A 56,683-nucleotide genomic window follows, 5' to 3' on the forward strand; every position below is an offset into this window, starting at 1 on the left:
GGTTGGTGGCGAACGTCGAGAGGCCGATGATCTTGTAGTAGCCGAGCACGGCCACCAGGCCGCGCGCCGCGCCCACCAGCACCATGACGATGAACAGCTCGATCAGCACTGTGATGATCGAGCGGTACACCAGCAGCAGCATGATGATGATGACCGCGAACGAGACGGCCTCCATGATCTTCAAACTGCGGTCGCCGGCGACGTTCATGTCGGATGCCTGGGCGGCCGCGCCGGTGACGTAGCTCTTGACGCCCGGCGGCGCGGGGACGCTCTTGAGGATCTTGTCGACGGTCTCGACGGACTCGTTGGCGAGCGATTCGCCCTGGTTACCGCGCAGGTAGACCTGCACGTAGGCGGACTTGCCGTCGGCGCTCTGCGAGCCCGACGCGGTCAGCGGGTCGCTCCAGAAATCCTGGACGTGCTCGACGTGCGCGGTGTCGGCCTGGAGCTTGGCGACGATCTGGTCGTAGTACGCGTGGGCGGCGGCGTCCAGCGGCTGCTCGCCCTCGAGCACCACCATGGCCGAGCTGTCGGAGTCGAATTCCTTGAAGTCGGAACCGATCTGCTTCATGGCGATCATCGACGGCGCGTCGTGCGGCGACATGGAGACCGAGCGCATCTTGCCGACCTCGTCGAGCGGCGGGACGATCGTGCTCAGCACCACGACGATGCCGATCCAGGCCAGGATGACCGGGACGGCAAGCGTGCGGATGACCCGCGGGATCAGCGGCCGGTGCGGTGCCTGCCCGGCCTTGGGAAACGAGTCGGTCGGGGTATCGAGGCTGTGGTTGCTCATGCGGATTTCACCAGGCAGAAGGTCTGGGCGTGCACGCCCGTGGAGGTGCGGGTGTCTTTGAGTTCGTCGTCGACGTGGACGGTGCAGGTGATGGAGTCACCGTCGCCCTGGGCGACGATGTTCGGCGACGCTGCCGGTGCGGTGGTGGACAGGGTGAGCTTCCAGGGCAGCGGCGCGTGGTCGATGCGCTGGGGCTTGGCGTCCAGGTCGAGGTAGTTGATGTCGGCGTAGCTGCCGGTGCCGGTGATCTCGTAGGTGACGACCTTGGGCTTGAACGGTTTGGCATCGTCGGCGAAGTTGCGCGGGGTGACGATGACGGGGTTCTGGCCGAAGTAGGTGCGCACGCGCTGCACGGTGAAGCCGGCGACGAGGGCCACGGCGAGGATGAGCAACGGGATCCACGCCTTCTTGAGCGCATTGCCGATCACGCTGCGATCTCCTTGGTCACGCTGACCTCCCCGTCCTTGTTGCTCGACATGCCTTGGCGGACCGTGTGAGCTGGAGCGTTGCGCACCGCTTGTGCGGCACCTCCAGCTGTGTCACATTTCAATCTGCCGATCGGCAGACTCAGCGTATCCACCACGGTAAACTTAGACAAGTTAAGCGAATCAATTGATGCAGGTCGGTGCCCACATCGGGGTTTCCCGTGTGACGCAGGTGACGTCGCCGCAACAGCGGTGACCGCCGCTACACGACGACCGGTTCGGGTCGGCGTTGAACAGGGAGCGAGGATTGGCCAAATCGGTGGGGCCACGCGGATCGGCGCGGGCACGGGTGATCGAAGCCGCCCTGGCGTTGTTTGCGGACCACGGCGTGAACGGCACATCGCTGCAGATGATCGCCGATCACCTCGGGGTCAGCAAGGCTTCCGTGTACTACCAGTTCCACTCGAAGGACGACATCGTGCTCGCCGTGATCCGTCCGGTGTTCGCCGAACTTGATCAGCTGGCCACGGCGATCGAGGCCGCGGAGAGCGCGGCGGCGCGCCAGGAGGCCGCGATCACGGGTTTCGTCGAGCTCGCGGTCCGGCACCGGCGCGTGACGGCAGTCTTCTATCGCGACCCGGCCATCGACACCCTGGTCAAAACCCACGAGGAGTGCAGTGCCATCAACCAGCGCCTGCGCAAGGTGCTGGGCATGGACAGTGCGGATACCGAGACCCGGGTGACCATGTCGCTGGTCACCTCGGGCGTCTACGGCAGCGCGATGGATCCCGACTTGCAGGACATCCCCGACGACGAACTCCACCGCATCTTGTTGCAGTCCGCGCGGCGGCTGCTTGCGGTGGAGGAGCGGGACGCTATTCGGCGATGAAGACCGGGATCAGCCGGTCGGTCTTGGTCTGGTACTCGGCGTAGGGCGGGTAGGCCTCGACGGCCCGGTCCCACCATTCCTGGCGTTCCTCACCCTCGAGCTCACGTGTCGTCAGCTCGTAGACCTTGTCGCCGTCCTGCGCGGTGATCTGCGGGTGGGCCTTGACGTTGTGGTACCACGACGGGTGCTCGGGGGCGCCGCCCTTGGATGCCACGAGGGCGTAGCGGCCGTTGTGCTCGACGCGCATCAACGGCACGAGACGCTTCTTGCCGGACTTGGCTCCGGTGGTGGTGAACAGGACCACCGGCCGATCGAGGATCTGCACACCATCGGTGGTGCCCTGCGCGAGAATCTGTTCGGTCTGCTTGCGCACCCAGTCGGTGGGGCTCAGTTCATGTTCGGTCACGTCGATTCCCAACGGATTGAGGAAGCCGGGTTATTCCGGTCACGACCGATTCTTCCCGGTCGGCGGGCATCGGGGGAGTCCTCGGCGGAAATCCCGTGGGCGCCCGCGAAAGTCGCCGCGTCCGGAGACCTGGGCCAGGACCTAGTTGACGAATCGCTGGGCGCGAGCGGGTGCCGACGAGGTGGCGCGCGCCTGCCGGTAGCCGACCAACCCTCCGGCGGCGGTGAGCGTGATGATGCCGGCGAACCCCGGGACGGCGACCGCCGCCACCTCACTGAGGCCGGCGGCCCGCAGGTAGTCCGGATAACCCGGCCGGAAGTCCTTCGACGCGACGAGGTGCGACTCGGCGGCGAAGACGCTCCGGGGCTGGACCGGCGGGACCGGCTTGTCGGTGGTGCCCGGAGCGCCCGGCGAGATGTCGCGTGGCAACGAATCAGTGCTTGCGGCAAAGGTTTTCGGCAGCTGGGACGAGCTCTGCGGGAAGGACCGGCTGTCCGGTGGCAACTGGATGGCGGGCATGCCCGGCGTGTATTGCAGGAACGGCAGGTTGGACGCGGCCGTCGCCAACTCGCGGACGGTGGTCTCGATGGGGTTGATCAGGGCGTCGGCGAAGACGGGTAGTGCCGCGAGACCCGGAATCGGGACCGCGTCGACGACCGTCGGGATGGTGGTCTTGACGAGGTCGAGTGCGGTCAACGGAACCTGGGCCGCGGCCAGCGGCAGCTGCGCCAGCGGGGGCTTGGACTCGGTCGCGGGGCCGGTGTCCTGGCTGTTCTTCGTCGGTTCCGGAGTCAGAGCCGCCGACGGCTGCGGTGCCCCGGTGTTTGCCGGCGCCGGCGCGGAGAACGTCGACGAGCCGCCGGGGGTGAGCAGCGGAGCGTTCTGACCGGGCTTGGGCTTGACGCCCGGCACGAGGCCCGTCAGCGGTGCACCGCCGATGACGCTGGTCGGGTGCTGGATGATGCGGGTGAACTGGCCGACCATGCCGCCCAAGGTGGTTTGCAGGTTCGGTGACGAGCTGCCGCCGGTCGTGGAGCCGGTGGTGGTCGACGATCCCGTGGTCGTGGAGCCGGTAGTGGTGCTGCCACCGGTCGTCGACGAGGTGTCCGAGCCGGTGGTGGTGCCGCCGGTGGTCGTGCCCGTCGTGGTGCCTGTGGTGCCCGTGGTGCCGCCGGTGGTCGAGCCGCCCGAGGTCCCTGTGCTGGAGCTGCCGCTGTCGGTGTCGGCCAATGCCACGACGGCTGCGGGGCCCAGCGCCAGCAAACCCGCTGTTACGAGGCTGGAGGCGGCGAGCAGCCGCGCGTGGGGCATCACGCGGAGATCACCTCCCCTTTTCTGACCAAAGTGCAGTATGTCACACGCGTCTGACCATTACCTATGAACAAAGTAAGGCCTACTCCGGCGTCAATTGATGCGGGGTTTTCTCGACGTCCGACGGCGGGTCGAGTTGGTGATGACAGGGCTCGAAACGGCCGATCTTCGGCCAGGTATTGACGCCACATTCAATTTGTGTCAAAAGGTGCAAATGGGGCGAATGTGACTACTGGTGTTATTGAGTTGAAGCTCCCGTAAGAAAAGGAGACAGAATTTCAGCCCGGTCTCAGAGATCAAGGTAGCGAAACGCATAGGGTTCGAACGGTTATCGGTCCGTGTTGTTTTTGTGACTTTTGTAGCCCACCGTTACCGAAGTGAAACCAGTGCCCAGTGTGGCGCCGAGCACTCAGGAACAGGGAGCGTGCTGATGACCGCAACTACTGAAGTGACGTACCGCAGACGACCGGTGGCCGCCCGCCCGGGCCGGCCGAAGACCGGAAGGACCCAGGTCGGCTCGGTGGATGTCATCGCGACGTCCGCCGCGGTGCTGCGACCTGTCGTGGTGGCCGGCGCCATCGTGGCCGCCGCCCTCATGTGGGGACCGCGCGCGCAGGCCGACGTCGTCCATGACGCGCTCAATGATGTCGGCATCGGCAACAACGGACCCGTCAGCAACGCGATCGCCGAGGTGGGTGCCTCGATCTGCCCGCTGCTGGTGCAGCCGGGTAGTCAGATGGCCAGCACGGCAACCCAGATGAGCGGCAACGGCGGCATCGCCCCGCCGCTGGCCGGGTTCGCCACGCAGGTCGCGATCCAGACTCAGTGCCCCGCATTCATGACGGCGCTCGCCAACGGCAACATCCCGGCCCTGATGAACGGCGGCCTGCCGGTGACGCCGCCGGGGCTGCCCTCTGTGCCGTCGGTCGGCCTGCCGAACCTGTCGGGCGCGACGGCTGCGGTTCCGGGCACGCTGGGCGCGGCGACGACCCCGGTGTCGAGCGTCGTGGGCGCGGCGACGGCCCCGCTGCCGGGCACCTTGGGGGCCGCGACGGCACCACTGCCGGGCACGCTGGGCGCTGTTACGGCACCCCTGCCGGGCACGCTGGGGGCCGCGACGGCTCCGGTCTCCGGTGCGCTCGGTGCGGCGACCGCCCCGGTGGCTTCGGCGCCGGGCCTCACCGCCCCGGCGGTAACGGTGCCCACACCGGGTCTGCTGGCTCCCGCGACGCAGGCGCCGCTGCAGCTGGCGTCCTCGCCGGTCGTTCCGGCGATACCCGGCTACTGATTCTGATCCCGCCTACGGGAACGCATTGAGGGCTGTGGCTTCGAAAAGCCACAGCCCTCAATGTTGTTGCGCTAGTTGTCAGCTGTCGTGGCTGCTGCTGCTGCTCGACGCGTGCGACGCGCTGCCGCCCTCGGGGGCGCGGTGCTTGCCGCCGGTCGAACCCGCGGGAACGGAGACCGAACCGCTCGCGCCCTCGGGAGCGCTGTGCTTGCCGCCCTTCGCGGACTTGTCGGTCTTCTTGGACTTGCCCGAGGTGGCCTTCGCGGACTTGTCGTCGGTCGACTTGTCGGCGCCCTTGGTCTCGGTGTCCTTGGCGCCCGAGTCCTTGGCATCGGTGGTCTTGGTCTCGGTGCCCTTGGTGTCGGTCGACTTGGTGTCGGCGCCCTTGGTCTCGGCCTTCTCGTCGGTCTTGCCGGCGGTCTTGCTGGTGTCCTTGGCGTCCGTCTGGCTGTCCGTGGGGGCGCCGGCGGTTTCCGTCGTCTTACCGGTGTCGGTGCCCGTGGGCGTCGTGCCCGGTGTGCCGGATTCGGGCGACGTCGCACCGGTGGCCTTCGGCGTCTCCGCCTCGGCGGCGGCGGGCTTGGCCGTCAGCGACAGCGTCTGGGTGGTCGGCAGCGTCGTGGTCGAGGCCAGCGTCTTCAGCGACGTGGTGGCGGCCAACGGCGTTGCGGCCAACGGGAATCCGGACAGGATGGCGCCCGGCAGGGCCTGCAGTCCGGCGATGAGGGCACCCGGCAGGGCGCTGATTCCCTTGATGATGGTGGCCGGCAGCGTGCTGAGGTTCTGCAACGCGGCGATCGCGGTGTTGATCGCGGTGGTGATGAGCACCGGGATCTTCGCGGTCGTGCCGTTGAAGAAGGTGGCGTTGATCGCGTTGATGCCCTTGATGATGGCGTTCGGCGCCGCGATCAGGGTGTTGACGATCGGCAGGAGCGTCTGGTTGTAGATCGCCTTGTTGATGGTGTTCAGGCCGGTGATGATCGCGTTCGGGCCCTGGATCAACTGCGCGACGAACGGCCCGACGGTCTGGTTGTAGATCGCGGCGTTGAGCGTGTTGATGGCCTTGATGAACTCATTCGGGCCGGCGATGAGGTTGTTCAGGAACGTCTGGTATGCCGTGAACGGCAGCGAGATCAGCTGGAGCAGATCGGCCGGGAAGGCGGTCAGGTAGTACTTCTCCGCGTAGGTGGACACGTGGGACACGGTGGCCACAGCGGAATGTGCCGCCTGCAGGGAGTGCGGCGCGGGCAACGGTGCCGCGGCTCCTACCGAGGCGACGACGCACACCGAGCACATTCCGGCAACGAGAGACGAAGGCAGTGCGTTGTGCCGAACAGCGATTTGCATGATGGACCCCGGATTCAGTGAGGCAGAGCGGAATTTGGCGGTCTGAAAGTAGCGGAAAGACGGAGGTGCCTCTAGCTGAGCAAAAACCCCCATCAGCCGCCTGACCAGGCAATACGTGCACTATTTCCCTGCCCGGGTAAATAAATCAAGCTGAAGTTTTCCAAGAATTCATCCAGGCCTGGCCGCTGTGACGGCCACATCATTTGCCGGCGGTGCGGTGTGGGCGCTCGCCGAACCGGTCACGGTGTGATGTGGTGGTGACGATGTCCGACTTCAGATTCCGTGCCGGGGGGCTGGCTGCCGCGACGCTGACTGGTGCGGTGTTGGCGCTGGCCGGAAGCCCGTTGGTGGTGGCCGAGCCCGCGACGGACGCCCAGGGGTTCCTCGACTCGACGGCGCGCTGCCCGACGGGCGATACCGCGGTCGCGTTCGGCAGTACCGCATCGTCACGGGTCGCCGTCTGCAGGAGCGCCGGCGGAGAGTACCAATATCGCGGCGTCCGGATCAGCGACGGTGCGAAGCTCATCGCCGCGGCCACCGCGGACGGCCAGGGCGGCTACACCGCGACGAGTGACGGCATCACCTATGCCGTCAGCGCGAAATCGCTTGACATCAGCGCGGGTTCGCAGCCCATCCGGTCCGAGCCCATGACTTTCTACCGCAGCGGCGGGCCATTGACCGGCACCGCGGCCGCCACGCCTGCGCCGGTGGGTACGCCGACCACACCGGTCACCGGAGCTCCCGCGCCCGTACCGACGACGCCGCTGCCGCCGCCCCTGCCGGCGGAAGTCGGCGGGGCCCGGCCGAGCGGGCACTAGACAGGACGCCATAGGCCGCGGTCAGGCCTTCTGGCTGTCCCCGGGCTTGACGGGATGGATGCCGCAGCTGCAGGCGTCGATCGACGGGCAGGTGCACTGGATACCCCATTCGACGATCGCGCGAGCCAGGTGCAGCTCGGCGATCTTGGCGTCGATCTCGGCGATCTTGGTCTCGGCCAGCGCGCGACTGGCGGGGCGGCCGGGGGCGTCGTCGGCGAACAACAGCTGGATCTCGTCGAGAGAGAACCCGGCGGTCTTGCACACCCGGATGACGTTGAGGCGATCGATGACGGTGTCGTCGTAGCGGCGCTGGCCCCCGACTCGTGCCGGTGCCGGGATGAGGCCGATCTGTTCGTAGTACCGCAGCGTCGTCGCGGCGACGTCGGTGCGCGCCGACACTTCGCCGATGGTGAACGTGGCCATGACACTCCTGATTCGGCCTTGACTTGAAGCCAACTCTAAGTCGTTGACTGTGCGCATGGCTACCAACACACAGCATTCGGGCATCGACGAACTGAACGGCACCCGCTACGCGCTGCTCCGGAGTTACAAGAAGGACGGTGCGCCGGTCGACACCCCGATGTGGTTCGCGGTCGAGGGGAACTCGATTGTGTTCCGCACCAAGCGTGGACCGAAAACCGCACGCCTACGGGCACATCCGCGAGTGGAGCTGACCGCGTGCGATTACCGAGGCCAAAAGCTGAGCGGCGCAACAGTATTCACGGGCACGGCGACGATCCTGAACGAGCCGGAAGCGGCTGACGCGAATCGGGTGTTGCACCGCCGCTACGGCTGGCAGTGGAATCTGGTGCCGCTCATCCCGATTCCGGGCGTGACGCAGGTGCACGCGGGTCTGCCGCTGCGAGAGAAATGGCGGCGGGCGCGGAATCGGAACGTCTGGGACGACAGCGTGATCGTGCGCGTCGACTTCAGCTGAGCGGCCACGGCGAGGTCGTCAGACAAAAGCACGGTGCCGACACCAGATTGGTGTCGGCACCGTGTTGGAGGTTGTGGACGGTCAGAAAGCCGGCGTCGCGAGATGCGTCTTACGACGGTGGTGGAGCAGGGCACTCAGCCAGCGGAGATCGATCAACATGTTCAGTTCCTGTCTTACGCGGACTTCTTGGTGAGGAACGGCAGCAACCGACGGCGCTCGTACATGCTGTCCGAGAAGTGGTGCAGCGCTTCGGAGACGGAGGTTGCGGTCGGGAAGGCGGACTCTGCGCCGCACGCCAGCAGTGCGGTCGAAACCGGCTGGGATGCGATGAGAGACCACTCGTTACCTGCTGCGATGCAGCTGTCGTTGACCTTGTCGAGCAGTTCGACGCAGGACACTGCGAACGAGGTGACCCCGCTCAGGTCCAGGATGAACGGCTTCTCGGGAAGGACGCAGCGCCGTGCCTGCGCTGCAACCAGGTCCACATCGGTTTCGTCGATGACTCCGGTGACGGTGAGTACCGTCGCCAGTTGGCGGCACTGGGCGCGCACCTCGGCGTCGCCGCAGGCGACCGCCGGATTGCCATAGCGGAAAGCGGCAGACGTTGTTGCGTCGCCGGTGGCCTTGCCTGTCACTACAGCCATGTGATGCCTCCCTTCGATGTTGCCGGACGCCCGACAGCTGTGTCGTTTCTCCGGCTCGAGATCGAAGTTATGTGGCCAAGTTAAGGTACCGGGGAGTAAGTCCTAAATCATCGCTAAGAAGTGTGATTGCTCCAGCTAGCAAACATGGTCTCAGCGGGGTAACGGTCACGGACGGCGCATCTGATGGCCGTGGTACCCGACCCACGGCGAATAGTCGGCGATGAGCGGCTCCTGCGGCGGCCGCAATTCCTCCGGCACGTGCTGCAAATTGATCCTGATGCGGTACCAGATCGAGCTGGGGCCGCGCATGCCGTCGACCAGAACATCTATGGCTTCCAGGGCAGATGCCGCTTCCGGATGCTTCGCCCGCCATGCGTCGAGCGCGGCCATCGCCTCGTCGCGCGTCTTTGTCCGGGCCACCTCGATGAGCGGCATCTGCGATGCCCGGCGTCCGTCGGCCGACGTGCTGCCCCCGGATTTCTCGGTTTTGGGCATCGGACCCAGTTCTTCGGCCAGCGCCAGCAACCCCTCCAGGCCGCCGGCAGCGTCGTCCATCCCGGCCCAGGGGTCACCGAATTGCGCGTACCGGCCGGGCACCGTCGCCACGGTGAACTCCTCGGGACGGCAGCCCGGAACCTCGTCCCAGAACAGCGGTGTCGAGACGCGGGCGTCGGGCCGCGACCGCACCGAGTAGGCCGACGCCACCGTCCGGTCCTTGGCGTTCTGGTTGAAGTCGACGAACACGCCCTGGCGTTCCTCTTTCCACCAGCGACTGGTCGCCAGGTCGGGCACCCGTCGCTCCACCTCACGGGCCACGGTCTGGGCCGCCAACCGCACCTGCTTGTACGGCCAGTTCCGCTCGATCCGGGCGTAGATGTGGAAGCCCCGCGAGCCGGACGTCTTGGGCCAGGCCGTCAGCCCGTAGTCGGTGAGCACGTCGCGGACGACGGCTGCGACGTCGAGGATCTGCGGCCACTCGACACCCGGCATGGGGTCGAGGTCCACGCGCAGCTCGTCGGGGTGTTCCAGGTCGTCGGCCCGGACCGGATGCGGATTGAAGTCGATGCAGCCCAGGCTCACCGCCCACACCAGCCCGGCGGCCTCGTCGATGACGGCCTCCTTGGCGGAGGTGCCGGAGGCGTATTTCAGTTCGGCGACGTCGATCCAGTCGGGCCGCTTCTCCGGTGCGCGCTTCTGAAAGATCGCTTCCTGGGCAATGCCTTTCACGAACCGCTTCAGGATCATGGGCCGCCGCGCGACGCCGCGCAGCGCACCGTCGGCGACGGCGAGGTAGTAGTTGACCAGGTCGAGCTTGGTCACTCCCGGTTCCGGAAAGATCACCTTGTCCGGGTTGCTCACGACAACCACGCGCCCGCCCACTTCGAGGGACCGCGAGTCACCCATGAAGTCATCGTAATTGGCCCGAGAATTGGGGCCGGAGTTCTGGCCGCGTTACCCGCGGTGTCACCTATGGTTGGCTCATGGCGAAGCTGACTGACCTCCCGTCGCAGGTGGCAAACAAGGTTCAGGAAACTTTGGAGAAGTCGGTCGGCAAATACGTCGACCGCGGCGCCGCCGAACTGCACTACGCCCGGAAGATGTTCGAAGCGGGTGCGCTCAAACTCGAATCGCCACAGCACATCGCCGCGATGCTCGCCGACATCGTCCGCTGGGGTGAGATCGGCATGGTCCCGGCGCTCAACGCGCGTCGCACCCCGCACCGCACCGCCGTCATCGACGACGACGGCGACATCACCTTCCAGGAGTTCGACGACGCCGTGAACGCGACGGCCAACGCGTTGCGCGCCAAGGGTGTTCAGGCCGGCGAAGGTGTGGCCATCCTGGCCCGCAACCATCGGTGGTTCCTGATCTCGGTGTACGGCGCGGCGCGGGTCGGCGCGCGAATCATCCTGATGAACACCGAATTCTCGGGTCCGCAGATCAAGGAGGTCTCCGAACGCGAGGGCGCGCAGCTCATCATCTACGACGACGAGTACGCCGACGCCGTCGCGCTGTCCGAGCCGCCGCTGGGCAAGCTGCGGGCCCTGGGACACAACCCCGACAAGGCGGAACCGTCGGGCAGCCTCGATGAATCCCTGGCCGACGTCATCGCCCGGACCAGCAGCCTCGCGCCGCCGAAGGTCGCGAAGCCCGCGTCCATCATCATCCTGACCAGCGGCACCACGGGAACGCCCAAGGGCGCCAACCGAAGTGCCCCGCCGTCGCTGGCCCCGGTGGGTGGCGTGCTGTCGTCGGTGCCGTTCAAATCGGGTGAGGTCACCAGCCTGCCCGCGCCGATGTTCCACGCGCTGGGCTACCTGCATTCGACCATCGCCATGCTGCTGGGCAGCACGTTGGTGTTGCGGCGCCGGTTCAAGCCGGCGACCGTACTCGCCGACATCGAGCGGCACCGGGTCACCGCCATGGTGGTGGTGCCGGTGATGCTGTCGCGCATCCTCGACGAACTGGACAAGACGTCACCGAAGCCGAATCTGTCGAGTCTGCGCATCGTGTTCGTGTCGGGGTCGCAGCTGGGATCCGAACTGGCGACGCGCGCGCTCAAAGATCTGGGCCCGGTGATCTACAACCTCTACGGGTCAACCGAGATCTCGTTCGCCACCATCGCGCGTCCGCAGGACCTGTCGATCAACCCGGCGACGGTCGGCCCGGTGGTCAAGGGTGTTCGCGTGAAGATCTTCGACGACAACGGCAAGGAAGTGCCGCAGGGCAGCGTCGGGCGCATCTTCGTCGGCACCACATTCCCGTTCGAGGGGTACACCGGCGGCGGTGGCAAGGAGATCATCGACGGGATGCTGTCGTCGGGCGACGTCGGCTACTTCGACGAGCGCGGACTCCTGTACGTCAGCGGCCGTGACGACGAGATGATCGTCTCCGGCGGCGAGAACGTGTTCCCCGCCGAGGTCGAGGACCTGATCAGCGGACACCCCGACGTGGTGGAGGCGACCGCGATCGGCGTCGACGACAAGGACTTCGGCGCGCGGCTGCGGGCCTTCGTCGTCAAGGTCGACGGGGCGACGGTCACCGAGGACGACATCAAGGCTTACGTGCGAGATCACCTGGCGCGCTACAAGGTTCCGCGCGAGGTCGTCTTCCTCGACGAGTTGCCGCGTAACCCCACGGGCAAGATCCTCAAGCGCGCGCTGCGCGACATGGACCTCTAGTCACCTAGTTGTTGACGTACCAGGACAGACACGCCGGCCTGCCGCGGCACGCGATGATGGCGCCCGCGTCGGGAGCGGCGCCGCGCACCTTCGGAATGTTCCGGTCGGGCAGGTTGCAGTTCACGACGTAGGGGTTCCACGGAACGACGCCGTTGACGCACGGATCGCCGGTCGCCTGCAGCGTCGTGGCCGGGCTGCGCAGGGCCGTCGGCAGGACCGTGAACGCGATCGCGACGGCCCCGATCAACACCAGTCGCAGCGCGCGCGACGCTCGTGTCGCCAGTACTCGTGTGGTCATGATCATCACCACCAAAAATGTTTCCGTCTACGTCAACGGTACACCTGGGTGGATGCCCGCAGACAGTAGGGAAAACCCCCATTTCTGCACTGAAATGGGGGTTTTCCGACCGTCGGCGAGTGCCGGCTACGGGTCGCGGGGCAGGCCCAGCAGCCGCTCGGCGATGATGTTCAGCTGCACCTCGGAGGTGCCGCCGTAGATGGTCGTCGCGCGGCCGGCCAGCAGGTATTCGTCCCACCGGCCGGAGGGCTGCTGCGGGTCACCGACGACGGCGTCGCTGCCGAATGACGCGACCCCGAATTCGGCGTAACCCTGGCCGGTCTTCATGGACAGCAGCTTGGAGATCGCGGCGGCCGGCATCGGATCGCCACCGGCGAGGGTCAGCAGCGTCGAGCGCATGTTGAGCAGCTTGGCGGCGTGCCCCTCGGCGATCAGCTTGCCCGCTTCGTGGCGCTGCAGTTCGTCGAATTCGCCGTCCCGCAGGAACTCCACGAACTGGTCCAGGCTGGCCAGGAACGGCGGCTCGCTGCTGCCGATCGACACCCGCTCGTTGGTCAGGGTGTTGCGGCTGACCTCCCAGCCGCGGTTCACCTCGCCGAGCACCATGTCGTCGGGGACGAAGACGTCGTCGATGAACACGGTGTTGAACATCGCGTTGCCGGTGAGCTCACGCAGCGGCTTGACCTCGACCCCGGGGCTCTTCATGTCGAGCAGGAAGTACGTGATGCCTTGATGTTTCGGCGCATTGGGGTCGGTGCGGGCCAGCAGCGCACCCCACGCGGAGAACTGCGCGCCGGTGGTCCAGATCTTCTGGCCGGTGATGCGCCAGCCGCCGTCGACCTTGACGGCCTTGGTGGTCAGGCTGGCGAGGTCGCTGCCGGCGCCCGGCTCGGAGAACAGCTGGCACCAGATCATGTCGCCGCGGAACGTCGGCGGCAGGAAGTCCTGCTGCTGCTTGCTGGTGCCGAACGCCACGATCGACGGGATGATCCATGCCGCGATGCCCATCTGCGGGCGCCGCACCTTCCCGGTGCTGAACTCCTGGGCGATGATGATCTGCTCGATCGGCGTCGCGGCCCGGCCCCACGGCGTCGGCAGGTGTGGCTGCACCCAGCCGCCCTCGGCGATCGCGGCGTTGCGCTCCGGTCCGCTCGGAAGTGCCTTCAGCGCAGCCACTTCCGCACGAATCTCGGCGCGCAGCTTCTCGGTGTCCGGGTCCAGGTCGATGTCGATGGACCGCATGCCGGAGGTGGTGGCCAGGTCCACGACCTGCCGCGGGTACTCGGCGGCGCGGCCGAACCCGGCGACCAGCGCGATGGCGTGCCGGTAGTACACGTTGGTGTCGTGTTCCCACGTGAAGCCGATGCCGCCGTGCACCTGGATGCAGTCCTGCGCACAGTGCTGAGCGGCGACGGGTGCCAACGTGGCGGCCACCGCGGCGGCGAACAGGTAGTCGGAGTCGGCGTCCCCCGACGCATGCTCGTCGAGCGCGCGGGCGGCATCCCAGACGGCGCCCGTGGCGCGCTCGGTCTCGGCAATCATGTTGGCGCACTTGTGCTTGATGGCCTGGAACTGTCCGATGGGCCGGCCGAACTGCTCCCGGATCTTGGCGTACCCGGCGGCGGTGTCGGTGGCCCACCGGGCGACACCGACGCATTCGGCCGACAGCAGCGTCGTGATCAGGGCCCGTGCGTGCGGGCTCGTCAGGCCGGTGAGGACGCGGTCGGCTGCGACCGGGACGGCGTCGGCGCGCACATGGGCGACGGGGTGCAGCGGGTCGACGCTCTGGACCGGGTCGATCTGCAGACCCGCGGTATCGAGCACGACCCACCGGTCTTCGGCGGGCACCACCAGGAAGGCGGCTTGCGCGGCGGCGGGGACGGCGCGGATTTCACCGCTGACGACGAGTCCGTCGCCCTGGGCGGTGGCGGTCAGTCCCGAGGTCAAGGCGTACGCGGCGATGGTCTCGCCGGAGGCCAGGCCGGGCAGCAGGGCCGATTTGGGGTCGTGTGCGGCGATCAGTGCGCTGGCGATGGCCGACGGGACGAACGGGCCGGGGACCGCGCCGTAGCCGAATTCGGCCAGGGTGATCGCGAGTTCGAGGATGCCGAAGCCCTGTCCGCCAACGGCTTCCGACAGGTGCAGGCCCTGCAGGCCCTGGTCGGCGGCGGCAGCCCAGTACGGCGGTGGGTTGCTGATCGGTGTCTCGAGGGCCTCGTGCAGCACCTCGGATGGCGCGACGCGCGCCACCAGGGACCGGACCGAATCGGCCAGATCGTTGTGCTCGGACGTGATCGCGATGGGCATCGTTGCCTCCTGTGACCGGCTGTGGGCTTGTGGCGCACCCAACCAAATAACTGGTCGGTTGACTCCGAGCGTAACCCACTTGACGGGTGTTTAGAGGTTCACTTCGTTAACCACGTTGGCGAGCGGCTGTCCGGCGGCGAGTCGCTCGCAGTTACCCACCGCTTCGGCCAGGTAGCGCCGCATGGTGTCGGCGGTGTACCAGGTGGTGTGCGGGCTGACGACGACGTTGTCGAGCGTCAGCAGCGGGTTGCCGGGATCGACGGGTTCGGTGGCGAAGACGTCGAGGCCGGCGGCCTGCAGCGGTCCGTTCTGTAGCGCGGACACGAGTGCGGCTTCGTCGATGACGGCGCCGCGTGACGTGTTGACCAGGACCGCACCCGGTTTCATCCGGGACAGCGCCTCGGCGTCGAGCAGTCCCTCGGTGTGTTCGGTGAGCGGCAGGTGCAGCGAGACGACATCGCTGGTGGCCAGCAGGACAGGGAGCGCCCGCCAGCCGGGGTGGCCCTGTGCGCCACGGGTATTGGTGTGCACGACGGTCGCGCCCATGGCGGTGAGGATGGTCTCGACTCGTTTGGCGATGTTGCCGTACCCGATCAGGCCGACGGTGCAGCTGCCGAGATCCCGCACCGTCTCGCCGAGCGTCGGGTCGGTGGGCCAGCCGGCGCCGGCGCGCGTGGCGCGGTCGAGTTCCGGTAGCCGACGCAGGGCGGCCAGCATCAGCATGACGGTGCCCTCCGCGACCGACGGCGCGTTGGCGCCGGGCATGTTGGCCACGGCAATGCCGAGGCGCGTCGCGGCATCGACATCGATGGTGTTGACGCCCGCGCCCATCTTGTGGACCAGCTTGAGGCGCCGGCCCCGTTCCAGATCGTCGGCGCTGACCGGCCGCAGGACATGCCACAGCACATCGGCCTCCGGCAGTTCCCGGTAGAACGTCGCGTCGTCGTCCGCGGCGCAGAACCGCACATCGACCAGATCGCCGAGCGGGGCCAGGAATTCGGTGACGCGCGGGCCGGGCGTGAAGTGCGCCAGTACCCGGATGGCCGGATTCACCGCCACCGCTTGGCGATCCATTTGGCGATGAGATCGGCCTGTTCGCTGCGGGCGCCCGGGGTCGTGAAGTAGTGGTCGGAGTCGATGGCGTGCAGCGTCTTGTCCGTGGACGCCAGGGCGTCGAAGATGCGTTGCGCGTCAGAGGGATACACACCGGAATCCTGCTCGGCGTTGATCACCAGCGCGGGGTTGTCGATGAGGGCCAGGTGCGGTTCGGCCCGGGTCTGCGCGTGACGCAGGCTCCACATCGTCAGCCAGCTGCGCAGCGTGCAGGCGGCGGCGATGCCGTTGGCCGAGCGGTTGGCCTGGACGGGGGTGCCCGCATAGCACTGATTGGCCGGGCGTTTGGTGGGTTCGAGCGTGGGGTCGATCATGCGCAGGTCGGCCCAGGTCCGCATGACCGTGAAGGGGCGGTCGCGGAAGCCCGCGGCGCGGACACGCGCGTACTCGGCTTCCACCCAGTCGGTGATCGCGTGGTTTCGGGCGACCTGCGCGTCGCGGTAGCGCTGAACGAATTCCGGGGAGAAGGGCGGGCCGTTGTGCTCGGCGAACGGGTCGAGATCGGGATCGGTTGCCAGCGCGTCGGTTTCGTCGGTCACCGAACCGTCCATCCAATTGGTGAGCACGTCCGGTCGGCCCGGGTGTGCCGCGCTGGAGATATAGCCGTCGGCGGGCGGCAGGTCGTAGACGCCCGCGGCCGGGCGCATCCCGTCCAGGGGGGTGATGTGCGGTGACAGCGCCTGGGCCTGATAGGCGGCCATGAGCGATCCGCCGCCTGAATTGCCAAGCAGAACAACGGTTTCCACGCCGGCCACCTCGCGCAGCCAGCGCACCCCCACGCCGATGTCCACGAGCGCGTGATCGAGCAGGAAGCTGGATTCGTAGCCGCGGAATCGGGTGTTCCAGCCGAGGAACCCGATACCGCGGGTTGCCATTTAGTCGGCGAGGTAGTGCTCGGCGAAATCGATCTGGTAGTGCGTGGCGATCATCGCCACCTTGGGCTTGCGGCCCATGCCCCGGTAGTAGATGCCCTGGCAAGGGTGGCCACCGGACCCGGCGCGCAGCGCGGTGGGCGAGTCCATTCCGATGAATTCTCGGGTGACTCCCGCGGCGGACGAACTTCCGGGTCTGTTCATGTACGCGGATTCCCCTCGTGATAGATGGTCCGGTAGAAGATGTTGGCCAGGGTGGTGACGCAGGCGTCGTCGTCTGCGGTGGTGGCGCCGTCGCCTGACAATTGGGTATAGCAGAACTGGTTCAGCATCGATACCAATGCCACGGCAACGAGCCGTGGATTGTCGTCCGGGCAGAAGCCTTGCTGCTGAGCGTGTTTGACCATCGACACGATCAGGGAGATCGGTAGCTCGCAGATTTCGGACCAATACTGCGCGAAATCGTCGTTGATCATTGCCAGCTGGGAAATGGCGATGACCTCGGCAAGCCGGTGCCGGTAGGTCTCCCAGTGTGCGGCGGCGGCCTGGTGGGAGCGTTCCCAGTTGGTCAGATCGGCGCTGATTGCCGGCAGGGCCCGCTCGCGGGCTTCGTCGCGGAAGCGCTGTGCCCATTCATGGACCATCGCCTCCTTGGAGTCGTAGTAGTTGTAGAACGACGCGGTGGAGCGGCCGGCCTCGGCCGCGATGTCCGAAATGGTGGTCGCCAGAATGCCTTTGCGGGCAATGACGGCGCGCGCGGCGCTGTCGATCGCCGCCTGCGTCTGGCGGCCCCGCACGGTGGGGAGCTGCTCGCGGGGCGCGACGGTCACGGTGGCGTCCTTCCGAAGAGTCATTGATCAAACCTGAACCTGATGTTAGATTCAGATTAGGTGATTGACCAGACCCTGTCGTCAGGAGTGGCACGATGATCAAGCCCGACAACCGCAACGCTGAATTCGAGCTGGGCGGCATCAACCATGTCGCCCTCGTCTGCGCGGACATGGCACGGACCGTCGACTTCTACTCGGGCGTGCTCGGCATGCCGTTGGTCAAGTCACTGGATCTGCCGGGTGGCATGGGGCAGCACTTCTTCTTCGACGCCGGTAACGGTGACTGCGTGGCGTTCTTCTGGTTCGCGCAGGCGCCCGACGGGGAGCCCGGCATCTCGCAGCCTGCGGCGCTGCCCGGCCTCGGCGAGTTCGTGAGTGCCGTCGGCTCGTTGAACCACTTGGCCTTTCATGTGCCCGCGGAGAAGTTCGACGAGTACCGCAAGCGGCTCAAGGAAAAGGGCGTGCGGGTCGGCCCGGTACTCAACCACGACGAGAGCCCCATGCAGGCGTCGGCCACGGTGCATCCCGGTGTGTACGTGCGGTCGTTCTACTTCCAGGACCCGGACGGCATCACGCTGGAATTCGCCTGCTGGACCAAGGAATTCACCGAGGCCGATACGGTGACCGAGCCGCGGACCGCGGCCGACCGGAGGCCGGCGGTGGCTCCGGCCTGACGGCTGGAATGCCGGTATTGCAGTCAGGTTTATATCGAGCGTGCGCACAGACCGCCAGATTCGCGGTTGATGCGCGCTGAACGCACAGTCGTGACGCGATGTGTTTCAGTGACTTCGTGAGTGTGCAATCAGCCCGCCGGATCCGTGAAATCGACGATCTGGTGGCACAGTCGCGATCACCGTGAGACGGCCATTGATTCCGCGGCTACGCCGCAACAGGCGGAGTGCGCGAGACCATGAGTTCAGGATCAAGACCCGCCACGCTTGGCGCCACCTACTTGGTCGCCTCGACGAAGTAACCGCGCGGCACGTCGGGCACGTCCATCGGTACCGCGGGGGCGAACCAGCGTCCCCACTCATTGCCCGGCACAGCCACATCGGTGACGACGGCCGACCAGCCGTGGCGCTCCGCGAGCTCACCTGGTTGATCGGTCCCGAACAGCCACGGCGCGCCGTTGCGGGCCATCGACTGGCGTACCGCCGCGAGCAGCTGTGCGTCGAGCAGCGTCTTGCCGACGACGTCGTACAGCAGCACCGAACCGGCCGCGGACAGCGCGTCGACCCGTTCGAAGAGCGTGCCGACGGCGGCCGCGTCGAGGTACTGCAGCAGGCCTTCCATCAACCACACCGTCGGCTGCCGGTCGTCAAAGCCATTGGACCGCAAGGCATCTGTCCAGTCACCGGTGAGATCGACGCCGACGGCAACCCGGGTGCACGACGGTTCTTCGCCTGCCAGTGCCGCGGCCTTGGCGGCGATCACATCGGGCTGGTCCAGTTCGTAGACGGTGGTGCCGCCGGGCCAGGGCAGCCGGAACGCGCGGGCGTCCATGCCCGCGGCGAGAATGACGACCTGGCGGACAGACTGCGTGGCGCGCAGCAGGGCCTCGTCCCAGAATCGGGTGCGCACCACGATCTGCCGCGTCGGGCGGTCCCCGGCTTCGGCGACGGCCTCCGCGAGCAGTCGGCGGCCCGTCTCACCGGCCAGGCGTTCGGCGAACGGATCGGTGAAAAGGCGGTCGGGACGGCGGGATTCATCGGCCCGGATGGCGGCGACCAGAAGACCGGTGTTCGCGACGGCCTGTGCTCCTTCGTGCATGCCTCCATGCTGCCGGTCAGCCGAGCCCGGCGCTTGGATATTTTTGCCGCCTCCGCGACTATCCCGACAGCCCGACGTGACTCGGCAGCGCGCTGCGCCGCTGGGTGTACTGCGTCGGCGTGACCGAGGTGAACCCGCGGAACTCGCGCACGAAGTGGGGTTGATCGAAGTACCCGAGAGTGGCCGCGACGCCGGCGCCGTCGCTGCTGCCGGCATCGAGCAGGCGCAGGGCGGCCTGCAGTCGCCGCACGCGCAGATAGGCCTTCGGGGTGAGCCCGATCTCGTTCCGGAATGTCGCGATCAGGCGTTTGGGGGAGAGGCCGGTCAGTTCGGCCGCATCGGAAACCCGAAGCGACGGTTGGTGTTCGGCGGTGTGCAGGACGGGCATCAGCGTGTGGGATACCGGCCGCAACCGGGCGAGGAGGAAGGCTTCGACGATCTCGATGCGCCGCGGCCAGCCCGGTGTCTCGATCAGTTGCTCGCGCAGCTGGGTGGCGGCGGCCCCCCAGAGGTCGGTCAGGTTGACGCAGGAATTCTCCAAGTCCGCCAACGGAATTCCGAAGAACGGCAGCGTGCCGCCGGGCCGGAAATGAATGGTCAGTACCGCTTCGCCGGGATCGATCCGGGTGACGTACGACAGCGTGCCCGGGCCGGTGAGGAATGACGGCTCGACCGGCATTCGGATGGCGCCGTCGGCGGAGAAGAAGTCGACGCGATCTCGCCCGCCGACATCGATCACCACGGTCACCGCGCCGCGCGGCAGTGCCCGGCTCCGATCGGCGGTGCCGCCGCCGTGCGCCCAGTACCCGATGAAGTCGATGTGCTGGCTCAGCGGCGGCCGGGGCCGGTGCAGCTGGGGGCCGTTCACCGGCGGACGGCCCGCTTGCCGAGCGTGTCCAGCAGCAGCGCCAGATGATCGATCAATTCGTCTGGAGTGAAGGTGATTTCGCCCGACAGCCAGGCGCTCAGCGTCTGGCCGACGCCCCCGACGGCAAAATGAGTGCTGGCCCGGCGCCGGTCTCCGGCCGGCAACTGAAGGGCGTCGCCGGCGTGCTGGCCGAGCAGCATGGCGAAGAAGACCGTCGACTCGTTGCGCTTGCGGGCCACGACCTCGTTGGACAGCTGGGCGCTGAACAGCAGGCGGCCGACCCTGGGGTCGTCGGCGATGGCGTGCACGATGTTGGCCATACCGGCGCGGCTCTGCTCGTCGGGCGGCGCCGCGGCGACCGCCGCCTGCGTCGTGGTGGCGAGCTCGGCGATCACATGGTCGAACACCGCCTCGACGAAAACGTCCTTGTCGGTGAAGCTTTCGTAGAAGTAGCGCATCGCCACGCCCGCTCCGGCGCAGATGGTCCGGACGGTGAGCTCCGGTGCCGGTGGCGCGGCACCCAAAATCTCCAGTCCGGCGTCGATCAGCCGGGCCCGTCGTTGGGCCAGGCGTTCTGCCGCGTCGATCCCGCGGTACGGCCGTACCTGAGGCACCCCGCCATCTTGACACCTGCACCGTGCCGCGGGCAATATCAGGAATCAATCGTTCTCACTTTTACGAGGAGTGACCAATGACGGTCGATCTGGTCGAGATGCCGGTCAACGCTTGCGCGCCCGGCCGTCGGGTCCGCCGGAACGTCCAGTACGCCGACGGATTGGTCGGTGCGGCGCTGCTGGCGGGCCCGGCCAACGTGATCATGCAGCTCGCGCGGCCGGGCGTCGGCTACGGCGTCGTCGAGAGCCGCGTGGAGAGCGGCCGGACCGACCTGCATCCGATCAAGCGCGCCCGCACGACGTTCACGTACCTCGCGGTCGCGATCCTGGGATCCGACGAACAGAAGGCGGCGTACCGCAGCGCGGTGAACACGGCGCACCGGCAGGTGTACTCGACCCCGGACAGCCCGGTGAAGTACAGCGCGATGGACAAGAACCTGCAGCTGTGGGTGGCGGCGTGCCTGTTCAAGGGCGCGCTCGACGTCTATCGCATGGTGGTCGGTGAGTTGGACGACGAGACCGCCGAGGAGTTCTACCGCCAGGGCATGACGATGGGCACCACACTGCAGGTGACGCCCGAGATGTGGCCGGCCGACCGGGCCGCCTTCGACAAGTACTGGCAGGAGTCGCTGGACCAGGTGCACATCGACGACACGGTGCGCGAGTACCTGTACCCGATCGCGGCGGTGCGGATGAAGGGGCTGCAACTTCCCGGTCCGCTGCAGCGCTGGTTCGAGTCGTTCTCCCTGCTGCTCACCACGGGCTTCCTGCCGCAACGTTTCCGCGACGAGATGCGGTTGCCGTGGGATGCCAAGCGGCAGAAGCGTTTCAACTCGGTGATGAAAGTCGTGAAGGCGGTCAACCGGGTCCTGCCCGGGCCGCTGCGGCGGTTCCCGTTCAACTGGATGCTGCGCGATCTGGACTGGCGCCTCCGCACCGGCCGCCCGCTGGTCTGAGTCTCGTCTCGGTAGACGTCCATGTTGTCGGCGTACCCTCGCGCGGGTGCGGACCGACAATGACAGCTGGGACATCAACTCGAGTGTTGGATCGACTGCGGTGATGGTGGCCGCGGCGCGAGCATTGGAAGCGGCCAAGCCCAATCCGCTTGCGGTGGACCACTATGCCGAAGTGTTCACCCGCGCGGTCGGCGGCGTCTGGGCCGACGTGCTGGACGGCGAGGCGCCGGAACACCCGTTGGCGACGCCGGAGTTCGGCGAACCGTTCATCAACTTCCAGGGCGCGCGGACCAAGTACTTCGACACGTACTTCCAGCGCGCGGCGGCGGCCGGCGTGCGTCAGGTCGTGCTGCTGGCCGCGGGGCTCGACTCTCGCGCCTACCGCCTGGACTGGCCGGACGGCACCGTCATCTACGAGCTCGATCAGCCCCAGGTCCTCGAGTTCAAGCGGGAAGTGTTGGCGGGCAATGGGGCCGATCCGAAGGCGGAACGCCGCGAGATCGCCGTCGACCTGCGCGACGACTGGCGGACAGCGCTCACCGATGCCGGCTTCGACCCGTCGCGCCCCTCGGCGTGGATTGCCGAGGGGCTGCTGATCTATCTGCCCGCGACGGCACAGGGCGATCTGTTCACCGGTATCGATGAGCTGGCGGCACCCGGCAGCTGGGTGGCGATCGAAGAGGGCAGGCCGATGCCTGCCGAGGTGTTCGCGGCCAAGCGGGCTGCCGGGGACGAGATGGCGGAGGGCTTCTTCAAGCTGATCTACAACGAGCAGATCGCGCCCGCGGCGGACTGGTTCGGCGCGCGGGGCTGGCGCGCCGAGGCAACCGGGCTCGCTGATTACTTCCGCTCGGTGGGCCGTCCGGTGCCGACGAACCCCGAAGCGGCGACCATGATCGCCTCGAACACCCTGGTCACTGCCGTTAAGGAGTGAGCGTCGTCACCTGCTGAAGCGGTGGGGTGCGTCTCGACAACTTAAGTTATGCAATGCTAACTTCGCAGGGGTTAGCTTAGGCATACTTAAGGAGATATGCGGGGACTCTAATATCCCGCGAACACAGATATGGGCACTGACACATTTGCGGTATCCGCCGCGGCGCACTTCCAGCAAGGCGCGCCCGCACGACGGCACAGTGCCCGTCTCTCGGCCCGTCGGGAACCAACCCGATCCGCATGCCGACTCCTTCTTAGGGCGGCCGCCAGATGAGTGGATTGTCCCCTGGCGTGTCGACGACGGAAAGGACCCACGTGCGACCGAGCACCGCGGGCAGTAACACAGTGGTGGCCGAAGTTGATGCGGCACAGCGGGTATCACGGGTCGACCGTGACGTGCTGACCCGGTTCGCCACCGGCTGCCTGGCGCTCGGCCTCACCGTCGACGGCCGTCGTCGCCCGGCCGACCTCGATGCCGCCCTGGGTGGCTTCCTGACTCTGACGCGCATCGCCGGCGAGCACTGCGACGCCTGGACCGGCTTGGCTGCCGCAGGCGCGGCAACGCCCGACGTGGTCGAGGCCATCTGGCGGACGGTTTCGTCGGCGGGTGTGTTGCAGCAGGCCCTCGACCTCGCCGACGGCGATCTGGGCTTCACCTACGACAGTGGTCTGTACCTGCAGTTCCGCGCCGCCGACCGCGACGGTTTCCAGCTGGCCTACGCCGCGACGCTCGCCGGTGCCGGCGCCTACGAAGAGGCCGATCAGCTGGTCGGCGACCTGCTCGACCGCAAGCCCGGCTGGCTGCCGGCGCGCTGGGTGCGGGTGGCGATGCACCACCGCACCCGCCGCTGGTCCGACGTCGTCCGGCAGCTGACCCCGATCGTCAACGACCCCAACCTCGACGCGAACTACGCGCACGCCGCGCGGGTGGCGCTGGGTATCGCCCTGGCACACCTGGGCATGTTCGCTCCCGCGCTCTCGCACCTCGAGGATCCCGAGGGACCGGTGTCCGTCGCCGCCGTGGACGGCACGTTCGTCAAGGCGCTGTCGCTGCGGGCGCAGGGCGAGGACGACGAGGCCAACGACGTGCTGGCCGAGTTGTATGCCGCGCACCCCGACAACACCGCCGCCGAACATGCGTTGACCGACACCAGCTTCGGCATCGACCCGACGACCGCCGCCAGGATCGAGGCCCGGCACAACCCGTGGGATCCCGAGACCGAGCCGACCGAGGCCGACTTCGTGGACCCGGATGCCAAGTCACGCAAGGCCCATCTGCTCGTCGAAGCCGAGGCCGAGCTCGCCGAGTTCATCGGCCTGGAAGAGGTCAAGTATCAGGTGGCCCGGCTGAAAAGCTCTGTGGCCATGTCGATTCGACGGCAGGAGCGGGGCCTGGCCGTGGCCCAGCGCACCAATCACCTGGTGTTCGCCGGACCGCCCGGAACCGGTAAGACGACCATCGCCCGCGTGGTCGCCAAGATCTACTGCGGCCTGGGCCTGCTGCGTAAAGAGACGGTGCGCGAGGTGCACCGTGCCGACCTGATCGGCCAGCACATCGGTGAAACCGAGGCCAAGACCAACGCGATCATCGACAGCGCGCTCGACGGCGTGCTGTTCCTCGACGAGGCGTACGCACTGGTGTCCACCGGCGCCAAGAACGACTTCGGTCTGGTCGCCATCGACACCCTGCTGGCCCGCATGGAGAACGACCGCAGCCGCCTGGTCGTGATCATCGCCGGCTACCGCAAGGACCTGGACATGTTCCTGGACACCAACGAAGGTCTGCGCTCGCGCTTCACCCGCAGCATCGACTTCCCGTCCTACTCGGCGACCGAACTCACCGAGATCGCCATGCGGATGGCCGAAAAGCGCGACAGCGTCTTCGAACCCGCGGCGCAGAAGGAGATGGAGCAGCTGTTCGGGCACCTCGCGACGGCGACGACGCCCGACGCGGCCGGTGTCGCGCGCCGCAGCCTGGACATCGCGGGTAACGGCCGCTTCGTCCGAAACCTGGTGGAGCGCTCCGAGGAAGAACGTGAGTACCGGCTGGATCACCTTGCCGCACATGACTTCACCGATGACGAACTCATGACGATCACCGCGGGTGACGTCAGCAACTCGGCCGCGCCGTTGCTGCGCGGCCTCGGACTGGCGGTGCCCGGGCAATGAGCAGCGAAGAGCGTAAGACATTCAGTTCCCGTACTCCGGTGAACGACAACCCGGACCAGATCCACTACCGCCGCGGATTCGTCACACGGCACCAGGTGTCCGGTTGGCGATTCCTCATGCGGCGCATCGCCTCTGGTGTGGCCCTGCATGACACCCGCATGCTGGTCGACCCGTTGCGGACCCAGAGCCGCTCGGTTCTGGTCGGCGCACTGGTGCTCGTCACCGCGCTGGCGGGCTGCTTCGTCTTCTCGCTGATCCGGCCTGCCGGCGTCGCGGGTAACGACGTGATCCTGGCCGACCGGGAGACTTCCGCGCTGTATGCCCGGGTGGGTGACCAACTGCACCCCGTCCTCAACCTGACCTCGGCCCGGCTCATCGCCGGTCGCCCGGACAACCCCACCATGGTCCCGAGCGCCGAACTGGACAAGTTCGCGCGCGGCAGCCTCATCGGCATCCCGGGCGCCCCGGAACGCATGGTGCCCAACACTTCTCGTGACGCCGACTGGACCGTGTGCGACGCCGCCACCGGCGAGGTCGTGGGGGTTACCCTGATCACCGGCCCGCTGGCCGAAGGCGGATCCCGCGCGGCCGCCCTGGGCGCCGACGACGCCGTGCTGGTGCGCAACGACGGCGTCGGCTCCGCCGGTGTCAACGGCGGCAGTTGGCTGCTGTGGAACGGCAGGCGCAGCGCGGTCGACCTCAACAACCGCGCGGTGACGGCGGCGCTCGGCTTGGGCGCCAACGGAACTGCGCTGCCCGCGCCGCGTGCGGTCGCCGACGGCCTGTTCAACGCGATCCCCGAGTCGGCCCCGCTGGCCGCGCCGCCGATCGTCAACGCGGGCCAGCCGACGCCCTACCCGTTGCCGGTTCCGGCGCCCGTCGGCGCCGTGGTCACCGCCGTCACCACGGAGGCCGCCACCGACAACGCGGTGCGCTACTACGCCGTACTCGATGATGGCCTGCAACCGATTTCACAGGTCGTGGCGGCGATTCTGCGCAACACCGACTCCTACGGTCTCGAGCAGCCCCCGCGCCTGTCCGCCGACCAGGTCGCCCGCATCCCGGTCTCCACGGCGATCAACACCGCGGCGTACCCCGAGCGCCCGCTGACCGTCGTCGATGCCACCAAGGCGCCGCTGACGTGTGCTCGCTGGACCAAACACGATGGCGCCACGACCAATTCGCTCACCCTGCTGGCGGGGGCCACGCTGCCGCTGCCCGCCGACGCGCACTCCGTGGCCCTGGCCGGACCGGCCGGCACCGCACAGCGCGTCGCGGTGACCCCGGGCACCGGGTACTACGTCCAGGCCACCGGTCAGGGCGGTACCCCGGCGCTGTCCGGCTACTGGATCAGCGACACCGGCGTCCGCTACGGCATCTCCACCGAAGGTGATGCCACCAGTGCCGACCGGAAAACTCCTGCCGCGCTGGGACTCACCGCAGCACCGCTGCCGGTGCCGTGGTCGATCCTCAGCCAGTTCGCGCCCGGCCCGACCTTGTCGCGGAGTGACGCGTTGCAGATCCCGGCGCTCGTGCCCACCCGGACGAGCCCGGCAGTCGAAATCGCCGTGAGGGAGAACCCGTGAGCCGTCTGATCTTCGAAGCGCGGCGCCGGCTGCCCGTCCCGGCAACCCGCGCGAGCGTCATCACCATCGAGCCGCCGCCGGAACTGCCGCGGCTGGTGCCGCCGTCGTTGCTGCGCCGGGTGCTGCCCTACCTCATCGTCATCCTGATCGTCGGCATGGTCGTGGCCCTGGTGGCCACCGGCATGCGCGTCATCTCGCCGCAGACGCTGTTCTTCCCCTTCGTACTCCTGTTGGCCGCCACCGCTTTCTACCGCGGTTCGGACAACAAGACCCGGACCGAAGAGGTCGACGCCGAACGCGCCGACTACCTGCGCTACCTGTCGGTGGTGCGGGACAACGTGCGGACCCAGGCTGCCGAGCAGCGCGCCGCCCTCGAGTGGTCCCACCCCGCGCCCGACCAGCTGGCCGCCATCGCGGGCACCCGCCGCCAGTGGGAGCGCGATCCGCATGACGCCGACTACCTGGTGGTGCGTGCAGGGCTGCACGACGCTCGCCTGGAGACGGTGCTGCAGGTCAAGGACACCGCGGCCGAGATCGATCTGGAGCCGGTGTCGCACAGCGCATTGCGCGGGCTGCTCGACGTGCAGCGGACGGTGCCCGCGGTGCCCGGTGGTATCGACCTGGCCAAGGTTTCGCGCATCACCGTGCTCGGCGATGCCGACGAGGTACGGGGCGCGCTGCGGGCCTGGATCGCGCAAGCGGTGACGTGGCACGACCCGGCGCTGCTGGGCATCGGCCTGGCGACGGCGGACGCCGAGACACTGGAATCGGAGTCGTGGTCGTGGCTGAAGTGGCTGCCGCACAGTGACATTCCCGGCCAGATCGACGGTGTCGGCCCGGCCCGCTACCTGACCGCGAGCGTCCCCGAGCTCGCCGGTCTGCTGTCCGGTGAGCTCGGCGACCGGCAACCGTTCGGTGCCGTCGACACCACGCCGCAGCGGCATCTGCTGATCGTCGTCGACGATCCCGACGCCGACCTCGGTGAGTTGCTGCCGCGAGCCGGCCTGGCCGGTGTCACGGTGCTGCAGCGCGGTACGGAACAGCCGGAGTACCCGGACCCCGACCGCCCGGTGCTGCGCGTGTCCGACGGCCGCATCGAGCGGTGGGCCGCGGCCGGCTGGCAGGCGTACTTCGATGTCGCCGATGACCTTTCGCCGCACGCCGCGGCACACCTGGCCCGCGGCCTCGCCCGCTGGGACTCCAACCCGAACCGGGCCCGGAGCACGGGCGCCGGCCTGGCCACCTTCGGCACGCTGCTGGGAATCCCGGATGCGGCGGCGCTCGACGTCGCCGGCCTGTGGGCGCCGCGCTCGCGCGCCGAAGAGCTCCGGGTGCCCATCGGCGTCACCGCCACCGGTGAGCCGCTGATGTTCGACCTGAAGGACGAGGCCGAAGGCGGCATGGGCCCGCACGGTCTGATGATCGGTATGACGGGCTCGGGCAAGTCGCAGACCCTGATGTCGATCCTGTTGTCGCTGTTGACTACTCACTCGGCCGAGCGTCTCATCGTGATCTACGCCGACTTCAAGGGCGAGGCCGGCGCCGACATCTTCCGGGGCTTCCCGCAGGTGGTCGCCGTCATCTCGAACATGGCCGAGAAGCGCTCGCTGGCCGACCGGTTCGCGGACACGCTCCGCGGTGAGGTGGCGCGGCGTGAGCAGCTGCTGATGGAGGCCGGCCGCCGCGTGCAGGGCAGCGCCTTCAACTCGGTGCTGGAGTACGAGGCAGCGCAGGCTGCCGGGCACGACCTGCCGCCGATCCCGACGCTGCTGGTGGTCGCCGACGAGTTCTCCCTGATGCTCGCCGACCATCCCGAGTACGCCGAGCTGTTCGATTACGTTGCCCGCAAGGGCCGTTCGTTCCGCATCCACATCCTGTTCGCGTCGCAGACGCTGGACGTGGGCCGGATCAAGGACATCGACAAGAACACCTCCTACCGCATCGGTCTGAAGGTCGCGAGCCCGTCGATCAGCCGGCAGATCATCGGCGTCGAGGACGCGTACCACATCGAAGCCGGTCCGGAGCACAAGGGCGAGGGCTTCCTGGTCCCGACGCCGGGTGCGGTGCCGGTCAAGTTCCGCAGCACCTATGTGGACGGCATCTACGACCCGCCACGCGCCGAGAAAGCGGTTGTCGTGCATGCGGTTCCGCAGCCGCAGCTGTTCCCGGCGGGCCACGTCACCCCGGCTCCCGACACGGTGATCGTCACCGATACGGCGCCGGATCTGCGTCCGCCCCGCAAGCTTGTCGCCACCATCGGCGAGCAGTTGGCGCAGTACGGTCCGCAGGCGCCGCGCCTCTGGCTGGCCCCGCTCGACGAGCCGATCGCGCTGCCGGAGCTGTTGGCCGGCACCGAGATTCCTGCCGGCCACGGCCGGTGGCCGCTGGGCGAGATCGACCGGCCGTTCCAGATGCGCCGTGATCCGCTGGTCTTCGATGCCACGTCGGCAGCCGCCAACCTGCTCATCCACGGTGGGCCGAAGTCCGGGAAGTCGACGGCACTGCAGACGTTCGTCCTGTCGGCGGCTGCGACGCACTCGCCGCGCGCGGTCACGTTCTACTGCCTCGACTACGGCGGTGGCGGGTTGCGCTCGCTCAAGCCGCTGGCTCATGTCGGCAGCGTCGCCTCGCCGCTGGAACCCGAGCGCATCCGTCGCACCTTCGGTGAACTGGAGCAGTTGCTGGCGTCCCGTCAGGCCCGCGCCGCCGCGGGTGACGGCGATCTGCGCGATGACGGCTACGGCGACGTGTTCCTGGTGATCGACAACCTGTATGCGTTCAGCCGGGACAACACCGACATGTTCAACACCCGTAACCCGTTGCTGTCCAAGGTGACCGAACTGGTCAACACCGGTATGGCCTACGGCATCCACGTGGTCATCACGACGCCGAACTGGCTCGAGGTGCCGCTGGCGATGCGCGACGGCCTGGGTCTGCGGCTCGAACTCAAGCTGGCCGACTCGCGTGACAGCAATGTGCGGTCCGCGGGAACGCCGGGGGTGGCGGCGCTGACTCGCCCTGCCGACGGCGTCCCTGCCGATCAGCCGGGCCGCGGCCTGACCATGGCGGCCGAGCACTTCCTGTTCGCCGAACCGGATCTCGGTGCGATCGCCGCCATCAACGCCCGGTACCCGGGGCAGACGGCGCCGCCCGTGCGCCTGCTGCCGACGGACCTGGCCCCGGAAACCCTTGCGCCCCTGTATCACAGCCCCGAGACGGTCGTCATCGGTCAGCGCGAGCAGGACCTGGCACCGGTTTCGGTCGACTTCGCCGCCAACCCGCTGCTGATGGTGCTGGGCGATGCCAAGTCCGGCAAGACCACGCTGCTGCGGCACCTGATCCGCACGGTCCGGGACAACTCCACACCAGAGTCGGTGGCGTTCACGGTGGTCGACCGCAGGCTGCACCTGGTGGACGAGCCGTTGTTCCCGGACAACGAGTACACGCCCAACGTCGACCGGGTCACCCCGGCGATGCTCGGTCTGGCGGCGCTGCTCGAAAAGCGCAGGCCCCCAGCGGGTCTGACGGCTGCCGAACTGAGCGGATGGACCTACCGGAACGGGCAGGGCAATCACCTGCACTACCTGATCATCGACGACGTCGACCAGATCCCGGATGCCCCGGCGGTCAGCGGTCCGTTCGTCGGCCAGCGGCCCTGGACGGCACTGCTGGGGCTGCTGTCCCAGGCGTCCGAACTGGGTCTGCGCGTGATCGTCACCGCCCGGGCCGCCGGCTCGGCCCACGCGGTGATGACGGCACCGTTGCTGCGCAGGCTCAACGAGCTGCAGGCGACCACCGTCATGCTGTCCGGCAACCCGCAGGACAGCGGCCGCATCCGCGGCCACCGGTTCAACCGGCTGCCGGCCGGTCGGGCCATGGTGCTCGGCGACAGCGACGAGGCCACATACGTCCAGTTGATCAATCCGCTGGTGGCCGACCCGATCACGGGGCGGCCCACCGGAACACAACGAGGGGAGTTCCACTGATGACCTTGCGCGTCGTTCCCGAAGGACTGACCGCAGCCGGTGCCGCCGTCGAGGCGCTCACCGCTCGGCTTGCCGCGGCCCACGCCGCGGCCGCCCCCGCGGTCACCGCGGTGATCCCGCCCGCCGCGGATCCAGTGTCACTGCAGACGGCGATCAGCCTCAGCGCCCACGGCGCCGAGCACGAGGCCGTCGCGACACAGGGCGTCACCGAGCTCGGCCGCGCCGGTGGTGGTGTCACCGAAGCCGGAATCAGCTACGCGACTGGCGACGCCGAAGCCGCCGCCACGTACGTCACGGTCCTGGGCTGACATGACCGCCCCCATCTGGATGGCGCTGCCCCCCGAAGTCCATTCGACGCTGCTTTCCAGCGGACCCGGTCCGGGCTCCCTGCTGGCCGCGGCGGCTGCCTGGCAGTCGCTGAGCGCCGAATATGCCTCGGCCGCAGCCGAACTCACCGCGTTGTTGGGTGAAGTCCAGGCGGGGGCGTGGGAAGGGCCGAGCGCCGAGCAGTACCTCGCCTCCCACGCGCCGTATCTGACCTGGCTGGCCCAGGCCAGCGCCAACAGCGCTGCCAACGCGGTACAGCACGAGACCGCCGCCGCGGCCTACACCACCGCCCTGGCCGCGATGCCGACGCTTCCCGAATTGGCTCTCAACCACGTCGTGAACGCGGCGCTGGTCGCGACGAACTTCTTCGGTATCAACACGATTCCGATCGCGCTGAACGAAGCCGACTACGCGCGCATGTGGCTGCAGGCCGCGACCGTGATGGGGACGTACCAGGCGGTGTCGGGCGCGGCGGTGGCGGCGACTCCGACGACCACGCCGGCACCGATGATGCTGGCGGCCGGCGTCGGCGAGGCCGGCACCGCGTCGGCCGGCGCGACGCAGGCGGGCGCCCAGCTGCAGGCCGCGGACGCCGGTTCGTCGCTGGATGCGTCGAACGCGATCACCGACTATCTGTACAACTACATCAAGACGCTGCCGGGTGGCGATCTGATCTGGAAGTTCCTGCAGGATCCGCTGGGCCAGATCCAGCAGATGATCTTCGACTTCCTGACCAACCCGTCGGAAGCGCTGACCACCTGGGGGCCACTGCTTTTCGCGCTCGGCTATCAGGCGTTCTTCCAGCCCGTCGGCTGGGGCACCTGGGGTGCGATGCTGTCGGCACCGTTGTGGGGGCCGGCACTGATCGCCGTCGGTCTGTCCAGCCTGGGCCTGCTGGCGCTGCTCGAACCCGACTACGTGCCGGATCCCGAAGTCGCCGATGCCTTCCCGCCGCCGCCGCAGTTACAGACTGCCGACCACCAGATGCCGGTGGTCAGCGTCGCCCCGACGGTGCCGGCCACCCCGGCCTCGCCGGCGAGCGCGCCTGCGCCCGCGCCGACTTCGGTCGCGGCCCCCGCACCGGCCGCACCGGCGCCGCTGATGGCGTATGCGGTGGCCGTCGACGATCCGGGGCCGGGCTTCACCCCGACCCTGCGGGACGGCGCCACCGCGCCGGCACCGGCATCCGGTATCGCGGCCGCCGCCGCGGCAGCCGCTGCCGCCGCCGCGACCGAGCGTCGCCGGGCCCGTCGCCGTCGTGCGGCGAAAGAGCGGGGTGTCCGTGACGAGTACATGGACATGAACTCCGAGGTCGATCCCGACTTCGGGGACGACGCCGGCGCGGACAGGGCGCCACGCGCCGATGTGCTGGCCTCGGCCCGCGGTGCCGGGCCGATCGGTTTCAGCGGCACGCTGACCCGCCAGGACCAGCAGGCGACAGGCCTGAACCGCCTGACCGGCAACGGTTTCGGAGGCGGTGTCACCGAGCCCATGCTGCCCGGCAGCTGGGACACGGAAGGCGGTGCCGACCGCTGAGCCTGCGGACCCAAAAGATTTGACCACCAACAGAATCGCCGACGATCCCCGAGAGGAATCACCATGAGCATGCTCGACGCACACATCCCCCAGCTGATCGCTTCCGAGTCGACCTTCTCCGCGAAGGCCGCACTGATGCGCAGCACCATCGGCCAGGCCGAGCAGGCCGCGCAGTCGGCCCAGGGCTTCCACCAGGGTGACTCGGCGGCTGCCTTCCAGGCCGCACACGTCCGCTTCATGGCGGTCGCTGCCAAGGTCAACACCTTGCTCGACATCGCACAGGCCAACCTGGGCGACGCGGCCGGCACCTACGTCGCGCAGGACACCGCCGCGGCCGGCACCTACACCTCGGTCTAGCCGCCGCAACCCGACCCAGATACCCAGGAGCGAGGAGATCCCATGTCCCAGATCATGTACAACTACCCGGCGATGCTGGCCCACGCCGGCGAGATGACCGCCTACGCGGGTGCCCTGCACGCCGTCGGTCTCGACATCGCCAGCGAGCAGGCCGCCCTGGCCGGTGCCTGGCAGGGTGACACCGGAACCAGCTACCAGGCGTGGCAGGCCCAGTGGAACACCGCGATGGAAGAACTCGTCCACGCCTACCGCGCGATGGCGAGCACCCACGAGACCAACACGCTGTCGATGAGCGCACGTGACAGCGCCGAAGGCGCCAAGTGGGTTTAGGTCCAACGGTTTCGGCGCGTTCCGGGTCGCTCGGTGACCCGGAACGCGCCGGAATCCCGGTCTCCGCGGTCGAACTGACCGCGGAGCAAGCCTGGTTCCTCGCGGACCGTCTGGGCGCCGGGGGATTTCCGTGGGTGCTGGCCATCACGCAGCCCTACAGCGACCCCGCCGCCAAGAACGGTTTCGATGCCGACCAGGTCACCGCGCTGACGCGGATGGGGGTGCTGTCCGCCGACGGCTCCGTGCATCCCGCTGTCGCGCAATGGATTCGGGCCGTATGCCGGCCCCGGCGCTGGCTGGAACTGCGATGGGTGTCCGGAGCCGGCGCCATGCTGCGCGGGATTCTCGTGCGCAGCGGCGACCTGACCGTGGCGGTACTGCGCAGCGAGCACCTGATGACCTGTACTGAACTGACCGTCGCGTCCCCCGATGCGCTGGTGCCGGTGCTCACGGCAGGGTTGTCCGGCCGCGTGCCCGCCCGGTTCGACGAGTTCGCGATGCCCGCCCACATCGGGGCCAAGGCCGACGAACGGCTGCGCCGCGGCGACTCGCTGGACGACGTGATGGACCACCTCGGCATCCCACCGTCGGCGCATGCCGTCGTGCGGGCCGCGTTCGCGCCCGGCCGCAGTTACGTGGAGATCGTCGCGGGCGACCACCGTGACGGTCACCGGATCAGCACCGACGTCGGCGTCAGCATCGTCGACACCGCCGCGGGCCGCGTCGTCGTGGCGCCGGTGAAAGCCGCTGACGGCACCTGGATTTCACACTTCGCCCCGGGCACCGACCTCGCCGTCACCGCTGCGGTGCAGCGGTTGACCGCGACGCTGCCCGACGGTCCCTGGTTCCCCACGGCGAACCTGACCCGAGACTTCGAGACCTCGACTGGAGAACGGAAAGAAAATGTCCCCCAACACGTCTGGTAGTACTGCGATGCCGATTGTGCGGGTCGCGGTGCTCGCCGCGGGCGACGAGCAGGGTGGTCGCGGGCGACTCACCGATGTCGCCCTCCCGGCGGGCCTGCCCCTGCGCGAGATCGTGCCCGCGGTGCGGCGCATCATCGGAGTCAACGGGACCCCCGACTCCGCAAGCTCCGCAGAGCTGTCGCTGGCGCCGCTGGGCGGTGCGGCGTACAGCCTCGACGCGACCCTCGACACGGTCGGTGTGGTCGACGGTGACCTGCTGGCGCTGCAGCCGGTGCCCGCCGGTCCGCCGGCCCCGCGCATTGTCGAGGACATCGCCGATGCCGCTGCCATCTTCTCCGCCGCGCGCGAAAACCCCTGGGGCAATGCACATATCCGGCGCTTCGCGGCGTGGGCCGTCGTGGCCTTGACGGTGCTTGCCACCGCGCTGGCGACTTTCGTACGGGTACGCACCGGCCAACCGGCCGGGCTGTTCACCGTCGTGGGCGTGGCGGTGCTGACCGTTGCGGCGGCCCTGCTGACCCGGCCCGCCATGCCGCGGCTGGCGACAGCCCTGAGCCTGGCCGCCCTGCTACCGGTCGGCGCGGCCTTCGCGCTGGCGGTCCCCGGCCCGTCCGGTCCGGCTTGCCTGCTGCTCGGCGCGGCAGCGGTCGCGGCGTGGTCGATCATCAGCATCACCGTCGGCGGGCAGGCCATCGCGGCCTTCACGGCCACGACCGTCCTCGGTATCGCCGGCGTGATCGTCGGTGGCGCCGCTTCGATCTGGCAGCTGGGCAACGCTGTCATCGGCGCCGTGCTCATCGTTTTCGCGTTGCTCGTCATGGTCCAGGCCGCGCAGCTGTCGACGCTGTGGGCGCGTTTCCCGGTGCCGAACATCCCGGCGCCGGGTGACCCGACGCCGTCGGCGCTGCCGCGGTCCGTGCTGGCCGATCTGCCGCGCCGGGTCCGGGTGTGCGACGCCCACCAGACCGGCTTCCTCGCCGGTGCCGTGCTGACCCTGACCGCTGGTTCGGTGGTTCTGGTTGCGGGGGCGCACCCGTCGCCGTGGGCGTGGTACGTGGTCGGCGCCGCCGCGCTGGCGACAGCGCTGCGGGCCCGCATCTGGGACTCGGTGCCGTGCAAGGTGTGGCTGCTGGGCCAGCCGTATCTGCTTGCGGCCGTGCTGCTTACGCTGTTCGCCGGCGGCGGCCACTACGCCAACGCCTGGTGGGCGCTGGGTGTGCTCGCCGCGCTCGTGACGGTCGGTGTGGTGGCTGCCCTGAACCCCCAGGTGGCCGACCCGCAGACCTACTCGCTGCCGATGCGTCGTCTGGTCGGCTTCGCTGCGACGGCATTGGACGCTTCACTGATCCCGGTGCTGGCCTACCTGGTGGGCCTGTTCGCCTGGGTCATCAACCGGTGATGGTGGCCATCCGGCGCGGAATCTCCGTCCTGACAGCCGTTTTCGCCGCCACCGCCGCAGTAGTGCCGACCGCACTGGTACCGGCCGCCGGTGCCATCGTGCCGCCGCACGTCGACGAGCATGCGGCGCCGCCGTCGGGCAGCGTCGGTCCCGTCGCGGCGATGGGGCAGCGTGGGCAGTGCGTCACCGCCGGCGTGCTGCCCGGCACCGATCCGGGCGCGCCGGGTCCGGGCCATACCCTGCTCAACGTGCCGGGCGCCTGGGCGTTCAGCCGCGGTGACGGACAGACGGTGGCGGTCATCGACACCGGCGTGTATCCCGGTCCGCGGTTGCCCAATGTGGAGGCCGGCGGTGACTTCGTGGCGAACACCGACGGACTCACCGACTGTGACGGCCACGGGACTCTCGTCGCCGGTCTGATCGCCGGTCAGCCGGGCGCGGACGGGTTCTCCGGCGTTGCGCCGGGCGCCCGCATCCTCGCCATCCGTCAGACGTCCGAGCGGTACGCGCCCCGCGGCAACGGGGGCGACCCGGCCGCGGCGTACGCGACCATCGCGGTCGCGTCACTGGCCCGGGCCGTGGTGCATGCCGCCGACCGCGGCGCCAAGGTCATCGCCATCACGGCCGTCACCTGCCTGCCCGCCGACCGGCCGGTCGACCAGACCGAACTGGGCGCGGCACTGAAATACGCTGCGCAGGAGAAGGATGCGGTGATCGTCGCCGCCGCAGGCAACGATCGGGCCGGCCTCGCCGGCGGCCCGTCGTGCGAGGCGAACCCCCTCGACAACCCCGGCAACGCGGCCGACCCGCGCAACTGGGCCGGGGTGAAGTCGGTGTCCATCCCGTCCTGGTGGCAGCCGTACGTGCTGTCGGTCGGATCGCTCGACGCCGCCGGACAACCGTCGGACTTCACCACCCCCGGGCCGTGGGTCGGCATCGCGGCACCCGGTGAGAACGTCTCGTCGACCGGGGCGAACGGCTTGGCCAACGCACTGCCCAACGAGCGTGGCGACCTGTTCCCGTTGCGTAGCAGCAGCTACGCCGCCGCCTATGTCGCCGGTGTTGCCGCCTTGGTACGCAGCCGATTTCCCGCGCTGAACGCGGCTGACGTCACGCACCGCCTGACCGCCACCGCGCACGGTGCCGCGCGCTCGCCGTCGAACCTGGTGGGCGCCGGCGTCGTCGACCCGGTTGCGGCACTGACCTGGGACCTGCCGGCGACAGCCCCGGCGCCGAAATCCGTTGCGGTGGCCATGCCGCCCGAGCCGGCGCCCACGGACACCACGCCCCGGACCATCGCGTTCACCGGTGCGGCAGTGCTGGCGATCGCCGCGCTGATCGCCCTGGTCGCGTACCGAAGAAAGGACGGCGCCCGATGACGGCCCGAATCACGTTGGCATTGCTGGCGATCATCCCGGCGGTCATGACGTACCCGTGGCACACGACGCCGCAGAAGTGGATCCTGGGCATCGCAGTCGCCGTGGTGCTGCTGGTGTTCGCCTGGTGGCGCGGAATGTTCTTCACCACCATGGTGTCCCGTCGCCTCGCGGTGTGGCGCCGGAACCGCCGCGGCGCCACACGGCCGGCGGCCGGTCAGGTCACCGTGGTGCTGGAAGCCGGTGAATTCCCTTACGACGCATTGCCTCTTGTCGCGTCCTATGTGGACCGCTACGGCGTGCGGTGTGACTCGGTGCGCGTCACGGAACGCCGGCTCGACGACGCGCGCAGCGCGTGGGTCAGCGTCACGGTGTCGGCCGCGTCGAATCTTGCTGCGCTGCAGGCGCGGTCGTCGGAGCTGCCGCTCGCGGACACTGCGGAGAAGGTGGCCCGCCGGCTTGCCGACCAACTCCGCGAGGCCGGCGTCCCCGTCGCGGTCACGGACGCGGCGCCTGCGCCGAAGTCGGAAGGCGCGCGCGAGAAGTGGCGCGCAGTTGTCGACGGCGACGGCTACCTGACGGCCTACGGGCTGCCCGCAGATCAGGGGTTGCCGGAATGCCTGGCCGAGCTGTCCGCTACGACAGAGCTGTGGACGGTGCTCGAGTTCGCACCGGGCGCAGCGATTTCCGCGGCCTGCGCGGTGCGCACGGCCAACGCTCCCGCCGCGGCGGCGGTCGCGGGTCTGGCGCGCGAGTCGGGCCGGCAGGGGCCACTGCTCGCGGCGATGGCCCCGGCGTCGGCCGGCGGCCTCGGTACGCGGCCGGGTGTGCTGACCACGGAATTGCTCGAGGAGCTGTCCGGACTCGGCACCGCCGTTGAGTCTGCGGCCAGGGCCTGAAGGTTCGAGTAGGGAGCGCCCCACCCGCAGGATCAGCGGGCGGGACGCACCTGCCCGGCCTGCCGGTCGCTGCCAAACATGAACGGGCTCATGAACTTGGTCATGCGGCGCAGATAGTCGGGCTGGCTGACGTGCAGGATGTGATTGCCGGGGAACCAGTGGAACGCGCAGCGATCCCAGTGTTCCCACAGCAATTCGGCCTGCTGCGGCGGCGCCAGGCGGTCGCCCAGACCGGCGATGATCAGCCGTCGATCCGTGGGCACCAGCGGCGTGTAGTTCAGCGGTGAGTGGTACTGCCCGGCAGCGGCGATCAGGTCCTCGTCGGTGTGGGCCAACCGATTACTCAGCTTGACCAGCAGATTGGCCGGGAACCATTCGTCGACCGTGCGGTCCGGTGTCACGACCGGAACGTTCGGGATGACGGCCTGGATGCGGTCGTCGACCGAGGCGATCAGCGACGAGGTGTAGCCGCCCAGCGACATCCCGGTCAGGGCAATGCGATCGACGCCGGCGTGTTCCAGATAGTCGAGCACGGAACGGAAGTCGTGCACGGCTTGCGCCATGGCCTCGGCGAAACCGGGGACGCCGTCCATGAAGAAGCCGTAGCCACTGTACGGAGAGCCCTTCTCGGCCCGCGGCCCGTGGAACGGCAGGGTATAGAGCAGGACGTCATACCCGGACCGGAAGAACCACGGCAGCGAGAAGAACAAGCCGTTGAACAGGTAGGGCGAGCCCATGAACCCGTGGATCACGCACAGTGTGGGACGCGGACCGTCGTCGTGCCGCCAATGCTGGGCATGCACCACGTTGTTGCGCGCATAGCCGCGTCGCCGGTCCCGCATGCCGGGATACACGGCGTCGTAACTGCTCTGGAACCAGATGTTCTGCACCTGGCCGCGCGCGACCCACTGCGCGACGGCGCCGGCGGGACGCGCGGACACCTGCGGCGGACCACTGGGCGCCGGGAAACACTGCCCGGGGTCCTTGGTGGCGGCCAGTTCGGCATAGAACCGCAGGGCGTCGGGGTCGTCGCCGGCCCGGTTGCGCACCGCCGACGCTGCCATCCGCGGAACCATGCCGGCGCCGATCACCGAGGCCAGCGCCGTACGAAGGCCCAGGTCAGCCACGGCCGAGGAGTCGACGATCAGCTTCTGTTGCCACGTCAGGTCGGACCGGCGCGGCAGTCCGCGGGCGGTGGCATCCGCGCCCGGCACGTCGGGGACCGGGACGGGTGGGTTGAACGCATCGCCGTGCGGATTGTTCACGTTCGGATGCTAACCCCGGTTCTCGGCGCCCGTCAGCCGATCTTCGAGATCGAACAGCCTGGCGGCGTTGTGGTACAGCACTTTTCGCAGCCAGTCGTCGTCCGGGGCCACCTTGCTGAGCACCTCGAGGGACTCGCCGTACCGGTACGGGATGTTGGGGAAATCGCTGCCGAACAGGATGCGGTCACCGAGCGCAGCCAGCCGGGGCAATTCGGCAGGCGGGAACGGCATGGACTCCTCGATGAACGGGGTGAACGCCATGGTGGTGTCCAGGTGCACGCCGTCGAATCGTTCGCAGAGGTCCAGGAAGTCCGTGTATTCGGGCATGCCCAGGTGCGCGATGATGAGCTTCAGACCCGGATGCCGGTCCAGCACGGTGCGGATCTGGCCTGGGCCGGTGTGCGCGCCGGGCGTCGGGCCGGAACCACAGTGGATGATCACCGGGACATCGGCCTCGTCGATGGCGCCCCACACGTCGTCGAGCAGCGGGTCGGCGGGGTGATAGGCGCCGACCTGGACGTGCGCCTTGAAAACCTCGGTGCCGCCGGCGATGGCCTCGGCCACGTAGTCAGCTGCGCCGGGCTCCGGGAAGAACGTCGCCGTCGACAGACAGTCGGGGTTCTGCGCGGCGAACTGCGCGGCCCACTGGTTCAGCCAGGCGGCCATGTCGGGCTTGTGCGGATAGACCAGCGACGTGAACGCCAGCACCCCGAAACCACGCAGCGTCTCCAGCCGGTGCTGCTCCTCGGTGCGGTAGGTGATGGGCCAGGTGCGGCCCGTGAGCGGCCCGGCGCTGTCGAAGTACTTCCACACCTTGTCCATCACGTTCTTGGGCATGAAATGGGTGTGCACGTCGATCAGGCCGGGAAGGGCCAGCGACTGCCAGAAGTCGCGTACTGAATCGTCCATCACCCAACAGAATGGCAGGCGCGCGCCAGGACCCGGCGGCAGGATGGGGATGTGTGGAATCCAGACACCTACCTCGCCTTCGCTGACCACCGCGGCCGGCCCTTCTACGACCTGCTCGCGCGCGTCGGTGCCCAGGCACCCCGGCGCGTGGCGGACGTGGGCTGCGGCCCCGGGAATCTGACTGCCACGCTGTCGGAGCGCTGGCCCGGCGCGGTGATCGAAGCGGTGGACAACTCACCGGAGATGGTCGAGGCGGCCCGGGCACGCGGCGTCGACGCCCGGGTGGTGGCGGCCGCCGACTGGGCGCCCGCGGCCGACACCGATGTGATGGTGAGTAACGCTGTGCTGCAATGGGTTCCGGAGCACCGCGACCTGTTGCGGCGGTGGGCCGCCGAACTGCCGAAGGGTGCCTGGCTGGCCTTTCAGGTGCCCGGCAACTTCGACTCGCCGTCACATCGGGCGGTGCGGGAGGTCGCCCGGTATCCGGAGTTCGCCGAGGCGCTGGCCGACATCCGGTTCCGCGAGACGAACGTGGTCGACGACCCGGCGGGCTATGCCGCGCTGCTGACCGCCGCGGGGTGCACCGTCGACGCCTGGGAGACGACCTATCTGCACCAATTGACCGGTGCCACACCGGTGCTGGACTGGATCACCGGCACCGCGCTGACCGACGTCCGCTCCCGGCTCACCGTCGACGCCTGGGAGCGGTACCGGCAGGCGATCATCCCGCTGCTGGCGCAGGCATACCCGCCCCAGCCCGACGGCACGACGTTCTTCCCGTTCCGCCGGATCTTCGTGGTCGCCCAGACGTGAATCAGTGAATCTGCTGGTACTGGTGCTGAATCGGGGTCCCGGGCTGGGGCGCGTTGTTCTGGTGCGCGAACACCTGGTGCACTGAGCTCGAGGTGGTGGAGGGCGCGGCGTGAGCGGACGTGGCCAGGCCGATCGCGATGAGGCCGGGCGCGACGGTCAGGCCGATGACGATGATGAAGTAGCTGACCCAGCGGGTGACGATGCTCATCTGAATTCTCCTGCTGCTGTGGGCTTTTGATGTCGTATCCGGGGTGATCCGGTGTTGACTCAAGAGTCCCGCAGCAGGGCCCGGCCGTCTGTCCACCAGCCGGGCCCTCAACAGGATGAATTCACTGTCCCCCGATCGGGGGACACCGCCACGGGGATTTGTGCACGATTTTCCGCGCCGACCGCGGAAAAACGTGCACAAATCCCTGGTCAGCGGAGGGTGTTGAGCGCCCCGAGCACCTGGGCGACCAGGGTGTCGATGTCGGCGCCGGTGGTGTCGACGACGAGATCCGGGTTCTCCGGCGGCTCGTAGGGGGCGTCCACGCCGGTCAGGCCGCGCAGCTCACCGGCCTTGGCCCGGGCGTACAGGCCCTTGGGGTCGCGGCGCTCGCACTCGCTGCGCGGGGTGGACACGTAGACCTCGATGAACGGCAACTTGGCGACGGTGCTCAGCTCGCGGGCGGTGTCGCGGTCCGACTTCAACGGCGACACCAGCGAGGCCAGCGCCACCACACCCGAGTCGGCCAGCAGCCGGGCCAGGTGACCCACCCGGCGGATGTTCTCGGCCCGGTCACCGGCCGAGAATCCCAGGTCGTCGGACAGCCCGTGCCGGATGTTGTCGCCGTCGAGCAGATAGGCCACCTGCCCGCTTTCGACCAGCGCCCGCTCGACCGCGACGGCCAGCGTCGACTTGCCCGATGCCGGCAGCCCGGTGAACCAGATGGTCGCGCCCCGCTGCCCGGTCCGCGCCCACCGGTAGGACCGGTCCAATGACGAATGGTGCCAACGGATGTCGCTGCGCGAGTGGGTGCCGAGCTTCACCTCGCGCGGCTCGGTGATGGTGCCGGCGCCGACGGTGTCGTTGGACGTCTCGTCGATCAGGATGAACGCGCCGCTCTCCCGGTTGTCGCGGTACGGGTCGGCGATGACGGTCGAACTGGTCCGCAGCGTGACGGCGCCGATGTCGTTGAGTACCAACTCGACCGGCTGATCGATGTCGTCCAGCGTCTCGGGGTCGAGTCGCGTGTGCAGCGCCTGCACCGTGGCGCGGACGGTGCGGGTGCCCTGCTTGAGCGCCAGTCGGTCACCGGCCCGCAGCGGGGTCTCGGCGAACCAGCAGACCGTCGCGTCGAGTTCGCGGGCGAGTACCGGCACCGAGGCGTTCTCGGCACTGCTGACGAGCACGTCGCCGCGGCCGACGTCGATGTCGTCGGCCAGCTCGATCGAAACCGACAGCGGGGCAACGGCGGTGGTGCGGTCGTCGTCGAGGGTGTCCACAGCCGTGACGGTCGAACTGGTGCCGGCCGGCAGGCTGAGCACGGTGTCGCCGACCTTCAGGGTGCCGGCGGTCAGCCGGCCGGTGTAGCGACGGCGCAGCTCGGCGGTGGGTCGGGACACCCACTGGATGGGCAGCCGCAGCTTGGCCGGTTCGGGTTGTGGCGCACTGAGTTCGATGCCCTCGAGGTATTCCAGCAGTGTCGGCCCCTCGTACCACGGGGTGTTCTCCGAACGGTGCACGACGTTGTCGCCGAGCTTGGCCGCCAGCGGAATGACGGTCAGGTCCACCGCGCCCAGGCGGGCCGCGACCTTGCCGAGCTCGTCGTGTACCGCGTCGAACCGGGCCTGGTCGAAGTCGACGAGGTCGATCTTGTTGACCGCCGCCACGAAATGCTTGATGCCCAACAGCTTTGCGATCCGGGCGTGGCGCAGGGTCTGGCGCAGCACGCCGGCGCGGGCGTCGACCAGCAGGATGGCCACGTGCGCGTTGGAGGCGCCGGTGAACATGTTGCGGGTGTAGCGCTCATGGCCCGGGGTGTCGGCCAGGATGTAGCTGCGGGACTCGGTGGAGAAGAAGCGGTAGGCCACGTCGATGGTGATGCCCTGTTCGCGTTCGGCGCGCAGGCCGTCGGACAAAGCTGCCAGGTCGGCCACACCGTCGTCGTCGGTGACGGCGTCCAGGTGGTCGAGCGGCAGGCTGTCGGTGTCGTGCAGCAGCCGGCCGATCAGGGTGCTCTTGCCGTCGTCGACCGAGCCCGCGGTGGCAATGCGCAGAAGTTGCCTGGTGCTCATCAGAAGTAGCCCTCTCGCTTACGGTCTTCCATCGCCGCCACCGACGTGCGGTCGTCGGCCCGGGTCTCGCCGCGTTCCGACACGGTGGCAGCGGAGATCTCGGTGATCACGCTCGCGATGTCGACGGCTTTCGACCGCACCGCACCGGTGATGGTGAGGTCGCCGACGGTGCGGTAGCGCACCCACTCGACTGCCGCCGATTCGCCGGGACCGGGTTGGGTGTACTCCGACACGGCGAGCAGGATGCCGTCGCGCTCGAACACCTCCCGTTCGTGCGCGAAGTAGATCGACGGCAGCTCAAGGTTTTCCAGCTCGATGTAGCGCCAGATGTCGAGCTCGGTCCAGTTGGACAGCGGGAACACCCGAACCTGCTCGCCCTTGCGGATGCGGCCGTTGTACAGCGACCAGGGCTCGGGCCGCTGGGCCCGCGGGTCCCACTGGCCGAACTCGTCGCGGAAGCTCAGGATGCGTTCCTTGGCGCGGGCGCGCTCCTCGTCGCGGCGGGCACCGCCGAACGCGGCGTCGAAGCCGCCGGCCTCCAGCGCATCCAGCAGCGTGCGGGTCTGCTGCCGGTTGCGCGAGGCCCCCGGTCCCGGATCGGCCACCCGGCCGGTGTCGATGCTCTCCTGCACCGACCCGACGATCAGCTTGTGCCCCTGGCCCGTCGTGCGGCGATCCCGGAAGTCGATGACCTCGGGGAAGTTGTGGCCGGTGTCGACGTGCAGCACCGGGAATGGCAGCGGACCGGGCCGAAATGCCTTCTCCGCCAGGCGAAGCAGGACGATGGAGTCCTTGCCCGCGGAGAACAGCAGCACCGGGCGCTCGAGCTCGGCCACGACCTCGCGGATGATGTGCACGGCCTCGGCTTCGAGCAGCCGGAGTTCGTCGACCTGGGTATCTGTGGTGCTCATACCGGCAGCCCCTCCTTTTCGGCTTCGGCGCGGTAGCGCTCCACCCATTCGTCAGAACGCTGATCGGCCTGACGTTCCAGCACCGGTTTCGGTGCGAGCCTGCGGTCCTGACCGAGCGCCTCCAGCACATCGCCGACGACCTCGGTCAGGTTGCGCCACAACACCGGATACGGCACTTCGATCCGGTTGACGTTCTCCTCGGCGAACCAGTTCTGCCAGCCCTCTTCCTGGGCCCGCAGCATCTTCACGACGTGGGCGATGGCGCCGGCGTGGTACTCCGCGCGAGCGTCGCGCACCGGGTCCGGGCGGCCCCGCCACACCCGCGTCTGCACCGCGCGCCAGAACGAAACCGCCTGGGACACCACGTCGGGCCGGTGGATGTGGATGAGCACCGGGTCCGAGCCGATGACGTCGCGGATGGCCGCCAGCAGCCCGTCACCGGAACGGTCCGGCAGGTCCTTGGCTCGTCGTTGCAGCTGCGCGGTCTGGTTCCACATGAGCTTGCCGCCCCAGATCCCGTTGGGTGTGCGGCCGGCGGTCTGGATGTAGTCGCGCCAGATGGTCGCCGGCGCCAGTTCGGGCCTGCCGTCGATCAGCGGGTCGAGGAGCCGCAGGATCGATTCGTCCTCGGTGTCGGCGAACCACTCGCGCGGCTGCGGCGACATGCTGCTGTGTGGCAGGTACTGGAAGAACTCCTGCGGTTCGCCGGCCACCCCGGTGGCGCGCAGCGACTCGACCAGAAGCGTGCTGCCGCTGCGCTGTGATGCGAGGACCAGATAGGCCGTCGGTGCTGTCATGGCGCAAGAGCCTAGCCTGCACCGAAATCCCTTGCAGAAGGGGATTTTTCGCACACTGAGTATTAGTCTTGCGACGTCGAATCCGCGTTGATTCCGCGGTCGGAGGCCGCCGCCGAGCGGCTCCGCGCGGGGCGCCCGTGGATGCTCAGATACGTCCCGGTGTAGCGGTCCGAGATCTGTGTCCCGGTGAAATCCGAGGGTATGACATCGCCCGTCTGCTGTCGCCACGTGTTGAGCTTGAGGGCCAATTGCGCTGCCACCGCGTGATATTCGGGCTGCACGTCGAGGAGCAGATTGTGCCGCTCGGTGGGGTCGGCGTGCAGGTCGTACAGTTCGCGGGCGGGGCGCGGGTCGCCGATGGCCGACTGCACCGCGCGGCCCGGCGGACTGTCGGCGATGTCCCACGGCAGGTCCAGCAACGGGCGCGAGGCATAGTTCTCGATGTAACTGAAGTCTTTTGTTCGCACTGCGCGAATGGGGTCGAACGAGTCGTGATAGGTCTTGGCGGTGTAGACCTCCTCGCGCACCACGGGCTGAGTCCCGGCCCCGGTCAGCGCCTCCGCATGCGACAGCCCCTCGACGGCGGCCGGAACGGGTACCCCGAGCAGGTCCAGCAGCGTCGGCAGCAGATCCACCCCGCTGAACAGTTCGTCGTAAACCCGTGGCTCGATGCCGGTATCGCGCGGTGGCCGCACGATCACGGCGATGCCGGTCCCGGCGTCGTACAGCGTCGACTTGGCCCGCGGCAGCGCCGGACCGTGATCGGTGAGGAACACCACCCACGTGTTGCGATCCAGTCCGCCGGCCTCGAGTGCGTCGAGCAGCTGCCCCACCGCCGCGTCGGCGACGGCGATGGACCCGTAGAACTCCGCCAGGTCGTCCCGCACACTGTCGGTGTCGGGCAGGTAGTCCGGGACGCTGACGGTGTCGCTGGCCGCGGGTTCGTAGCGTTCCCGCGGGTACGGCCGGTGCGTCTCGAAGAACCCGGTGGTGAGCAGGAACGGCTTCTGTGGTGGTTCCTCGAGCCATTGCACCGCCCGTTCGACGACGTACTCGCAGAACGAGTTCGACACGTCGAACTCGTCGAACCCCAGCCGGGACGGGAACGACGTCTCGTGTTGCATTCCGAACAGTGCTGTGTGCCAACCGGATTCGGACAGCAGTTGGGGTAGCGTCTGGACGCCCGCGTAGTACTCCCACCCGTGGTGCGCGAGCCCGACGAGCCCGTTGCTCTGCGGGTAGCGCCCGGTGAAGATCGAACCGCGCGACGGTGAACACAGCGGGGCGGTGGCGTGGGCCCGGGTGAAGCGGATGCCTTCGGCGGCCAGTTGGTCCAGCCGCGGGCTGCTGACGTCGTGGTGACCGTACGCCCCGAGGTAGCGCCCGAGGTCGTGCCAGTGCACGAACAGCACGTTCTGGCCCGGCGTGTGGGGCATGGGTCGGCTACCTCCTGGCGATCATGGTCACGAAATCAGCCATGAAACCGCGAATTGCTTTACTGTTCAACGGTTTCGTGCGGCATGATTCGTGCCCGCCTCATCGCCACGCGAACACCGGCTGCTCCAGCTCGTCGACCGGGTCCGGCCGGCCTTCCAGCCCGAGCCAGCGCATCTGCAGCAGGACCGCGCCCGTGGGCGCGTGGATGAGGTCGTTGCCCAGCGGAATCTGGACCACCGGACGGTCGCTCTCGGGAATCGAGATGAACCGCGGCGAGTCCGGCCGCTGCAACTGGTGCAGCCCGACGCGGTACACGGCCAGCACCTCGTCGGGTGACGGCTGCGGGTCCAGCCGGCCGCCGCCCCACACCACCACGGGCGTGATGACGTATCCGGAGCGCGTCGCGTAGTCGTCGAGCAGCCCCAGCACGGATTCCTCCGCCAGCTTGATGCCGACCTCTTCGTGCAGCTCGCGCAGTGCGGCGTCCACGACCGTCTCGCCGGGATCGAGGCGCCCGCCGGGCAGCGCCCACTGCGCGGAATGCGAGTTCAGCCGGGACGTCCTGCGGCACAACAGGAACGCCGCGCCGCCGGCGACGTCGACCATGCGGCCGTCCAGATTCTGGTCGGGCAGCGGCCGGCCACCGATCCATTCGTCGACCGGGGCGGGGTCGATCCGGTCCTCACCGCGCTCGGAGTCCACCAGCACGATGGCCACCGCGGCGTGGCGCTTGGTGGGGTCGTCGACCACCCGCCGGCGGTGGCCGGCCAGGTGCGTCCCGATCTGCTCGCGCAGTGCGTCGTCGTACCGGATCGTCATCGGCCCGACGCTACGCGCCGGCTGATTCAGGTGGTGGGCGGCATCCCACAGGCCAGGTACACGTATTTGTTGGGCACGTCGAATGTGAATGCCCGGGCCGGCAGCGCGGCCAGCAGGTCGGCGGGTAGCGGCGTCTTGTAGCGCAGCGACATCGAACCCTCGAAACTCGGGTCGACCGCGGAGAGATCGGGGGCGTCCAGCAGCAGACCGGACTCGTCCAGCTCGGCACGGACCATGGTGCCGGCGGGCGCGTCCCACAGGTGGTTGACGGTCTTGGCGCCCTTCTTCGGCACCGACGACAGCGTGCCGAGCAGCCGCTTCTCGGTGATCACCAATGCGCCCACCAGGCTGCGGAGGGTGCTCTTGGCGACCTTGCCGGGGACGTGGCCGGAGAACCGGAACGTCACCGGGATGAACTCGGCCACGTGCAGCAGCCCCTCGGCCTGGAGCTGCTCACGGATGTCATCGGGCAGGTTGCCGATGCCGAGCAGCTTGCGCAGCAGTACAGCCATGCCTTCAGCGTAGGCCCCGGGGGTGAATGCCCCACGAGAAACGGCGCCGAGCGTGGACGTGTTGTCTCACACTCGGCGCCGCGTCGGTGGTGACGGCCGTCAGTTCTGCGCGGGCAGGACGTGCTCTCCGGTCTTGTCCGTGGCCAGGCACAGCGAGCAGATGTAGCCGCCCTCGGCCGAGGCCAGCATGTCGGGCCGCTCGTACTCGTGGTGGCACTTCTGGCACAGCAGGTGCGCGTCGGACGGGTTGCCGTGCTCGTCGTACATCGGCAGGTCGATGCCGTCGTCGGTGCGGCGCAGGTAGTACTTGCCCTTGGTGGCGATGGCGATGATCGGCGGCAGCACCACACCGAGCCCGATCGCCACCAGCGGCGAGTAGGGGGTCAGCGCCGAGCCGAGTCCACCGAAGAACGCCACCACCGACAGGCCCGCCGCGATCAGCATCGAGCCGAAGCCCACCGGATTGAAGGCGTACAGCATGCCGCGACGGAACTCGGGCTCCTTGGGCGACAGCTTCAGCAGGTACTTGTTGAAGACGATGTCGCTGGCCACCACCACAACCCAGGCCATGCCGCAGTTGGCGTAGAAGCCGAGGATGGTGCTGAGGAAGTCGAACATGTTGGCTTCCATCAGGATCAGCGCGATCAGCAGGTTCACGCCGAGGAACACCAGGCGGCCGGGGTAGTGGTTGGTGATGCGGGTGTAGGAGTTGGTCCACGCCAGCGAGCCCGAGTAGGCGTTGGTGACGTTGATCTTGATCTGGCTGATCACCACGAGCACCACGGCCAGGGTCATGGCGAGCCAGCCCGGCAGGAAGTTTTCGTAGATCGACAGGAACTGGTGCACCGGCTGGTTGGCGATGCCCGCGCTGTCGGCGACATTGGCGATCAGGTAGACGGCGAGGAACAGGCCGACGACCTGCTTGATGGCGCCGAAGAACACCCAGCCCGGGCCGGCCAGGAACATCCAGGTCCACCAGGAGCGCTTGTTCTCCGGGGTCTTCGGCGGCATGAACCGCAGGTAGTCGTTCTGCTCGGCGATCTGCGCGATCAGTGACAGACACACGCCGGCGGCCAGCAGCGTTGAGCCCATGTCGAAGCCCTGGATGTGGTCCTTGCCCTGGTAGGCGAAGAACTGCCCGACCGATTCGGGGTGGCTGATCAGCAGGTAGACGAACGGCGCGACCATCAGGATCAGCCACAGCGGGGTGGTCCAGACCTGCAGCGTCGAGAGCACCTTCATGCCGTAGATGACCAGCGGGAAGATGATCAGTGTCGACACCGCATAGCCGAGCCACAACGGCAGGCCCAGGCCCAATTTGAGGCCCTGGGCCATGATCGACCCCTCCAGCGCGAAGAAGATGAAGGTGAACGTCGCGAAGATGACGTTCGTGACCACCGAGCCGTAGTAGCCGAAGCCACTGCCGCGCGTCACCAGATCGAGGTCGATGTTGTAGCGGGCCGAGTAGTAGGCCACCGGGAACCCGGTCAGCAGGATGACGACCGCGAAGATCGCGATGCCCGCCAGTGCGTTGGTGGTGCCGTACGAGATGCCGATGTTGGCGCCGATCGCGAAGTCGGCCAGGTAGGCGATACCGCCCAGTGCCGAGATGCCGACCACGCGCGTCGACCATTTCCGGTAACTGCGCGGCGCAAAGCGGAGGGTGTAGTCCTCCAAGGTTTCGCGTGTCGCGGTCAACCGGTCCTGATCGACGTCCGGTACAGCGGCAGGCGACAGCGGCTCCTGGCTGAGGTCTTGGGTCATGGTTAGCGAAGCTATGGTCAGTTTGTTTCGTGCCCGTGACAGTTATGTTCCGGGCGGTAGCGAATTTCCAGCGCGCGAGCGCATCCCGGAAGGAGACCGGTGACGAACCGCAACCGCTGGCTGATCGGGGCCGCGGCCGTGATCGGTTACGCCCTGCTGTGGGTGGGCTGGGCAGCGCAATGGCCCTGGGTGACGGCTTTCGACACGTCGCTGCTCGCGCCCTTGCACCGGTACGGTGCGGCACATCCCGGCTGGGTGGTCGGCTGGCAGTGGTTCTCCTTCGTCTTCGGACCCTGGACCTTCCGGATCATTGCGGTGGTGATCGCGTTCGTCGCGCTCGCACGGCGACAGCGCCGCACCGCGCTCTTCCTCTTGATCGGCATCGCCGCGACCGGTCTGGTCACCGAGATCGCCAAGGACATCGCCCAACGGGCGCGGCCGCTGACGGCGCTGGCACACGAACCGTCGTGGTCGTTCCCCTCGGGGCACGCGCTGGGCACCATGGCCGGTGCGCTGGGGCTGTGTGCGGTGTTCCGGCTGTGGGGGGTGGCGCGGCAGCGGCTGATCGAGGTGCTCTGTGCCGTCATCGTCGTGACCGTCGGGGCGAGCCGGGTGGTGCTCAACGTGCACAACCCGACCGACGTCCTCGCAGGGTGGTTGCTGGGTGCGCTGTGGTTCCTGATCTGCGTGCCCTTGCTCGCGCCAGTGCTTGCGTCGGCCGGGTCTCAAAGCCGAAGCCCTATCGTGCCCAAACCTTGACCCGCCCTGGCTTGACCTTCCAGAGGGCGGTTCTCGACCATGGACGGGTGCGCCGACTGTTCGCTTTGCTGTGTGCTGCCGCGCTGGCGGTGGCACTGGCGCCCGTCGGCAACGCGGTGGTCACTCCGTGGTTCGCCAACTCGGTGGGATCGGCCACGCAGGTGATTTCGGTTGTGGGCGTTGGTGGTTCGTCGGCCAAGATGGACGTGTATCAGCGAGGGCCCGCAGGGTGGGACGCCGTCGCGGTCGGGATCCCGGCGCACGTCGGCTCCCGGGGCATGGTCCCGCAGAGCCACGACGGCAACCTGCAGACCCCGATGGGCATCTTCACGCTGCCGTTCGCGTTCGGCACCGCCGCCAATCCCGGCACGGGTCTGCAATACGTCCAGACCACACCTGATCACTGGTGGGACGGCGACATGAAGAGCCCCACCTACAACACCATGCAGGTGTGCAAGAAGGCGCAGTGCCGCTTCGACACCGATCCCGCGAGTGGCACCGAGAACCTCGACATCGCACCCTACAAATACGCCGTGGTCATGGGCGTGAACCCGCAACGGACGCCCGGCAACGGTGGCGCGTTCTTCGTCCACATCGGTGACGGCCCGACGGCCGGATGTGTGGCGATCGACGAGGGCACCCTGGTGAAGATCATGCGATGGCTGCAACCGGGAGCGCTGATCGCCGTTGCCAAGTAATCAGATATGAAGGGCAGCACCGAGTTTCAGCTTGAGCGGCATCGCCGCGTCGTGGGTGCGGTCGTGGCTGTGGATCTCATCGATGCCGCCCCTGTCGGGCGTTGCGGCACACCGGGCGCACAGGCTCGGCAGGTTTCGTCCACAGGGCGGGCACAGCGGACGAAAAGCAATCTGCGAGAACGCCGTTCGCACGTGTCCCGAGCTGCGACGACGCGTTCGCACGTTAGGGTGGTGGGGTTATGAGCCACCAGCTGGGGTTGTCGATCGGGACGACCAACCTGGTCGCAGCGCGCGTCGGTGAACCGCCCATGGTGCGGCGCGCGGTGCTGCGCCTGTACCGTGACCGCGCGCCCCAGATCGGGTTGGCCGCGGATGCCCTCGACGACGGCGTGACACTCACCGGCTTCGTTGAACGCGTCGGCGACCCGGTGCCGATGGTGGCGCCCGACGGCACGGCGTATCACGCCGACCAGTTGGTGGCCGAGGCGTTGGACGCCCTGATCGAGGCCGCGGGCGGCGAGCCGCCGACAGGACAGCTGGCGATATCCGTTCCGGCGCATTGGGATACCGCGACGCTGCGGGCGATGCGGACCGTGATGCGATCCAATCCCAGCCTGGCGCCCAACGGGGTTCCGGCGCGGCTGGTGTCCGACGCGGTCGCGGCACTGACCGCACTGCACGCCAATCCGGGTCTGCCCGCCACCGGCACCGCAGCGCTCCTCGATTTCGGCGGTGGTGGCACCAGCATCACGCTGGCTGCCGCGGACACGTCGTTCGAGCCCGTCGAGACCGTTCGGTACACCGAATTCTCCGGGGAGGCCGTCGACCAGGCGCTGCTGGCGCACGTGCTCGACCGCGTCGGTGGTGCCGGGGGAGTGGACACCGCAGGCACTGCGGCTGTGAGTTCACTGGAGAAACTCCGTGAATCCTGCTGTGCGGCAAAGGAAGCACTGTCGGAGGCCGAGACGGCGACGGTGCCGGTGGACATTCCGGGCCACCAGGGCGATGTCGAGGTCACCCGCGCCGAGTTGGCCGAACTGCTCGACGAACCGCTGACCGGGGTGCTGGCGGAGCTCGATGAGCTGTTGCAGCGCAACAACATTGCGTGGCGGTCCGTCAGCTCGCTGGTTGCGGTCGGTGGTGGCGCGCGGATCCCGGTGATCAGTACGCGGCTCGCCGCACATCTCGAGGCGCGTGGCGCCGCGGGCATTCTCGTCACGACCCCGCAGCCGGCGCTCGATGCCGCGGTGGGTGCGGCACTGTTCGCGGTGTACGGCGCCGACGCCGACGCCAAGACCGGCATGGCGCCGGCCGCATTGCTGGGCACCGCACCGACCGCGGCCGTCGACGGCGGGCCTGCCACCGCGCCCGCGGCCATCCCCGAACTCGACGTGCTCACCGACACCGCGGCAGCCCGGGTGGTCAAAACCACCGGGCCGTCCCTGGCCTGGTCCGAGGACTCCGACGGCGGCGGTGACCTGCTGCCCTACACCGGCGACGACGTCTTCGGTGACACCACGACCACTCGCGCCATCGCGCAGTATGTGCCGCCGGCCGCCGCGGTGGCCACCGAGCCGTCCAAGGCCTGGCAACGGCTCCCGCTGGTGGTGTTCGGCGTCGCGATCTTCGCCGCGATCGCGGCCGTGGGCGGCGTGACGATCGCGCTGACCGGTGACCGCAAGCCCGTCGCGCCGCCGACCACCCCGCCGCCGTCACTGAGCGAATCTCCGACGCCACCGCCGGCGCCGCCGGCCGAACCGGCGCCGCCCAGCACTGTCACCGTCACCAACGAGGTCCCCGCACCGCCACCCCCGCAGCCCAGCCCGACGTACCAACCGCCGGTCACCCACGCGCCGGCGCCGACGCACACCACCACGACGCACGCGCAGACGACGACTCCACCGCCGGCGACCACCACCGCCACCACGAGCGAGCCGCCGCCTCCGCCACCACCACCGCCTACGTCGGAGACGCCGACCTCGACGACGCCGACCATGACGACGAGCTACATCCGGCTGCCGTTCGTGCCGGTGCCGATCCCGATTCAGGTCCCCAAAGGCCCGGACCAACCGGTCGAATCCCAGCCGCCGGCCAATCCGTACTACCCGGGACAGCAGCAGTACCCGTACGGGCAGTACCCGCAGCAGTATCCGCAGCAATACCCCTATTGATAGGCGGAATTGCATCGGATCTCGCTGATTTGAATCCCGTATTGACTATTGACGCAGGCGTCGGAACGTCAGTGTGAACAGGAAATTTACTTGCTCGCATACCACAAATGCGGCAATCTTGTTCTATGAATTCGACAAGAACACGCGTCGGGTTGGCGGCCGCTGCGGCCATGGTTGCGCTGGGCACTCTGGGTGCGATCTCCGCTGGAGTGACCGATGGAGGCGCCGTCGCCGGCTCCGACCACGCCCCGACCAACACCGTTTTCAACAGCCCGGAAGTCCCCGAATTCAACAACGGGGCCACCCAAACCTGGTCTCCGGCGGCATCAACTGCTTCAACGATGAGCGCAGCGCCGGGAGTTAAGGCAGGATAGGGCCCCATGAAGACTGCATGGGGTGTTGCTGCGGCAACTTCGCTGGGTGCTGTGGCCTTGATGTGTAGTGGTGTGGCGTCCGCCGGTTCTGCGCCCAATGTGGTCGGCCAGAAGTTCAGTGACGCGCGGTCGGCGCTGTCCAGTGCTGGATTCAAGCCGCTGGTCTCGACGACGGTGGGCGACCAGCTGCAGTGGCCGAACTGCGTTGTGACCAATCAGGTGGCCCGCACGGTGGCAGCGCCGGCGAACAGCGGTGGTTCGAGCAGCAGTCAGGTTTTGCTGTCGCTGAACTGTGAGGCGGCGTTCGCCACTGCGGGTAGCCCCGGTAACTCGCTGGGTAGCCCGGCGGGTTCGCAGGCTTACGCCTCGGCGTCGGCATCGGCCGCAGCGGCTGCTTCGTCGGCGTCCGCCGCAGCCGCGGCTGAGGCGGCAGCGGCCGGCGAAGCGGGCCAGGTCTGGGAGGGCCAGAACTCCGACCGCTGAACCTGAACCGGTATTGCTGGACGGTTTCGGTTTCTCGATGGTGCGGAATACGCGGCTGTCTGCACACCTGCGCGTTCGGTATTGCTGTTCTCGATGCTCGGGTAGGGATTCGCTGGCTGGCGTAGAGATTTGGACAAGCGTACGTTTTGCTGACTGCTGGTTCGCGCTCGCGTGCCCGTGACGAGAATGCCGCTCTGACAGGTGATTTCAAGCGTGTCGTAAGTTGCGCCAAGTCTGTCTGAGCGGCTTGTATATCCCCTTGTGCCGGAAATGGATCGTCGAAACATGATGCGCGCGTCGGGGCTCGGCCTGCTGGCCGCCGCCGCGATGCCGTCCCCCGCCGCTCTGGCGGATCCCCAACCGGGCAGTTCGCCCACTGCGCCGCTGGCCCCGCAGCCTGCCGCGCAAACGCCCACGTACATCTTCCACGATGAGTTCGACGGCCCCGCCGGGTCGCGGCCCGACCCGGCCAAGTGGAACATCTCGCCGCGGCGCGAGACCATCAAGAACCCGGTGTTCTGGGACCGCCCGGAGAACATGGGTCAGTACCGCGACGACCGTGAGCACGTCTTCCTCGACGGCAAGGGCAACCTCGTCATCCGCGCCACGCGCGATGCCAACGGGAAATACACCAGCGGCAAGGTCTTCGGCACCTTCTGGGGTGGCATCAACACCACCTGGGAAGCCCGGATCAAGTTCAACTGCCTGACCAACGGCTGCTGGCCGGCCTGGTGGCTGTCCAACGACCACCCCGTCGTCGGCGGCGAGATCGACCTGGCCGAGTGGTACGGCAACGGTGAATGGCCGTCGGGCACCACGGTGCACGCCCGGTCGGACGGCACGTCGTTCGACACGCACCCGCACCCGATCGACGGTGGCTGGCACACCTGGCGCGTCACCTGGAACGACGCCGGTATGTCGTTCTGGCAGGACTACACCGAAGGCATGCAGCCGTACTTCTACGTGCCGGCGAACTCTCTGGACGACTGGCCGTTCAACCTGCCCGGCTACTCGGTGTTCCCGGTTCTGAACCTGGCGGTGTCCGGTTCCGGTGGCGGCGACCCCAAGGGTGGCAGCTACCCGGCCGAGATGCTCGTCGACTACGTGCGCGTCTGGTAAACCTCCGACAACTGTCGATGGGCCCCGCTTCGGCGGGGCCCATTCTCATTGGGGGCCGCGACCGCGGAACGTGGTGCCGGCCCGCTCCAGCAGTCCGCGTACGCGGGTGATTCCGTAGCCGGTCTCCTCGGCGAGCTGGCGGATGCTCTCGCCGTTCTCGTAGCGGATGCGCAGTTCCTTGCCGATGCGTTCGGCCGTCGTCGGGTCCAGCCGGACGTGCTTGGTCACCGGCGGCACGTCGATGGCGCCCCCGGCGTAACCCTTGTGGACCTGGCCGCGCGGCGTGACATCGGCGGCGGACTCGTCGCCCCACGCCGTCCAACCCGGCTGCGGATGCCGGGCAAACAGCTCCAGATACGGGCCGGGCGAGCAGGCCTCGATGAATCCGTACTGCTCGTCGGGCTTGCGGGAATGCTCCCGCTTGCGGGTCTCGATCATGTTGACCTGGCTGCGGGCGTGCGGCAGCGTGCGCATGCTGCCGCGCACGCCGAACAGGATGATCTCGGTGACGTTGCGGAAATAGAAGCCGACACCGCGGCCGTCGGGCCCGCCGTCCTTGCGCCGCTTGGCCCAGATGACGTTGGAGACGTAGCGGTAGCCCCACGCCTCCATGACGCGCAGCCCCTCGGGCAGCAGCGCGTTGGGCACCCACAGGTACAGGTGCGAGTCACGCGCGGCGACGGTGGACACCGGGATGTCGCAGATGGCCTCGAGATCGAGCGTGGAGTACCGGTCAAGGCGCCGGTGCTCCGGTGCCACCTTGCCGGTTCGATTGGTGAAACGCCAAGGCGGATCGGCCAATACGGTCTTCCAGCCGCCATCGATGGTGGGCAGCGGCGGCGGCGCGGCGATATCGCGCAGGGGGGCGGCCTTCGACTCGGCGCCGGCCTGATCGCTGCGTTTCGCCACGTTGTCACTCCTACCTTCGAATTAGATCTTTTCGAACGGAGAAGATCTTCACGAAATCGTAGGCGATGGCACCGACAGGTCAGGCTTCCCAGAGGCCGATGTCGTCTGCGGGTTGCCGGTCGTCTCGAACCGGGGCGTGGTCGGCCCAGGTGCGGGCGCAGATCGCGACGGCCAGCAGCGGGCAGCCGCCGCTGTCGCCGCGCTGCATGCGGGGCCGCAGCTTCTCGGTGTTGGTGGTGGTCGTGGTGGCCAGGATGCGGCGGGCGCGCTCGTCGTCCATGCCGGCCTCGATGCCCAGGCGGTAGCCGAGCGTGCGCAGGTCGGTCTGCGTGCGGGTGATGATGACGGCGACGTCGATCAGCGCCGCGTCATACAGCGCCCGGTACGCGCTCAGGTCGCGATCGAGGTTGCCGTCCTTGGCATTCCACTCCACATCGAGGGCCAGCCGGTCGACGAAGTTGTCGACCTTGTAGCCCTCGTTGAAGACCTCGGTGTCTTCCAGCGTGGGGTGCATCTCGCCCGCCGGCTTGTGCGGCATCTTGCGCAGTTCCAAGCGGATTCGGGTGTCCACGCGTGCCTCACGCCAGCCCTTGTTGCGGAAGGCGGTGTTGAGGCGGGCGGCGAGTTCGGTCTCCTGGCCGCCGGGCTGGACGAGATCGTCGGTACGGAGCTGGAATTCGTGCAGGGCGGTGAGGAGCTCGTCGAACCGCTGCGGGTTGGTGGCGGCGAGGATCGCGGCGGCGTTGCGGGTTTCGATGAACTCGTACCGGTCGCGGATGTGCGGCGGCAGCACGCGGGTGTACGAGTCCGTCAGATCCACGGGGCGACGGTAGCAGTGCGCCGGTCCACGGAATAACCCGCGGAAGTCCGCCGTCGCATCGTGCTGTGCAGGCCCTTGATCTTTCGCCGCATGACCGGGCACTACACGCTGACCGAGGAACACGCCCGGCGGCTGGCTGCGACGGCGTTGCGGGGCTTGTCCCCCTAGTGACCCTCGCCGCCGCGCGTCAGCCCGTCGAGGAAGTCGCCGAGTTCGCGCTGCACCGTGTCAGGCTGTTCGGTGAGCAGGGCGTGGCCGGCGCCGGCGATGTCGACGATTCGCGTGCGGGACAGGTGGGCTGCGGTGTACTCGGCCTCGCTGCGCGGGATGTAGTCGCAGACGCCACGCAAC

Annotated in this window: 53 protein-coding genes and 1 pseudogene (2 of these 54 only partly in view); 25 read left to right on the top strand and 29 right to left on the bottom strand. The window is 68.3% G+C overall.

Going from position 1 to position 56,683, the window contains the following annotated elements:
- Together ACJH6J_RS12405 and ACJH6J_RS12410 are read right to left on the bottom strand one after the other, a co-directional pair.
- Positions 1-796, bottom strand: the beginning of a protein-coding gene (locus ACJH6J_RS12405) for an RND family transporter (RefSeq protein WP_133425867.1). It extends 2,099 nt beyond the left edge of the window; 796 of the gene's 2,895 nt are visible here — the first part of the coding sequence; it begins with the start codon at positions 794-796; its stop codon lies beyond the left edge, outside the window.
- Positions 793-1,224, bottom strand: a complete 432-nt coding sequence (locus tag ACJH6J_RS12410; RefSeq protein ID WP_133425868.1) for an MmpS family transport accessory protein — start codon at positions 1,222-1,224, stop codon at positions 793-795. Before ACJH6J_RS12410 ends, ACJH6J_RS12405 begins: the two co-directional genes overlap by 4 nt.
- Positions 1,225-1,528: 304 nt before the next feature.
- Here ACJH6J_RS12410 and ACJH6J_RS12415 point away from each other — a divergent pair, with 304 nt between their 5' ends.
- Entirely contained in the window at positions 1,529-2,110 is a 582-nt protein-coding gene (locus ACJH6J_RS12415; RefSeq protein ID WP_166427985.1) for a TetR/AcrR family transcriptional regulator, read from the top strand.
- Here the strand turns inward: ACJH6J_RS12415 and ACJH6J_RS12420 are convergent.
- Together ACJH6J_RS12420 and ACJH6J_RS12425 are read right to left on the bottom strand one after the other, a co-directional pair.
- Complete coding sequence (locus ACJH6J_RS12420) at positions 2,097-2,516, bottom strand: nitroreductase family deazaflavin-dependent oxidoreductase (RefSeq protein WP_133425869.1); 420 nt, start codon at positions 2,514-2,516, stop codon at positions 2,097-2,099. The genes ACJH6J_RS12415 and ACJH6J_RS12420 overlap by 14 nt on opposite strands.
- A gap of 141 nt (positions 2,517-2,657) precedes the next feature.
- A complete protein-coding gene (locus ACJH6J_RS12425) occupies positions 2,658-3,830 on the bottom strand; it encodes a hypothetical protein (RefSeq protein WP_212808014.1) in 1,173 nt (390 codons plus the stop codon).
- Between the two features lie 427 nt (positions 3,831-4,257).
- On the opposite strand from ACJH6J_RS12425, the gene ACJH6J_RS12430 reads away from it, so the two are divergent.
- Positions 4,258-5,115, top strand: a complete 858-nt coding sequence (locus ACJH6J_RS12430; protein WP_212808015.1) for a DUF732 domain-containing protein — start codon at positions 4,258-4,260, stop codon at positions 5,113-5,115.
- A 78-nt stretch (positions 5,116-5,193) separates the two neighbouring features.
- Here the strand turns inward: ACJH6J_RS12430 and ACJH6J_RS12435 are convergent, their stop codons facing one another.
- The gene (locus ACJH6J_RS12435; protein WP_406804005.1) at positions 5,194-6,462 is read right to left on the bottom strand and encodes a hypothetical protein; all 1,269 of its coding nucleotides are present in this window, start codon (positions 6,460-6,462) and stop codon (positions 5,194-5,196) included.
- Positions 6,463-6,725: 263 nt separating this feature from the next.
- Between ACJH6J_RS12435 and ACJH6J_RS12440 the strand changes: the two genes are divergently transcribed.
- Positions 6,726-7,280, top strand: coding sequence for a hypothetical protein (locus ACJH6J_RS12440; RefSeq protein ID WP_406804006.1), 555 nt, complete (start codon positions 6,726-6,728; stop codon positions 7,278-7,280).
- Positions 7,281-7,301: 21 nt separating this feature from the next.
- Here the strand turns inward: ACJH6J_RS12440 and ACJH6J_RS12445 are convergent, their stop codons facing one another.
- Positions 7,302-7,703 (bottom strand): MerR family transcriptional regulator, encoded by a 402-nt coding sequence (locus ACJH6J_RS12445; RefSeq protein ID WP_293012282.1) that lies wholly within the window; start codon positions 7,701-7,703, stop codon positions 7,302-7,304.
- Positions 7,704-7,758: 55 nt separating this feature from the next.
- On the opposite strand from ACJH6J_RS12445, the gene ACJH6J_RS12450 reads away from it, so the two are divergent.
- Positions 7,759-8,217, top strand: coding sequence for a PPOX class F420-dependent oxidoreductase (locus ACJH6J_RS12450; RefSeq protein WP_293012279.1), 459 nt, complete (start codon positions 7,759-7,761; stop codon positions 8,215-8,217).
- A gap of 173 nt (positions 8,218-8,390) precedes the next feature.
- Here the strand turns inward: ACJH6J_RS12450 and ACJH6J_RS12455 are convergent, their stop codons facing one another.
- Together ACJH6J_RS12455 and ligD are read right to left on the bottom strand one after the other, a co-directional pair.
- Positions 8,391-8,861, bottom strand: a complete 471-nt coding sequence (locus ACJH6J_RS12455) for an STAS domain-containing protein (protein WP_073694664.1) — start codon at positions 8,859-8,861, stop codon at positions 8,391-8,393.
- A 165-nt stretch (positions 8,862-9,026) separates the two neighbouring features.
- Positions 9,027-10,265, bottom strand: a complete 1,239-nt coding sequence (gene ligD, locus ACJH6J_RS12460) for a non-homologous end-joining DNA ligase (protein ID WP_406804007.1) — start codon at positions 10,263-10,265, stop codon at positions 9,027-9,029.
- A gap of 77 nt (positions 10,266-10,342) precedes the next feature.
- Here ligD and fadD2 point away from each other — a divergent pair, with 77 nt between their 5' ends.
- Positions 10,343-12,043 (top strand): long-chain-fatty-acid--CoA ligase FadD2, encoded by a 1,701-nt coding sequence (fadD2, locus tag ACJH6J_RS12465; RefSeq protein WP_406804008.1) that lies wholly within the window; start codon positions 10,343-10,345, stop codon positions 12,041-12,043.
- 4 nt (positions 12,044-12,047) lie between these two features.
- On the opposite strand, the gene ACJH6J_RS12470 is transcribed toward fadD2, so the two are convergent.
- From ACJH6J_RS12470 to ACJH6J_RS12490, 5 genes and pseudogenes are all read right to left on the bottom strand, one after another.
- On the bottom strand, positions 12,048-12,341 hold the full coding sequence (locus ACJH6J_RS12470) for a hypothetical protein (protein ID WP_406804009.1): 294 nt from the start codon (positions 12,339-12,341) through the stop codon (positions 12,048-12,050).
- A 126-nt stretch (positions 12,342-12,467) separates the two neighbouring features.
- Entirely contained in the window at positions 12,468-14,648 is a 2,181-nt protein-coding gene (locus ACJH6J_RS12475; RefSeq protein WP_406804010.1) for an acyl-CoA dehydrogenase, read from the bottom strand.
- A 90-nt stretch (positions 14,649-14,738) separates the two neighbouring features.
- A complete protein-coding gene (locus ACJH6J_RS12480) occupies positions 14,739-15,722 on the bottom strand; it encodes a 2-hydroxyacid dehydrogenase (protein WP_406804011.1) in 984 nt (327 codons plus the stop codon).
- Positions 15,698-16,837, bottom strand: a pseudogene (locus ACJH6J_RS12485) (alpha/beta hydrolase). The gene ACJH6J_RS12480 and the pseudogene ACJH6J_RS12485 overlap by 25 nt, the downstream one beginning before the upstream one ends.
- Positions 16,834-17,463: a TetR/AcrR family transcriptional regulator gene (locus tag ACJH6J_RS12490; protein WP_133425882.1), complete on the bottom strand. Its 630-nt coding sequence runs from the start codon at positions 17,461-17,463 to the stop codon at positions 16,834-16,836. The pseudogene ACJH6J_RS12485 and the gene ACJH6J_RS12490 overlap by 4 nt, the downstream one beginning before the upstream one ends.
- 95 nt (positions 17,464-17,558) lie before the next feature.
- Between ACJH6J_RS12490 and ACJH6J_RS12495 the strand changes: the two genes are divergently transcribed.
- Positions 17,559-18,137 (top strand): VOC family protein, encoded by a 579-nt coding sequence (locus ACJH6J_RS12495; RefSeq protein WP_133425883.1) that lies wholly within the window; start codon positions 17,559-17,561, stop codon positions 18,135-18,137.
- A 274-nt stretch (positions 18,138-18,411) separates the two neighbouring features.
- On the opposite strand, the gene ACJH6J_RS12500 is transcribed toward ACJH6J_RS12495, so the two are convergent.
- From ACJH6J_RS12500 to ACJH6J_RS12510, 3 genes are read right to left on the bottom strand one after another with little or no spacing between them, the layout of a single operon-like run.
- Positions 18,412-19,233 (bottom strand): SAM-dependent methyltransferase, encoded by an 822-nt coding sequence (locus ACJH6J_RS12500; protein ID WP_212808027.1) that lies wholly within the window; start codon positions 19,231-19,233, stop codon positions 18,412-18,414.
- 58 nt (positions 19,234-19,291) lie between these two features.
- A complete protein-coding gene (locus tag ACJH6J_RS12505; RefSeq protein ID WP_406804012.1) occupies positions 19,292-20,101 on the bottom strand; it encodes a helix-turn-helix domain-containing protein in 810 nt (269 codons plus the stop codon).
- Positions 20,098-20,715, bottom strand: a complete 618-nt coding sequence (locus ACJH6J_RS12510; protein ID WP_212808029.1) for a TetR/AcrR family transcriptional regulator — start codon at positions 20,713-20,715, stop codon at positions 20,098-20,100. Before ACJH6J_RS12510 ends, ACJH6J_RS12505 begins: the two co-directional genes overlap by 4 nt.
- A gap of 77 nt (positions 20,716-20,792) precedes the next feature.
- Between ACJH6J_RS12510 and ACJH6J_RS12515 the strand changes: the two genes are divergently transcribed.
- The 13 genes from ACJH6J_RS12515 to eccE all read left to right on the top strand — a co-directional run bounded on the left by ACJH6J_RS12515 (position 20,793) and on the right by eccE (position 37,495).
- Positions 20,793-21,671, top strand: coding sequence for an oxygenase MpaB family protein (locus ACJH6J_RS12515; RefSeq protein ID WP_212808030.1), 879 nt, complete (start codon positions 20,793-20,795; stop codon positions 21,669-21,671).
- A gap of 46 nt (positions 21,672-21,717) precedes the next feature.
- Complete coding sequence (locus ACJH6J_RS12520) at positions 21,718-22,605, top strand: class I SAM-dependent methyltransferase (protein WP_212808031.1); 888 nt, start codon at positions 21,718-21,720, stop codon at positions 22,603-22,605.
- Between the two features lie 269 nt (positions 22,606-22,874).
- Positions 22,875-24,773 carry a type VII secretion AAA-ATPase EccA gene (eccA, locus tag ACJH6J_RS12525; RefSeq protein WP_305798768.1) on the top strand — a complete coding sequence of 633 codons (1,899 nt, stop codon included), beginning with the start codon at positions 22,875-22,877 and terminating at the stop codon, positions 24,771-24,773.
- On the top strand, positions 24,770-26,359 hold the full coding sequence (gene eccB / locus ACJH6J_RS12530; protein WP_406804013.1) for a type VII secretion protein EccB: 1,590 nt from the start codon (positions 24,770-24,772) through the stop codon (positions 26,357-26,359). Before eccA ends, eccB begins: the two co-directional genes overlap by 4 nt.
- Entirely contained in the window at positions 26,356-30,345 is a 3,990-nt protein-coding gene (eccCa, locus tag ACJH6J_RS12535; protein WP_406804014.1) for a type VII secretion protein EccCa, read from the top strand. Before eccB ends, eccCa begins: the two co-directional genes overlap by 4 nt.
- Complete coding sequence (locus ACJH6J_RS12540; RefSeq protein ID WP_020103894.1) at positions 30,345-30,653, top strand: PE family protein; 309 nt, start codon at positions 30,345-30,347, stop codon at positions 30,651-30,653. Before eccCa ends, ACJH6J_RS12540 begins: the two co-directional genes overlap by 1 nt.
- A 1-nt stretch (position 30,654) precedes the next feature.
- Entirely contained in the window at positions 30,655-32,208 is a 1,554-nt protein-coding gene (locus ACJH6J_RS12545; RefSeq protein ID WP_406804015.1) for a PPE family protein, read from the top strand.
- A gap of 63 nt (positions 32,209-32,271) precedes the next feature.
- Positions 32,272-32,565, top strand: coding sequence for a WXG100 family type VII secretion target (locus ACJH6J_RS12550; RefSeq protein ID WP_226520451.1), 294 nt, complete (start codon positions 32,272-32,274; stop codon positions 32,563-32,565).
- 42 nt (positions 32,566-32,607) lie between these two features.
- Positions 32,608-32,895: a WXG100 family type VII secretion target gene (locus tag ACJH6J_RS12555; RefSeq protein WP_061000613.1), complete on the top strand. Its 288-nt coding sequence runs from the start codon at positions 32,608-32,610 to the stop codon at positions 32,893-32,895.
- Positions 32,896-32,948: 53 nt separating this feature from the next.
- Positions 32,949-33,821 carry an ESX secretion-associated protein EspG gene (locus ACJH6J_RS12560; protein WP_226522046.1) on the top strand — a complete coding sequence of 291 codons (873 nt, stop codon included), beginning with the start codon at positions 32,949-32,951 and terminating at the stop codon, positions 33,819-33,821.
- Positions 33,822-33,828: 7 nt separating this feature from the next.
- Complete coding sequence (eccD, locus tag ACJH6J_RS12565; RefSeq protein WP_406804016.1) at positions 33,829-35,220, top strand: type VII secretion integral membrane protein EccD; 1,392 nt, start codon at positions 33,829-33,831, stop codon at positions 35,218-35,220.
- On the top strand, positions 35,220-36,599 hold the full coding sequence (mycP, locus tag ACJH6J_RS12570; RefSeq protein WP_406804017.1) for a type VII secretion-associated serine protease mycosin: 1,380 nt from the start codon (positions 35,220-35,222) through the stop codon (positions 36,597-36,599). Before eccD ends, mycP begins: the two co-directional genes overlap by 1 nt.
- Entirely contained in the window at positions 36,596-37,495 is a 900-nt protein-coding gene (eccE, locus tag ACJH6J_RS12575) for a type VII secretion protein EccE (RefSeq protein ID WP_406804018.1), read from the top strand. Before mycP ends, eccE begins: the two co-directional genes overlap by 4 nt.
- Before the next feature lie 32 nt (positions 37,496-37,527).
- On the opposite strand, the gene ACJH6J_RS12580 is transcribed toward eccE, so the two are convergent.
- Entirely contained in the window at positions 37,528-38,760 is a 1,233-nt protein-coding gene (locus ACJH6J_RS12580) for an alpha/beta hydrolase family protein (RefSeq protein ID WP_406804019.1), read from the bottom strand.
- A gap of 9 nt (positions 38,761-38,769) precedes the next feature.
- Positions 38,770-39,669 (bottom strand): amidohydrolase family protein, encoded by a 900-nt coding sequence (locus ACJH6J_RS12585; RefSeq protein WP_212808041.1) that lies wholly within the window; start codon positions 39,667-39,669, stop codon positions 38,770-38,772.
- A 51-nt stretch (positions 39,670-39,720) separates the two neighbouring features.
- Between ACJH6J_RS12585 and ACJH6J_RS12590 the strand changes: the two genes are divergently transcribed.
- Complete coding sequence (locus ACJH6J_RS12590; RefSeq protein WP_406801667.1) at positions 39,721-40,482, top strand: trans-aconitate 2-methyltransferase; 762 nt, start codon at positions 39,721-39,723, stop codon at positions 40,480-40,482.
- Between the two features lies 1 nt (position 40,483).
- On the opposite strand, the gene ACJH6J_RS12595 is transcribed toward ACJH6J_RS12590, so the two are convergent.
- The 8 genes from ACJH6J_RS12595 to ACJH6J_RS12630 form a co-directional block, all read right to left on the bottom strand.
- Positions 40,484-40,690, bottom strand: a complete 207-nt coding sequence (locus ACJH6J_RS12595; RefSeq protein WP_318984720.1) for a hypothetical protein — start codon at positions 40,688-40,690, stop codon at positions 40,484-40,486.
- Between the two features lie 209 nt (positions 40,691-40,899).
- A complete protein-coding gene (cysC, locus tag ACJH6J_RS12600; RefSeq protein ID WP_406804020.1) occupies positions 40,900-42,759 on the bottom strand; it encodes an adenylyl-sulfate kinase in 1,860 nt (619 codons plus the stop codon).
- A complete protein-coding gene (gene cysD / locus ACJH6J_RS12605) occupies positions 42,759-43,670 on the bottom strand; it encodes a sulfate adenylyltransferase subunit CysD (protein ID WP_064986140.1) in 912 nt (303 codons plus the stop codon). Before cysD ends, cysC begins: the two co-directional genes overlap by 1 nt.
- Complete coding sequence (gene stf0, locus ACJH6J_RS12610) at positions 43,667-44,467, bottom strand: trehalose 2-sulfotransferase (protein ID WP_020103908.1); 801 nt, start codon at positions 44,465-44,467, stop codon at positions 43,667-43,669. Before stf0 ends, cysD begins: the two co-directional genes overlap by 4 nt.
- 62 nt (positions 44,468-44,529) lie before the next feature.
- Positions 44,530-45,903, bottom strand: coding sequence for a sulfatase (locus ACJH6J_RS12615; protein WP_406804021.1), 1,374 nt, complete (start codon positions 45,901-45,903; stop codon positions 44,530-44,532).
- A 100-nt stretch (positions 45,904-46,003) separates the two neighbouring features.
- Positions 46,004-46,723 (bottom strand): CoA pyrophosphatase, encoded by a 720-nt coding sequence (locus ACJH6J_RS12620; protein ID WP_212808044.1) that lies wholly within the window; start codon positions 46,721-46,723, stop codon positions 46,004-46,006.
- Positions 46,724-46,749: 26 nt separating this feature from the next.
- A complete protein-coding gene (locus ACJH6J_RS12625; RefSeq protein ID WP_212808045.1) occupies positions 46,750-47,235 on the bottom strand; it encodes a hypothetical protein in 486 nt (161 codons plus the stop codon).
- A 99-nt stretch (positions 47,236-47,334) separates the two neighbouring features.
- Positions 47,335-48,999: a cytosine permease gene (locus ACJH6J_RS12630; protein WP_212808046.1), complete on the bottom strand. Its 1,665-nt coding sequence runs from the start codon at positions 48,997-48,999 to the stop codon at positions 47,335-47,337.
- 99 nt (positions 49,000-49,098) lie between these two features.
- Between ACJH6J_RS12630 and ACJH6J_RS12635 the strand changes: the two genes are divergently transcribed.
- From ACJH6J_RS12635 to ACJH6J_RS12655, 5 genes are all read left to right on the top strand, one after another.
- Entirely contained in the window at positions 49,099-49,758 is a 660-nt protein-coding gene (locus ACJH6J_RS12635) for a phosphatase PAP2 family protein (RefSeq protein ID WP_212808047.1), read from the top strand.
- Positions 49,759-49,805: 47 nt separating this feature from the next.
- Positions 49,806-50,456 carry a L,D-transpeptidase gene (locus ACJH6J_RS12640; RefSeq protein ID WP_212808048.1) on the top strand — a complete coding sequence of 217 codons (651 nt, stop codon included), beginning with the start codon at positions 49,806-49,808 and terminating at the stop codon, positions 50,454-50,456.
- Positions 50,457-50,695: 239 nt separating this feature from the next.
- Entirely contained in the window at positions 50,696-52,627 is a 1,932-nt protein-coding gene (locus ACJH6J_RS12645; protein ID WP_212808049.1) for an Hsp70 family protein, read from the top strand.
- 380 nt (positions 52,628-53,007) lie between these two features.
- Positions 53,008-53,484 carry a PASTA domain-containing protein gene (locus tag ACJH6J_RS12650; protein ID WP_244872704.1) on the top strand — a complete coding sequence of 159 codons (477 nt, stop codon included), beginning with the start codon at positions 53,008-53,010 and terminating at the stop codon, positions 53,482-53,484.
- Positions 53,485-53,754: 270 nt separating this feature from the next.
- Positions 53,755-54,603 (top strand): family 16 glycosylhydrolase, encoded by an 849-nt coding sequence (locus tag ACJH6J_RS12655; protein ID WP_212808050.1) that lies wholly within the window; start codon positions 53,755-53,757, stop codon positions 54,601-54,603.
- Between the two features lie 45 nt (positions 54,604-54,648).
- Here ACJH6J_RS12655 and ACJH6J_RS12660 read toward each other — a convergent pair whose 3' ends face one another.
- From ACJH6J_RS12660 to ACJH6J_RS12670, 3 genes are all read right to left on the bottom strand, one after another.
- Positions 54,649-55,512, bottom strand: a complete 864-nt coding sequence (locus ACJH6J_RS12660; RefSeq protein ID WP_212808051.1) for an MT-A70 family methyltransferase — start codon at positions 55,510-55,512, stop codon at positions 54,649-54,651.
- Between the two features lie 79 nt (positions 55,513-55,591).
- Complete coding sequence (locus ACJH6J_RS12665; RefSeq protein ID WP_212808052.1) at positions 55,592-56,332, bottom strand: BglII/BstYI family type II restriction endonuclease; 741 nt, start codon at positions 56,330-56,332, stop codon at positions 55,592-55,594.
- Positions 56,333-56,496: 164 nt separating this feature from the next.
- A protein-coding gene (locus ACJH6J_RS12670; protein WP_212808053.1) for an alpha/beta fold hydrolase crosses the window boundary here: on the bottom strand, positions 56,497-56,683 show its 3' end. It continues 1,004 nt past the right edge of the window; the window shows 187 of its 1,191 coding nt (coding positions 1,005-1,191); its start codon lies off the right edge, out of view; its stop codon occupies positions 56,497-56,499.

The sequence above is a fragment of the Mycobacterium sp. SMC-18 genome (genome assembly GCF_045310895.1).
In the GTDB taxonomy this organism is placed as follows: domain Bacteria; phylum Actinomycetota; class Actinomycetes; order Mycobacteriales; family Mycobacteriaceae; genus Mycobacterium.

Excerpts from the sequence above, each read along its gene's own strand:
- ACJH6J_RS12430 (WP_212808015.1), top strand. The coding sequence starts at position 4,258 with ATGACCGCAACTACTGAAGTGACGTACCGCAGACGACCGGTGGCCGCC.
- ACJH6J_RS12435 (WP_406804005.1), bottom strand. The coding sequence starts at position 6,462 with ATGCAAATCGCTGTTCGGCACAACGCACTGCCTTCGTCTCTCGTTGCC.
- ACJH6J_RS12440 (WP_406804006.1), top strand. The coding sequence starts at position 6,726 with ATGTCCGACTTCAGATTCCGTGCCGGGGGGCTGGCTGCCGCGACGCTG.
- ACJH6J_RS12445 (WP_293012282.1), bottom strand. The coding sequence starts at position 7,703 with ATGGCCACGTTCACCATCGGCGAAGTGTCGGCGCGCACCGACGTCGCC.
- ACJH6J_RS12450 (WP_293012279.1), top strand. The coding sequence starts at position 7,759 with ATGGCTACCAACACACAGCATTCGGGCATCGACGAACTGAACGGCACC.
- ACJH6J_RS12455 (WP_073694664.1), bottom strand. The coding sequence starts at position 8,861 with ATGGCTGTAGTGACAGGCAAGGCCACCGGCGACGCAACAACGTCTGCC.
- ligD (WP_406804007.1), bottom strand. The coding sequence starts at position 10,265 with ATGGGTGACTCGCGGTCCCTCGAAGTGGGCGGGCGCGTGGTTGTCGTG.
- fadD2 (WP_406804008.1), top strand. The coding sequence starts at position 10,343 with ATGGCGAAGCTGACTGACCTCCCGTCGCAGGTGGCAAACAAGGTTCAG.
- ACJH6J_RS12470 (WP_406804009.1), bottom strand. The coding sequence starts at position 12,341 with ATGACCACACGAGTACTGGCGACACGAGCGTCGCGCGCGCTGCGACTG.
- ACJH6J_RS12475 (WP_406804010.1), bottom strand. The coding sequence starts at position 14,648 with ATGCCCATCGCGATCACGTCCGAGCACAACGATCTGGCCGATTCGGTC.
- ACJH6J_RS12480 (WP_406804011.1), bottom strand. The coding sequence starts at position 15,722 with ATGGATCGCCAAGCGGTGGCGGTGAATCCGGCCATCCGGGTACTGGCG.
- ACJH6J_RS12495 (WP_133425883.1), top strand. The coding sequence starts at position 17,559 with ATGATCAAGCCCGACAACCGCAACGCTGAATTCGAGCTGGGCGGCATC.
- ACJH6J_RS12500 (WP_212808027.1), bottom strand. The coding sequence starts at position 19,233 with ATGCACGAAGGAGCACAGGCCGTCGCGAACACCGGTCTTCTGGTCGCC.
- ACJH6J_RS12515 (WP_212808030.1), top strand. The coding sequence starts at position 20,793 with ATGACGGTCGATCTGGTCGAGATGCCGGTCAACGCTTGCGCGCCCGGC.
- eccA (WP_305798768.1), top strand. The coding sequence starts at position 22,875 with ATGAGTGGATTGTCCCCTGGCGTGTCGACGACGGAAAGGACCCACGTG.
- eccB (WP_406804013.1), top strand. The coding sequence starts at position 24,770 with ATGAGCAGCGAAGAGCGTAAGACATTCAGTTCCCGTACTCCGGTGAAC.
- ACJH6J_RS12540 (WP_020103894.1), top strand. The coding sequence starts at position 30,345 with ATGACCTTGCGCGTCGTTCCCGAAGGACTGACCGCAGCCGGTGCCGCC.
- ACJH6J_RS12545 (WP_406804015.1), top strand. The coding sequence starts at position 30,655 with ATGACCGCCCCCATCTGGATGGCGCTGCCCCCCGAAGTCCATTCGACG.
- ACJH6J_RS12550 (WP_226520451.1), top strand. The coding sequence starts at position 32,272 with ATGAGCATGCTCGACGCACACATCCCCCAGCTGATCGCTTCCGAGTCG.
- ACJH6J_RS12555 (WP_061000613.1), top strand. The coding sequence starts at position 32,608 with ATGTCCCAGATCATGTACAACTACCCGGCGATGCTGGCCCACGCCGGC.
- eccD (WP_406804016.1), top strand. The coding sequence starts at position 33,829 with ATGCCGATTGTGCGGGTCGCGGTGCTCGCCGCGGGCGACGAGCAGGGT.
- mycP (WP_406804017.1), top strand. The coding sequence starts at position 35,220 with ATGGTGGCCATCCGGCGCGGAATCTCCGTCCTGACAGCCGTTTTCGCC.
- eccE (WP_406804018.1), top strand. The coding sequence starts at position 36,596 with ATGACGGCCCGAATCACGTTGGCATTGCTGGCGATCATCCCGGCGGTC.
- ACJH6J_RS12585 (WP_212808041.1), bottom strand. The coding sequence starts at position 39,669 with ATGGACGATTCAGTACGCGACTTCTGGCAGTCGCTGGCCCTTCCCGGC.
- ACJH6J_RS12595 (WP_318984720.1), bottom strand. The coding sequence starts at position 40,690 with ATGAGCATCGTCACCCGCTGGGTCAGCTACTTCATCATCGTCATCGGC.
- cysC (WP_406804020.1), bottom strand. The coding sequence starts at position 42,759 with ATGAGCACCAGGCAACTTCTGCGCATTGCCACCGCGGGCTCGGTCGAC.
- cysD (WP_064986140.1), bottom strand. The coding sequence starts at position 43,670 with ATGAGCACCACAGATACCCAGGTCGACGAACTCCGGCTGCTCGAAGCC.
- stf0 (WP_020103908.1), bottom strand. The coding sequence starts at position 44,467 with ATGACAGCACCGACGGCCTATCTGGTCCTCGCATCACAGCGCAGCGGC.
- ACJH6J_RS12615 (WP_406804021.1), bottom strand. The coding sequence starts at position 45,903 with ATGCCCCACACGCCGGGCCAGAACGTGCTGTTCGTGCACTGGCACGAC.
- ACJH6J_RS12620 (WP_212808044.1), bottom strand. The coding sequence starts at position 46,723 with ATGACGATCCGGTACGACGACGCACTGCGCGAGCAGATCGGGACGCAC.
- ACJH6J_RS12625 (WP_212808045.1), bottom strand. The coding sequence starts at position 47,235 with ATGGCTGTACTGCTGCGCAAGCTGCTCGGCATCGGCAACCTGCCCGAT.
- ACJH6J_RS12630 (WP_212808046.1), bottom strand. The coding sequence starts at position 48,999 with ATGACCCAAGACCTCAGCCAGGAGCCGCTGTCGCCTGCCGCTGTACCG.
- ACJH6J_RS12645 (WP_212808049.1), top strand. The coding sequence starts at position 50,696 with ATGAGCCACCAGCTGGGGTTGTCGATCGGGACGACCAACCTGGTCGCA.
- ACJH6J_RS12650 (WP_244872704.1), top strand. The coding sequence starts at position 53,008 with ATGAAGACTGCATGGGGTGTTGCTGCGGCAACTTCGCTGGGTGCTGTG.
- ACJH6J_RS12655 (WP_212808050.1), top strand. The coding sequence starts at position 53,755 with ATGGATCGTCGAAACATGATGCGCGCGTCGGGGCTCGGCCTGCTGGCC.